Raw genomic sequence first — 57,671 nt, forward strand, 5'->3', positions numbered from 1 at the left:
ACCCGAGCTGGCCGCACGGTCAACTCCGGCACGATCAGCTCGACGACATCCTCAACCCGCCCGGCCAGTTTGGTGATGACGTGTTCCACCGCCTTGGCGTCGGCCATACCGCTGCCCGCGACTCGGCGCACCGCGGCAAGGCCTTCCTCGCCGGTGAGCAGAAGCACGTCCTGGCCGTGGGCCCGGGCGGTGGTGGTGACGGCAAGAGCGATCTCCATCATCACCGGGACGTACATGTCGGTCCGCAGCGGCATCATCAGGGCAATGATGTTGGACTTGCTGCTGGCCAGGGCTCGCGCACCGGCGTTGGGATGGTGGCCGAGCGGCTTGATGCTGAGCTCGACCCGCTCCCGGGTACTGCGCGAGATGGACCGCTTGCCGCTCAGGACGTAACTCACCGTGCTGGCCGAGACTCCCGCGTGTTTGCCGACCTCGGCGAGGGTAACCAAATTCCCGCTCCCCTGTGTCCGACCATCTCCCCAGCGAACCGCTTGAACAGTCACGGCCATCCGTAAGATTGCAACTGAGAGCTGACCCTAGTTGCCGGGGAATGCGGTGTGGGGAGTTGCGAGGAAGCCCGCCCGGACTCGGCCTAGTTCATGGTGAGGCCGGCAGGTGACCAGTTTTCCGATCTGGTGGCGTGGACGCTTGGCCGTAGGGTGGGCTTTGGCACCCCTGGGCGGCAGGTGGCACTTGCCCACAGGACCGTGCGCTGCCCGGCCCGCCCCGGGCGCCGCCGCCGATCAGCAGCAGCGGTTCCTCACACGCCAAGTCCGTGCCGCCCGGGCGCAACGCGCTGTCCAGGGCGGCGAGCAGGGCGTGGGCGGCGCCGTCGTAGGCGCCCTGGAGCAGTTGCCGGGGGGCGGTGTCGTGGCGCAGTCCGTGGACCAGTGTCGTCCCGCTGGAGTCGGCCGGATACGAGGGCCCCGGCACTTCGACTTCAAGTCGCCGCGCACCGAGGACTTCGAGGACGTGCGGGCCTGCTCGGCCGCCCGCATGCGCAAGGTGGAGCTATTGCCGAGCGACAGCCCCACCCCGCCCGGGCCGCCGCGTTCAACTCATGGGCACACACCGGGTTTCGGCCGTGGGCAGAGCCCGCGCGGTGATGGTCGGGTGGAGGCGGCGGGTGTGGTCGAGCGGGCGGACCGGGCCGGTCAAGCGCAGCGGTACGGCGAAGTGGGCATCGGTGCTGGAGGCGGCGATGCGTAGCTCCAGGGCACCCGGTTCGACGATCCGGCTGCCGCCGCGCCCGGTGAAGGAGGCCAGGTCGGCGGGGACTGCCAGTTCTATCCGGCACCCGGCGCCCGCGGCCAGGTCGATCCGCCGGTAGCCGATCAGCCGCTGCACGGGCTGCACCACGCTCGCCACCGGGTCGTGCAGGTAGAGCTGTACCACCTCGCTGCCCGCCCGGCCGGAGACGTTGCGCAGTTCGAAGGCGAGCCGGAACTCGCCGTCGGTATCGGTCTCGTCGACACCGACCGCCAGCCCCGACCAGATGAAATCGCTGTAGCCGAGCCCGTGTCCGAAACCGTAGGCGGGTGTCGGGTCGATGCTGGAGACACCGCTCGCCCGGGCCAGCCGCGCGGCGAGGTACGTCGACGGCTGCACACCGGGGTGCGCGGGGACGCTGACCGGTAGCCGCCCGGACGGGTTGACCCGGCCGCTCAGAACGCCGGCCACCGCCTGTGTGCCCGCCTCGCCGGGGAAGAAGCACTGGACGATCGCCGCGGCCTCGCTCACCGCGCGTCCCAGCGCGTACGGCCGCCCGGCCAGCAGGGTGACCACGATCGGAGTGCCGCAGTCCAGCAGGGCGTCGAGTAATTGCGACTGAACACCGGGCAGTTGAAGCGATTCGGCATCGCATCCCTCACCACTGGTGCCCCGGCCGAACAGGCCCGCCCGGTCGCCGAGGGCCAGCACCACCACGTCGGCCTGCCGAGCGGCGCGGACCGCCTCCGGGATGTCGCCGGTGTCCTGGCCGTCGATGGCCACGCCGCGCACCGTCCGCACCTCGCTTCCGGTGAACTCGGCCAACAACGCCTCGCGCAGGGTGGGGAGTTCGATGCCGAGCGGCGCCTTCGGGTGCTGTCCGCCCACGTGCACCGGGAAGGCATAGCAGCCGAGCACGGCGGTGGGTTCGTCGGCGTTGGGGCCGATCAGAGCGATCCGGGGGGGACGGCGCAGCGGCAGCAGGCCGTCGTTGCGCAGCAGTACCACGGCCTGTTCCGCGAGTTCGGCGGCGAGGGCCCGGTTGGCGGCCGGGTCGAGGTCGACGGTGCCGCGCAGCGCCTCCGGTTCGCTCGGGTCGATGTCGGTGAGGACGTCGGGCATGGGGTCCCAGTCCGGGTCCAGCAGGCCGAGTTGGGCCTTCTGGACGAGCACCCGGTGCAGCGCCCGGTCGATCAGCCGCTCCGGGACGAGCCCGGTGGCGACGGCGTCGAGCAGGGGCTGCCCGTAGGTCTTGACGGTCGGCAGTTCGGTGTCGACGCCGCTGGTGAGGGCCAGGGCGGCGGCTTGCGACCAGTCCTCGGCGACACCGTGCAGGGTTGCTAGGAAGGCGATGCCGAAGTAGTCGGCGACCACCGTCCCGGTGAAGCCCCAGGTGTCCCGGAGCAGTCCGGTGAGCAGGGCTTCGTCGGCGGCGCTGGGGATGCCGTCCGTGTCGGTGTAGGCGTGCATGACGGAGCGGGGGCGGCCTTCGCGAACGGCCATCTCGAACGGCGGCAGAATGACGTCGGCGCGTTCGCGTGGGCCCATGGAGACGGGAGCGAGGTTGCGTCCGGCGCGGGATGCCGAGTACCCGGCGAAGTGCTTGAGGGTGGCTACGATCCCGGCCGACTCCAGACCCTGGACGTAGGCCGTGGCGATGGTGCCGACCAGGTACGGGTCCTCGCCGATGGTTTCCTCGACCCGTCCCCAGCGGGCGTCGCGCACCACGTCGAGGACCGGCGCGAGGCCCTGGTGCGCGCCCACGGCCCTCATGTCGCGGCCGATCGCGGCGGCCATCCGCCGCACCAGTGGTGGGTTGAAGGCGGCACCCCAGGAGAGGGGCACGGGGTAGGCGGTGGCGCCCCAGGCGGCGAAGCCGGCCAGGCACTCCTCATGGGCCAGGGCGGGGATGCCGAAGCGGTTGGCGTCGGCGATCCGGCGCTGGGTGCGCATCAGGGAGAGAGCGCCGAGCGCCGGGTCGACCGGTGCGGTGCCGAAGGGGCGGGTCAACTGGCCCATCCCGTACGGCAGCAGCGTATCGAGGTCGGGCGGAGCCTCCATCTCGTTTTGGTGCGGGGCGACTTCGCCGCCCTCGTCGCTGGCACCGACCCAGACGCCGATCAGCTGGGCGGTCTTCTCCCGCAGGGTCATGGCCGCGATCAGCGCATCGGCCCGGGCCTCCGGGGTGAGCGTGGTGTCCCGCCAGGCGGGAACGCCGGACGGCAGGGTGGCGCTCATTTTCCTCCCACACCCATCAGGCCCTGGACCAGGGCGCGGCGGGCGAACAGGTAGACGACGAGGATGGGAAGCATGGACAGCACCACGGCACTGAGGAGTCCGGGTACGTCGACGCCGTGTTCTGTCTGGAACTCGTACAGCCCGAGCGTGATGACCTTGGTGGAGTCGGACTGGGTGAGGACGAGCGGGAACAGGAAGCCGTTCCACGCCTGGAGGGCGGCGAAGACCACGATGGAGGACAGGCCCCCCTTGGACAGGGGCAGCACCAGTTGACGGAAGACCCGGCCCGGAGAGGCTCCGTCCATCGCCATCGCCTCGTACAGCTCGGGGCTGATGTCGCGCATCGCGCCGGTGAGGATCAGGGTGCAGACCGGGAGACAGAAGGCGGCGGTCGGCAGGATGACGCCGATCAGACGGTCGTAGAGTCCCGCCTTGCTGATCAGGTAGAACATCGGCACGATCACGGCCTGGGCGGGGATCGCCAGGCCGAGCAGGAACAGCCGGAACACCCAGCCGGTGGCGCGGCCCCGGGCCCGGACGATGGCGTATGCGAGCGGCGGGACGACCAGCAGAACGAGGGCGACCACGCTGGCGGTGACGGTCAGGGTGTTGAGGAAGTCCCGTCCGAAGCCGTTGGACAGGTCGGTGAGGTAGTTCCGCAGGGTCCAGTGCGCGGGCAGGCCGAGCGGGCCCTCGGTGGAGTAGTCGGCGCGCGTGCGCAAGGTGGCGAGCAGCAGCACGTACAGCGGCAGACCGACGAGCAGCAGCCAGATCAACGATCCAAAGCCGGCGAGGTAGTTGGGTCGGCCGCGCATCACAGGCCCTCCGCGGTGCCGCGCATCCGGTCGTAGCCGGAGAACTTGACCACGGCCAGGGAGATCAGGGTAGCGACGATCACCAGAACCAGCGCGATGGCAGACGCGGCACCGAAGTCGTAGCTCTTGAAGCCCTTTTGGTACATGTAGAAGGCACTGACGGTGGTGTCGGTGCCGGGGCCGCCCTGGGTGAGGATGAGCACGGTGTCGAAGGTGGTGAGTCCGCCGACCACCATCAGCACCATCGAGGTGATGATGGTGTTGCGCAGTTGCGGCAGGGTGATGTGGAAGAACTGCCGGACGGTGCCGGCCCCGTCGACCGCGGCGGCCTGGTAGAGGACCTGGGGGACGGCACGGGCACCGCCCTGGTAGATCAGTGCGTGCAGCGGGGTGAACTGCCACACCCCCACGAAGGTGAGCACCGCGAGCGCGCCACCGCGGCTGCCGAGCAGGTTGCCGTCGCCGAACAGCCAGGTGAGTTGGGAAGGCACGCCGAAGTTCGGGTCCAGGACGGCCCGCCACACCACGGACACGGCGGTCGCCGACAGGAGCAGTGGTACGAAGTAGACCGCCGACAGGACGGCCCGGTTGCGCTGATGACCGGCGGCCCAGACACCGAGCAGGATGCTGACCGGCGTCTGGGTGAGCACGCCGAGGGCGGTGAGCAGCAGGGTCGTCCCGACCGACTGGGCCATCACCGGGTCGTGGATCAGCGCCGCCCAGTTGTCCAGGCCGTTGAAGTGGGGTTCGGTGATGCCGTCCCAGCTTGTGAAGGAGAGCACGGCGACCATGACCAGCGGCGCGATCGCGAACAGCAGGAAGAACACCGCGGCGGGCGCCGCCCAGGCGAAGCCCGGGCGGGTCACGCCCGTACCGGACCTCGGGGCACGCGTCATGAGGCGGGCAAGGACTGCATGGCCTTGATGAAGCCGTCGGCGTCGAGCTTGCCGTCGAAGAACTGCTGGACGGCAGTGTGCAGCTGCGTGGACGCGCTCTGCGGGTACGCCTGGTCCCAGGAGAGCTGGAACGAGGGGGCCGCCTTGACCAGCTCGTACTGGTACTTGGAGTACTCGGGGCTGGCCGAAGAGCTGAGGAAGTTCGGGGTGTTGACGGTGGTCGGCAGGTTGCCTATGGCGAGCTGGGCCTTGACGAACTCCTCGGTGTACATGAGTTTCAGGAACGCGGCGGCGGCTTCCGGGTGCTTGGTCTTCTTCAGCACCGAGTAGAAGTTGTTGGGGTTGCCGACGACGTCGGCCGGGTCGCCCTTGCCGCCGCTGACCGTGGGGAAGCCGCTGTAGCCGAGGTCGGACTTGGCGAAGTCCGGGTTGGCGTCCTGCTGGGTGGAGTAGTACCAGGAGCCCATCAGCTCGAAGGCGGCTCTGCCCCTGGCCACCAGCGCCGGGGAACCGCCGTCGGTGAACTTGACGGAGTCGAAGTTGCCACCGAACGCCCCGGAGTCGACCAGTTCCTTGAGGGTGGCGAGTGCCTTGCGGCTGTCCCCGCTCGCCCAGGCCGCCTTGTCGCCGTTCACCGCCCGCTGGAACAGGCCGGGCCCGCCGATCCGGTCGTAGAGGTACTCGAACCACATCAGGGTGGGCCACTGGTCGGCGCCGCCGAGAGCGATCGGGGTTTTGCCCTTGGCCTTCAGCGTCTTGGTGGCGGCGACCAGTTCCTGCCAGGTCCGGGGCGGGGTCAGACCGGCTTCGGCCAGCACCTTCTTGTTGTGGAACAGCAGCACCGGCTGGGTGCCGCGCATCGGGACGCCGTACGGCTCTCCGTCCAGGACAGCCGAGTTGAACACCGTCGGCAGGAAGTTGCTCTTGAGGCCCGGGTCCTTGGCTATGAAGGCGTCGAGCGGGAGCAGCAGGCCGCCCTTGACGAACGGCTTGATGGAGCCGCCGCCCCAGTTGAAGAAGACGTCCGGCGCCTGCGGGGTGTTGATGACGGTCTGCAGCTTCTGCTGGTAGTCCGCGCCGGGGACGGTGTCGAGCACCACCTTGACCTTGGAGGTCTTGTTGAAGGTCTCGGCGATCTGCTTCTCGACCTTGTTGGTGGCATCGCCGTAGACCATGACGTGGATCGTCCCGGAGCCCGCGCCGGAGGAGGCGCCACCCGCTCCGCACGCGGCGGTCGTGCCGAGGACGAGTGCGGTGGCCGCGGTGATCGCGGCGAATCTCGATCCCATACCCTGCCCATCATCGAATGTTTCGAAGTACGTGCCGAATGTTGCAGGAAAGCTAGGACCGCCCCCGGCGCCAGTCAAGGGGTCCGACGGGATCCGCCCCAGCCGAGCGACCGGCTACCATCCGTGCCGTCTGCCACCCGCAACCACATTGGCCCAGCAGGGCAGTTCAGGAGGAGTCCGTGACCAGAGCCGCGACGCTCGCCGAGATCGCGCGAGAGGCGGGTGTCTCCGCCCCGACTGTTTCGAAAGTCCTCAACGGCCGAGCCGACGTCGCCCAGGGCACCCGGGACCGGGTCGAGGAGCTGCTGCGCCGACACGGCTACCGACGTCGGCGCAGCGTCCAGAGCAGCCCGCTGCTGGAACTGGTCTTCCACGAATTGGAAAGCGTCTGGGCGATGGAGGTGATCCGCGGCGTCGAGAACGTGGCGCGCGAGGAGGGGCTGAGCATCGTCCTCTCGGAGTCCTCCGGGCGCCTCACGCCAGGCCAGTCCTGGGTGGACGGAGTGCTCGCCCGTCGCCCCGCGGGCGTACTCCTCGTCCTGTCCGGCCTGGACCGCTCCCAGCAGGAACAACTGGCCGGCCGCGACATCCCGTTCGTGGTGATGGACCCGGCGGGAGACCCCGGACAGGGGGTGCCGGCCGTCGGCACCACCAACTGGGACGGCGGCCTGGCGGCCACCCGGCACCTGCTCGGTCTCGGCCACCGCCGGATCGCCCTGCTCGGCGGGCCGGGCCGGATGATGTGCAGCCGGGCCCGGGCCGACGGCTACCGGGCGGCCCTGGACATGGCAGGCATCGCGTACGACCCGGAACTGGTCCGCGACGGCGACTTCCACCACGAGGCCGGCCGCCGAATCGGACTGGACCTGCTGAGCCTGCCCGACCGGCCGACCGCCGTCTTCGCGGGGAACGACCTGCAGGCCCTCGGGCTCTACGAGGCCGCCCGGGAGCTGGGGTTGCGCATCCCCGAGGACCTCAGCGTGGTGGGCTTCGACGACCTGCCGCTGGCCCGCTGGGTCGGTCCTCCGCTCACCACCGTCCGCCAGCCGCTGACCGAGATGGCCGAGGTCGCCACCCGCATGGTGATCGACCTCGCCCGAGGCACCCGGCCCGGCACCCTGCGGGTGGACCTGGCCACCAGCCTCGTCGAGCGGAGCAGCACCGCCCCGCCACCGACCTCGTCCGGAACGGTTGACGGTGCATCACGGCGGCCCTAAGGTCACCGACTGAATCGGCGGAGGGGCCGAAACTTTCGCCCACTCTCTCCGTACGGTCCGCGTTCCATGTCCCACCGCACGTCCGTCTCTTCCCTCCCAGAGAAAGGACCACGCCGGTGTCAGTCCGGACGCTCCGCACCCCCCGCCCCAGAGAGGCCCGGCGCGCCTTCGGCGCCGCCGCAGTCACCACCGCCGCAGCCCTGGCCGCCGCCACCCTGCTCCCCACCGGGCAGGCCGGCGCGGCGGACAGCACCCTACGCTCGCTCGCCGCGTCGAAGGGCATCTACTTCGGTACCGCCATGACGCAGGGCGACCTCAACAACTCCGCGCTCACCGCCGTCGCCGGCACCCAGTTCGGCATGCTCACTCCCGGCAACGAGATGAAGTGGGACACCACCGAACCCTCGCAGGGCAGCTTCAACTTCGCCCCCGCCGACAGGATCGTCTCCTTCGCCCTGGCCCACTCGATGAAGCTGCGCGGCCACACTCTGGTCTGGCACAGCCAACTCCCGTCCTGGGTCAGCAGTCTGCCCGCCCCGCAGGTGAAGGCCGCGATGGAGAACCACATCACCCACGAGGTGGCTCACTACAAGGGCAGGCCCTACGCCTGGGACGTGGTGAACGAGCCCTTCAACGAGGATGGGAGCTTCCGCACCGACGCCTTCTACAACGCCATGGGCAGCGGCTTCGTCGCCGACGCCCTGCGCACCGCACACGCCGCCGACCCGAACGCCAAGCTGTACCTGAACGACTACAACATCGAGGGCCAGAACCCGAAGAGCGACGCCATGTACAACCTGGTGAAGTCGCTGAAGAGCCAGGGCGTCCCGCTGGACGGCGTCGGTTTCCAAGCCCACTTCGTCCTCGGCCAGGTCCCCTCGACCTTCAAGGCCAACCTCCAGCGGTTCACCGCGCTCGGCGTCAACGTCGCGATCACCGAACTCGACGACCGCATCCAACTCCCGGCAACCACGGCCGGTCTCGCCCAGCAGGCGAGCGACTACTCCACCGTGATCAAAACCTGTCTGGCCGTTACAGGTTGCGTGGGCATCACCCAGTGGGGCGTCGGCGACGCGGACTCCTGGATCCCCGGCACGTTCCCCGGCTACGGAGCTGCCACCCTGTACGACGCCAACTACCGGCCGAAGCCCGCCTACACCGCATCTGCCACCGCCCTCGGCGCCGGCCCCTCCCCCACCCCAGGTGCCTCGTGCAAGGTGACCGGCGCGGTCAACGCCTGGAACAACGGCCTGACCGAGGACATCACCATCACCAACACCGGCTCGACCACGATCAACGGTTGGTCCCTGGCCTTCACCCTGCCCGCCGGCCAAACCGTGACGAGTGGCTGGAACGCCTCCCTCACCCGTGCCACCGGCGAGGTCACCGCCACCAACCTCGGCTACAACGGCACGTTGTCCCCCGGCGCCTCCAGCTCCTTCGGTTTCCAGGCCACCCACACCGGCAACACCTCCCTCCCCACCCTGTTCAGCCTCAACGGCTCCCCCTGCACCACCACCGCCTGACGCGCGGGTGTCAGCCCATGCCCTGCAACCGCCAGATCTGGTTCTTCTTGGTGCTGAGGGCGCTTGCCGGGTCGCAGGTCCACTGGTGGATCAGCGACCCGGCCGTGGTCGAGACGTTGCTGACGTCGACGCACTTGCCGCTGTGGACGGCGACGAGTTGGTGGTCCTCGCCGTTGCCCAGTGCCACGACGGGGTTGAGGGTCAACTGCTGGTTGGTGTTGCCGTTGCAGGTGTACTGGATGACGGCAGCACCGTTGGCCGTGGAAGCCCCGGACACGTCGAGGCACTTGCCGCTGAGCTCGTTGACGACCGTGTAGGTGTTGGTCCTGCCGCTCAGGAACACGTGCGCTCCGCCGAGCCGCCCCTGAGGACCACGGCCAGGCGGCCACGCCGTACGACGTCGCATCCCCGCTGACGCGCCGGCGCCGCCTCCCCTACGCGGGGCGCCGCTGGAACTGCGCGTTGCCGCCCGTGCCGCAGGACCACTGGATGAGGCGGACAGCGTCCGCGGCGGAGGCGTCCGCGACGCCCGGTCGTCTCCGCTACACGCGAGGGCCCGGCAGGCCGGTGGAGACGTCGGCCTGGACCGTCCCGCTCAGATCAGAAGGTCGAAGAGTTCGAAGGCCTCGTCCCACTGGTCCGTGGAGGGGTGGCGGGTGTCGCGGGCGATGATTTTGAGGGCACGGGCGAGGGCGACGCTCAGGCCGCCGGCCAGGACGGGCAGCCGCTGCCGGGTGTCCTCGGCGGCTTCCATGCCGAGCGCGGGGCGGGCGGCAAGCTGGTCGAGCAGCGGGCGCAGTTCTATGCCCTCATCCAACTTCTTGAAGGCGTGGATACTCTCCTGCAGGCCTTTGGTGACGGGGAGATCCTGCGGCTCGATGATGTCGCGGTCGTTGGCCTTGGCATTGGCCGTGCCGATGACAAAGAGGTCGTAGAGCTTGGCGTCCACGAACTCGTTGTAGCGCTTGAGATCGTTCTTGTTGACGTCGAGGCCGGCGGCTGCGCGGAAGAAGCGTTCGAACTTGGGAACTCCCATGACTGGCATCTCATTCACCTTCTCGGTGTGGCGGGCGGCTGAGGTCATCGGACGGCGGTTGGTCTCACCTCCCCGAGGTGCTCGTGTGCCAGGCGGACCGCCATGGCGCCTTCGCCCACCGCGGAGGCCACTCGCTTGACCGAGCCGCTACGGACGTCGCCGATGGCGAAGACTCCTGGCAGGTCGGTCTCCAGGGCGAGTGGGGCGCGGCCCAGGGGCTTCCAGAGGTCGGCTGCCACCTGGGCCACGTCCTGCCCTGTCGGAATGAAGCCGTTCCGGTCCAGGGTGACGGCGCCGGCGAGCCAGGAGGTGGCTGGGCGCGCGCCGATGAAGACGAATAGTGCACGGGCTGCCAGCAACGCCTGCTCGCGGGTGCGGTTGTCCTCGATGACGAGGGACTCGACCCGGTCCTCGCCGGTGACCTCCCGGACCTCGGTATGCAGGTGGACGTGGATCCGGGGGTGCCGCTCGATCCGGTCAATCAGATAGCGGGACATGTTGTGCCCCAGGTCTCCGCCGCGGACCAGCAGATGCACGGCGGGCGACTGTTGCGCCATGAACAGGGCTGCTTGGCCGGCAGAGTTGCCGCCGCCGACGACGGCTACCGTGTCCAGGCGGCAAGTCCGTGCCTCCCAGAGGGTGGCGGCGTAGTGAATTCCCAGTCCCTCGAACCGCTCGACGCCGAGGGCGGTCAGCCGTCGGTAGCGGGCGCCAGTGGCCACTACCACGTTGTTGGCGCAGACCGTGCTGCCGTCGGCGAGCCGCACCAGGTTGGTCCCCTCGCTCTGTGCGAGGCCGGCGGCCTCGGCGGGGACGGTGATCCGGGCGCCGAACCGCGTGGCTTGCACGACGGCGCGTTCGGCGAGCTCCATGCCGGAGATCCCCGCGGGGAAACCGAGGTAGTTCTCGATCCGGGAGGACGTACCGGCCTGACCGCCGGTCGCCACCGCATCCAGGACGACGGTGGACAGCCCCTCGGAAGCGCCGTACACGGCTGCGGCCAGCCCCCCGGGGCCCGCACCGACCACCATCAGGTCGCAGACGGCTCTGGTGACGGTCTCGGTCCGCAGCCCGATCACCTGGGCGAGCTCGATGTTGGAGGGATTGCGCAGGACCCGGTAGTCGTGCCAGACGACGATCGGAGTGTCCTGCGGAGCGATGCCAAGGCGTCTCAGCAGCGCCTCAGCCTCGGTGTCCTTCTCCAGATCGGCCCAGCGGTGCGGGAGGCGGTTGCGGGCGGCGAAGGCCAGCAGCCGCCGGGTGTCGGGGGAAAAGGCGGAGCCGATGATTCGGAAGCCCGTGCCCGCGCCGGCCAGCATCGTGCGGCGCAGCAGGTAGGCCCGCAGGATCACGTCGCCGAGCGCGGGTTCTCGGCTGAGCAGGTCGCGCAGGGCGGCCGAACCCACTGCGAGAACCTCGCCGGGTGTTCTCACCACCGCGCTGAAGAAGGCGGCCTGGCCTTCCAGTACGCCGAGTTCACCGAGGAAGCTGTGCGCATCGTGCACGTGGACGACTTGCTCTCGGTCGCCGTGGCCTTCCACCACGGCCACCGTGCCGCTGAGGACGACGAAGAACTCTTCGCTGGGGTCGCCCGCCCGGAACAGCTGTTCCCCCTCGCGGACCGGCCGCACCTGTCCGCAAGATCTCAGGATCGCGATCTGGTCGTCGGACAGCAGCGGATAAGCCCCGTAGACGTCGGCTGTTGGCGTGGGCGTCGGCACAACTCACTCCTTTCGGTGGAACCAAGGCAGAGGAGGAGGACGGCGGCGGAAGCGGATGCGGAGGCGACAGCGCTGGAACAAGCGCCGGGCGACTTTGTCGGGTTCAGACCATCGCCTCGTGCACGAAACACCATCGCCAGCCCTCGCCGGGTTCGAACGACCGGACGATCGGGTGCCCGTCGGTCGCCGCGTGAGCGCGGGCGTGCCGCATCGGCGAGGAGTCACAGCAGCCGACGTGGCCGCAGGTGAGGCACAGGCGCAGGTGCACCCACGGCGTCCCCGTGCGCAGGCAGTCCTCACAGCCCTGCGGTGTTCTGGGCGCCACGGGCCGGACCATGGACAGGTGCGGGTCGGGAAGGCTGGTCATCGGGGCCTCCGGGAGATGGGGTCGGCTGGTCCGCCAGGCGCCGAGAGTGACTCGTCGACCCACTGGCGCAGCGCGTTGGCCGGCGCGGCTCCGGTCTTGCGGGCGACGGGCCTGCCATGGTCGAGGATCAGCAGGGTGGGTACGGCTTGGACCTCGAACCGCCGCGCCAGGGACGGGGACTTGTCGATGTCGATCTTCACCAGTTTGATCCGGCCGGCCAGATCTTCGGCAACCCGTTCGAGGGCCGGGCTCACCATGCGGCAGGGACCGCACCAGGTGGCCCAGAGGTCGACCAGCACGGGCAGGCTCGCCTGCTCGGCGATCTCCCCGAAGTCGGCGTCGCCCGCTTCGGCGATCCACGGCAGCGGGGCCCGGCAGTGTCCGCAGCGCGGGCTGCCCTCCGCCGCGGCGGGTATCCGGTTGGTCCGGCCGCAGTTGGCGCAGGCGACCGTCCGCAGCGAGGCCCCGGCGCCGTCGGTAGTGCCGTCAGGGCCCGTGCGGGCGGCGCGGCCTTGTGGAGAAGTGCTCATGACCGCTCCCGCGGCTCGTCCTGGAGGGTGACGGTCAGTTCGGCCCCCGCGGCATCGACCAGGATGGTCACGCCTTCGCGTGCCTCGCCGCCGAGCAACGCCCGGCCGATCCTGGTCTCGACCTCGTGCGCGATGAAGCGGCGCAGCGGCCGGGCGCCGTAGACCGGGTCGTAACCCTCGGCCGCGATCAGCCGTCGGGCGTCCTCGGTGAGCACCAGGTCGATCCGCTGCTCGGCGAGGCGGTGGCGCAGGTCCTCCAGCAGCAGGTCCACGATGCGCTCGATCTGCGCGATGCCGAGCGGGTGGAAGAGCACGACGTCGTCCACCCGGTTGAGGAACTCGGGCCGGAAGTGGCCGTTGAGTTCGCCCATCACCAGGTCCCGCACCTCAGGCTTGATCTCGCCGGCCTGGGTGGCGTCCTGGAGCAGGTACTGGGAGCCCAGGTTCGAGGTCATGATGATGACGGTGTTGCGGAAGTCGACGGTACGGCCCTGCGCGTCGGTGATCCTGCCGTCGTCCAGCACCTGGAGCAGCGTGTTGAAGACGTCGGCGTGCGCCTTCTCGATCTCGTCGAACAGGACGACCGAGTACGGCTTGCGACGCACCGCCTCGGTGAGCTGACCGCCCTCCTCGTAGCCCACGTATCCGGGGGGCGCGCCCACCAGGCGACTGACGGTGTGCCGTTCCTGGTACTCGCTCATGTCGAGGCGGATCATGTTGCTCTCGCTGTCGAACAACGCGGCGGCCAGCGTCTTGGCCAGCTCGGTCTTCCCGACGCCGGTCGGACCGAGGAAGATGAACGAGCCGATCGGCCGGCGCGGGTCCCGCACCCCGGAGCGGGCCCGGATCACCGCGTCGGCGACGAGCTGGACGGCCTCGTCCTGGCCCACGACCCGCTCGCGCAGGATCTCGTCCAGCTTGAGGAGCTTCTGCCGCTCGCCCTCCTGGAGCCGGGTGACGGGGATGCCGGTCCACGCGGAGACGATCTCGGCGATCTCCTCGGCGGTCACCACCTCGCGCAGCAGCCGGCTCTCGCCCTGCTTGTGGGCGAGCCGCTCCTCCTCGGCGGCCAGCCGGCGCTCCAGTTCGCTGACGGTTCCGTAGCGCAACTGGGCGGCCCGGTTGAGATCGTAGGCGCGTTCGGCCTGCTCGGCCTCCTGCCGGGCGCGTTCCAGTTCCTGGCGCAGTTCCTGGACCTTGCGGATGGCCTGGCGTTCGGCCTCCCACTGGGCGTGCTTGGCATCCACCTCGGCCCGCAGGTCGGCAAGTTCACGCCGGAGGTCCTCCAGGCGGGCGCGGCTGGCCGGGTCGGTCTCCTGGTCCAGCGCGGCCTCCTCGATCTCCAGCCGGGTGGCACGGCGGGTGAGTTCGTCGAGTTCGGCGGGCATGGAGTCGATCTCGGTCCGCAGCCGCGCGCAGGCCTCGTCGACCAGGTCGATGGCCTTGTCCGGGAGGAAGCGGTCGCTGATGTAGCGGTGGCTGAGCGTGGCGGCGGCGACCAGCGCGCCGTCCTGGATCTTGACGCCGTGGAAGATCTCCAGTCGCTCCCGAATGCCGCGCAGGATCGAGATCGCGTCCTCGACGCTCGGCTCGTCCACCTGGACGGTCTGGAAGCGGCGTTCCAGGGCCGCGTCGGACTCGATGTGCTTACGGTACTCGTCCAGCGTGGTGGCGCCGATCATGTGCAGCTCGCCGCGCGCCAGCATCGGCTTGAGCATGTTGCCCGCATCCATCGCGCCCTCGGCGGCGCCGGCCCCGACGACGGTGTGCAACTCGTCCACGAACAGCAGGATCCGGCCCTCGGCTCCCTTGACCTCGGACAGCACGGCCTTGAGGCGCTCCTCGAACTCGCCACGGTATTTCGCCCCGGCCACCAGCGAGCCCATGTCGAGCGAGAACACGGTCTTGTCCCGCAGCCCTTCCGGCACGTCGCCGCGCACGATCCGCTGGGCCAGGCCCTCCACGATGGCGGTCTTGCCGACGCCCGGCTCACCGATCAGCACCGGGTTGTTCTTGCTCTTGCGGCTGAGGATCTGGATCACCCGCCGGATCTCCGCGTCACGCCCGATCACCGGGTCGAGGCGACCACTGCGGGCCTCGACAACGAGGTCGCGCCCGTACTTGTCGAGAGCCTCATACGCTTCCTCAGGAGTGGCGGAGGTGACCCGTTGGTTCCCGCGCACGGTGGTGAGGGCGGCGAGGAAGGAGTCCTTGCTGACGCCCTGTTCACCGAGCCGCCGGCCGGCTGCGGTGATCGAACCCTCGTCCACCAGGGCCAGCACCAGGTGCTCGGTGGAGACGTACTCGTCCTTGAGTCGCTTGGCCTCCTGCTCCGCAGTGTCGAGCAGTCGAGCCAACCGCTGAGTCACCATCACTTGGCCGGGGGCGGCTCCCGGACCGGTCGTCCGCGGGCGTTTGGCGAGATCGGCCTCGACGGCGGCCCGTAGGGCTGCCGGGTCCGCGCCGGCACCGGCCAGCAGACGGGTGGTCAGGCCGTCCTGCTGATCGAGCAGGGCCAGCAGCAGGTGCTCCCCGTCGACCTCGGACTGGCCCATCCTTACCGCGACGCTCTGCGCTTCCTGCAGCGCTTCCTGGGACTTCTGGGTGAGGCGGTTCATGTCCATGGTGAGGGCTCCTTGGCGGTTCGTTCGCTGCGCCGCAGTGCGATGTCCAGGCGTTCGATGCGGTCCAGCAGGTCCAGGACGACACCGATGGCCGCGTAGTTGAGGCCCAGTCCGATCCGCAGCCGCTGCACCCGCGCGATGGCCGACGGCGCGCTCGGCCGGAACCACAGCCGGCCCCGGGCATCACGCTCGGCGTCCACCAGCCCGAGGGCGACGAAGCGGCTGACGAGTTCGGGCGACAGTCCACTCCTGCCGGCCACTGAGGCCAGGGAAAGCTGATAAGGGCTGGGGCTGGTTCGGTAGACCCGCACCAGGGGATAGGCCCTGCCTGCGGCGGGAGAACGCTGTTCTGCCCTCATGTCTCTACTTCCTCGGGTCGAAGGAGGAGACGGCGGCCAGTTCCTCGAACAGCTCGCGCTCACGCGGGCTGGGCGAGGGCGGCACCATCACCTGGATGTCGGCGTAGAGGTGACCGGGGGAACCCTTGGGGTCGGGCATCCCCTCGCCACGCAGCCGCAGCCGACGGCCGGTGGAGGTACCGGGCGGCACATGCACCTTGGCCGTCCCACCCGGACCGGAGACCGGCACCGTCGCCCCCAGCGCTGCCTCCCAGGCGGTAACCGGCAGATCGACGTGGATATCGCGCCCGACGAGCCGATAACGGGGATGGGGGGCGATGCGGACCACCAGATAGAGATCTCCGGCGGAACCCGGGCCGCGGCCCCGGCCTCCCTCCCCCGCCAGCCGAATGCGCTGCCCATCGACGACGCCGGCCGGGATGGTGACGTCGTAGCTGCGCTCACCGCCGGGGCCGCCGAGGGTGACCTTCCGCCGGCCGCCGCGGTACGCCTCCTCCACACTGAGCGTGAGTTCGGCCTCCTGGTCCGCGCCGGGGATCGGGCTGCCCCGCCCGGCCCCCCTGGCCCGGCCGCCGAACATACCTCCGAAGAGATCTTCGAAGTCGACGCCGGAGGCGTCGAAGCCGGTCTCCGTCCAGGTCCGGGCGCCCGCCCGGCCCTGGGTGCCTCCGAAGGGACTGCCCCGGTGCGCGCCGGCTCCGCCGCCAAAGCCCTGACCGGCCCCGACGCGGTCGTCGTAATCCTCCGGAATCTGCCGGAAGTCGGGGCCGAACCGGTCGTAGCGGGACCGGGTGTCGGGGTCGGACAGCACGCTGTACGCCTCGTTGATCTGCTTGAAGCGCTCCTCTGCGGCCGGGTCACGGTTGACGTCCGGGTGGTAGCGGCGGGCCAGGGTACGAAACGCCTGCTGGATCTCGGCCGCGTCGGCGGTGCGAGGGACGCCCAGCACCTGGTAGTAGTCGTCTGCCATGGCGGGCCTCACTCCTGCTTGCGGCTGACCGCCACCGCGGCCGGCCGCAGCTGGTGGCCCGGTTCGCCGTACCCAGGCCGTACCACCTGGACGACGGTGCCGGCTGTGGTATCTGGTACATCCACCACGGACACCACCTCATGCTGCTCGGGGTGGAAGGGGACTCCGGTCTCGTCGTGGCGGGGGTAGCCGAGGCTGCGCAGCACCTCGACGGCCTGGTCACGTACCGCCCTGACTCCGCTGACGATCGAGCCAGGGTCGTCGGCTCCCGCATGGGCGAGGGCCAGTTCGAGGTTGTCCACGACCGGGAGGAACGCCGCGGCCACCTTGGCCCGCTCGGCCTCCCGCTCCCGGGGAAGCTCACGGGCGTAGCGCTTGCGAAGGTTGTCGAGGTCGGCGAGAGCTCGCCGCCACCGATCCTCCAGTTCCTCGATTTCGGAGGGGCGGGGCGCCTGCTCCGTCTCCTCGGCTTCGGGGGCCCGCGGGATCGTGTGCGCTGTGGGCATCCCCTCGGGCGGCGTCTGCTCGGGCTCGGGAGGGGAGCGGTCCTCTGCGGGACGCGTCTGTTCCTGATCGGACATGTCGCCCCCCTCAGCTCTTGTCGAAATCGGCGTCGATGACGTCGTCGTCACCCTTCGGGGATCCGCCCTCGGGACCCGGGCCGGGCGCCGCGCCGGGCTGGGTTCCATCCCCCGCTCCGCCCGGTCCGGCGGCGTGGGAGGCCAGCGCCGCGTGGATCTGCTGGAGTTCGGAGGCCAGGCTCCGAGACCGTTCCGTGGGCGCCTCCTCCTGGACGGCGGCACGCGCCTCGTCGATGAGCAGTTGGGCGCGGGCGCGCTCGTGCTCCGGAGCGGTGTCGCCGAGGTCCTCCAACCGGCGCTCCACCTGGTATGCGGCGGCGTCGAGCTCGTTGCGGGCATCGATGGCCTCACGCAGGGCCAGGTCGCTGGTGCGGTTGCTCTCGGCCTCGTGGATCATCCGCTCGACCTCGGAGGGGTCGAGGTTGGAGCCCTCACTGATGGTGATCGACTGCTCGGCGCCGGTGTCCCGGTCCTTGGCGCTGACCTTGAGGATGCCGTTGGCGTCGATGTCGAAGGTGACCTCGATCTGGGTCTCCCCACGCCGGGCCGGCCGCAGGTTCTCCAACCGGAAGCGCCCCAGCACCCGGTTGTCGGCGGCCAGTTCGCGTTCGCCCTGGAGCACGACGATGTCCACGGCCGGCTGGTTGTCCTCAGCCGTGGAAAAGGTCTCGGACCGGCGGGCGGGAATGGTGGTGTTCCGCTCGATGATCTTGGTCATCACGCCGCCGGCGGTCTCGACGCCCAGCGACAGCGGGGTGACGTCCAGCAGCAGGACGTCCTTGACCTCACCCTTGAGGACACCGGCCTGGACGGCGGCGCCCAGCGCCACGACCTCATCGGGGTTGACGCTCATGTTCGGGTCCTTGCCGCCGGTCAGCCGACGGACCAGGTTCTGCACGGCCGGGATGCGGGTCGAGCCGCCGACGAGGATGACCTCGTCGATGTCGTTGTCGGTGACCTTGGCGTCGCCCATCGCCGTCCTGACCGGTTCGAGGCAGCGCTCCACCAGGTCCGAGGTGATCTGCTCGAAGGTGGAGCGGCGGACCGTCTCGGTGAGGTGCTTCGGCCCGGAGGCATCCGCCGTGATGAACGGCAGGCTCACCTGGGTCTGAGTGACCGAACTCAGCTCGGTCTTCGCCTTCTCGGCCGCCTCGAACAGTCGCTGCAGAGCCTGCGGGTCCTTGCGCAGGTCAATGCCCTCGGCCTTCTGGAAGCCGTCGGCCAGGTGGTCCACCAGACGGCGGTCGAAGTCGTCGCCGCCCAGATGGGAGTCGCCCGCCGTAGCGCGAACCTCCACCACACCGTCGCCGACGTCCAACAGGCTGACGTCGAACGTGCCCCCTCCGAGGTCGAAGACCATCACCGTTTCGTGGCCCTTCTTGTCCAGCCCGTAGGCCAGCGCAGCGGCGGTGGGCTCGTTGATGATCCGCAGCACGTCGAGGCCGGCGATCCTCCCGGCGTCCTTGGTGGCCTGGCGCTGGGCGTCGTTGAAGTAGGCGGGTACGGTGATGACCGCCTCGGTCACCTTCTCGCCGAGCGACTTCCCGGCGTCGTCCGCGAGCTTGCGCAGCACCTGCGCGCTGATCTCCTCCGGCGCATACTGCTTCCCCCGCACCTCGAAACGGGCCACTCCGCCGGGCCCCTCGACCACGTCGAAGGAGACCGCCTTGGCCTCGTCGGAGATCTCGTCGTAGCGACGGCCGATAAAGCGCTTCGCGGAGGTGATGGTGCCCTTGGGGTTGAGGATCGACTGCCGCCGCGCGAGCTGCCCGACCAGCCGCTGGCCGTCGTCGGAGAAGGCGACCACCGACGGCGTCGTCCTCGCCCCCTCCGCATTCGGAACGACTGAGGGCTCACCGCCTTCCCAGACTGCGATGACCGAGTTGGTGGTGCCGAGATCGATGCCTACTGCCTTCGCCATGGGAATCTCCTCCGTCGTGACGGTGGACCGGTCGGCGGGCAGCCAGTGGTACGGACGGCGTGCCACACCCGCCTAGCAGCCTCGCAGCGCACGCGGCGCACTTCCTCGGCCCGGCAGGACCAATCCGCGCCGCGTTTCCAGTCCCCGAGGACAGCCACGCCACATGCCTCCCGGTGGCAGTGCGTGTCGAGCGGCGTAGCGTGTAGGCGGGAAAGCCACTGTCGAGCCACCACTGGACGTGCGATGGACGCTGTTCCTCCTCCGCCCCCCGGTCCCGGCTGCGTCGTCCCGCGGCCGGAGATCTCGCGCCACGGTCTGCTACGTCTGGTAACGGCCATGCTCGACGGTGAGGACGAGCACGAGGTGCTGTGGGGTGGCATGGCAGCGATCGTCGCCACCGGCCCTTTCATCACCGAAGCGGCGTACGCCGTCCACGACGGTCTGGCGCGGCGCTGCCCACCACCCCGGGTGGTGTTCTCCGCGGTCGCCCGGCCGGGCCATGAGGCGCCGCAGAAACCTGAAGCCCAGGCTGAAGCGGCCGATGCCGACCAGATGGCCGCCGACCGGCTCGACCGGCAGATCGCTTCTCTGGACGGCCGCAGCCGGCATCTGCACCGGCCGGGCGGACTGTGGATACGGGCCATCGCAGTGCGTTACCGGGAAACCTGCCTCGGCTATCTCGTCGTCCGGTCCCTGACCACACCCTCGACTGAGGAGACCGCTCTGACCGATCTGCTCGCCCAACAGACCGGGATAGTCCTCGCGCTCCTCACCAGGCACCGGAGCGAGCCGGCCGCCGGGGCACGGGACAAGCCACGGACCGACGAGACGTCCGATACCGGAAACCCGCCGGAGCCCGAGGACCGCACACCCGCCGTGGGCCACGGCAGGAGAAGCGCCTCCGCCCTGGCCTCGCGGCTCGCCACCCACGAGGCGCTCTCCCACGCCGCCGTCTCGGGCAGGGGTGAGACGGGAATCCTCCAGACCCTGCACGAGCACACCGGAATCGCGGCCCTCACCGAGGACCGCTTCGGCAACCCACGCGCCCGGGCGGGCCCCGACGAGGATGGCCCCCAGAGCGGCGTCGGCGGTGGAACCCGCCCCGAGTCGGAGAACCGGCGCCGGGACGCCCTGATGCACCGCACGTGGCACCAACCCGGCGCAGTCCGGGACCGGAACCGGCTGGTCATGCCCATAGAGATGGCCGGAGACCTGCTCGGTGTTGTCGTGCTGGATGATCCGCACCAGCGGGCGACGGAAGCGGACGCATCGGCCCTCGAACAGGCCGCTCGGGTACTGGCTCCCCTCCTCTTCCACGAACGCAGACTGGCCGAGCTGGAGCCCCAGCTGCGCCGGGACCTGGTCGACCGCCTGGTCTCAGGTGTGGGGACCAAGGACGCCTTCACCCAGGCCGCAGCCCTCGGCCACGACCTGCACCGGCCGCACAGAGTCGCCGTACTGGAGTGGCCGGGGGCACCTGAGGGGGCCGCGCTCTGCGACGCGGTGACACGGGCGATGGAGCGGTTGCATCGGGACGTGCTCGTCGGCTCTCGTGGCGCGACCACGGTCGTCCTGGTGGCGGGGCAGGACCCGCATGACCCGGGAGACGATCTGTACAAGGCCGTCTCAGAGGGCCTCGGCACCGGCGCAGGCGCGATCGGGGTGGGCGGCCAGTGCGAGGTCCTCGCCGATCTGCCGCACTCCTACGACGAAGCCATCCGTGCCCTTGCCGTCCGCCGCCGTTCCCGGGACCCATTCGGCAGCACCGACTTCCGCGAACTAGGCCTCTGCCGCATGATGGGCACCGGCGCAGGCGAGCGGGAAGCCGACCTCTTCGTCCACGTATGGCTCGGCCGGCTGCTGGACTACGACGCCCAGCACCACACCGAACTGGTAACGACACTCTCGCACTACCTGGAGAGCGGCTGCAGCTACGACGCGACCTCCGAGATGCTCCTCATCCACCGCAGCACGGTCCGCTACCGCCTGCAGCGCATCAGCGAGATCACCGGCCACGACCTCGGCGTCGTCGAAACGCGCCTCAATCTGCACATTGCCACCCACATCCGCAACGTGCTCGACCCACCGCGTTGAGTCGGTCCAGCGGCCGGCTCTGCCCGCCATGCCCTCTGTGCTTGGTGCCGCTGGAGGGGGGGGCCGAGGGCGCCTCGCGAGCAGTCGTTGACGAACGCCATCCCGACGTCCAGCCGCCGGGCTCTCCGTTCCCCAGGTGTGCATCGACGCCACGACAAGCCCCCACGGTGGCGCCCCTGCCACGCCTCACCAGTGAAGGCGCCACCCACAGTCTCGCAACGACAACGGTCATTCAGCTCTTCGAGGTCCGCCATTCCTCGGCGTAGTCGTTGAAGATCGCACGCAGATGGTGGCCGATCTTCAGGTAGTCGAGGTCGTCCAGGTTGGCGAGCGAGACCCGGACCGACCACTCGGGCCCTTCGAAGCCGCCGCCGTTGAGCAGTACGACACGGGTCTGCTCGGCGAGGCGGAACAGCGGGTCGACCGGCTCGTAGTTCTTCTCCAGGAAATCCGCGAAGTCCTTGCCGTGGACGCGTTCGGCCTCGGCGAGGAGATCGAGCTCGATGTAGTACCCGGCTCGTTTCGGATCGTCGGAGATTCTCATCTGGGCCCCCTCCAGGAGGAGGTCGAGCCGCTGGCGCACGATGGCGCGGATGCGGTGCTTGTAGGCCTGGCCCTCGTCGAGCAGGTCGAAGAGCGAGAACAGCACCATCATCACCTGCTGTGGCAGCGAGAGCCCGGCGGTGTGGTTGAGGGCGACCTGGCGGGAGTCGGCGACGAGGCGGTCGATGAAGCGGATCTTCTCCGGTTCCAGGCTCAGCGTGCCGTAGCGCTTGTTCAGGCGCTCCTTCTCGGCGGCCAGCAGTGCGGCGATCATCTCGTCGATCACGTTGTCGTCGTGCAGCCCGATCACACCGAGCCGGTGTCCGGTGCAGCCGTAGTGCTTGGAGTACGAGTAGACGAGCAGGGTGTTGCGGGGCAGCTCGGCCGCGATCGAGCGGAAGCCCTCCACGAACGTGCCGTACACGTCGTCGGTGACGACCAGCAGGTTCGGGTTGTCCCGGGCGACGATCTCGCGCAGCTGGCCCGCTACCCGGTCGCTGAGTGCGAGCGACGGTGGGTTGGAAGGGTTGACCAGGCAGACCAGTTTGACCGAAGGATCGGCGAGCTTGGCGACCTCTTCGGCGGGGTAGCGCCACTCGCGCACCCCGGTCTCGGTGAACAGGCTCGCCTCGACGTACACCACGTCGAACTCGTAGGTGTCGAGTTCGGGGATCTCCACGTACGGCGTGAACACGGGCACCATCAGGGCGATACGGTCGCCCTTCTTCAGAATCCCGTTCTTCAGCAAGGAGTCGAAGATGTAGCACATGGCCGCCGTGCCGCCCTCGGTGGCGAACAGGGAGAGGTTCCCCGCCGGGGGGCGCCGGTCGAACAGCTCGTCGGCGAGGTAGCCGCGCACGATCCGCTCGGCGTGCACCAGCATCCTGTCGGGGACTGGGTAATTGTCGCCGATCGAGCTGTCGGTCAGCTCGTGGACGAACGCGTCGCGGTCGAAGCCGAAGCGCTCGACGGCGTACGCGACACACTTGTGCAGGAGGTCGATGCCGGGCAGGTCCGGGTGCTGACGCACATACGCGTCGAAACGCTCGGCAGCGCCCACCTGCTCGGGCATGCCGCCCAGGTTGTCTGCGGTCCACACCCGGCGGGATTCCGACAGGGCGAAGTAGCCGAGCGCATGGAAGGCCTCGCGGGGCCCGGTGGCGACCCAGTTGGGGTTGCCGCGGCCGGCGTTCAGCATCTGTGTGGCCGACTTCTCCTTCTGGCCGGGCTCGTCGGCCTGCGTTGCCTGCGCGATCTGGATGAACTTGTCCTTCAGCTCGAACGGCGAGAGCTGGGCGTAGGACTGGATCTCCTCGCGGGTGAAGGTGGTCTTGGGCACGGTGGCTCCTGGGTGTCCTAGTGGTGGAGGATGACGATGACGGCGCCCCAGATCGTCAGCAGCACATTGCTCATGGCGTAGGGGATGGTGTAACCGAGCGTCGGAATCTGCGACTTGGCGGCTTCGTTGATGGCGCCGAACGCCGCCGTGGTGGTCTCGCCTCCCGCCAGGACGCCCATGAGGATGGGGAACCGGATCTTCTGGATGTAGTGGCCCACGAGGAATCCGACGAGCAGCGGCACCAGGGTGACGACCATGCCCCACAGCAGAAAACTCCAGCCCGCCGTGGAGAGCCCGCTGGTGAAGCTGGGCCCGGCGTTGATGCCGACGACCGCGACGAACAGACAGAGCCCGAGCGTGTCCATGAACCATTGGGCGCCGGGCGGCACATTGCCGTAGGTCGGGTACTTACCGCGGATCCAGCCAAAGACCAGGCCCATGATGAGGGCACCGCCCGAGGTGGACAGCGAGATGGGCACGCCGCCCGCCTTCAGCGCCGGGATGCCCAGGCAGGCGCCGAGGAAAATGCCGAGTCCCACCCAGACCATGTCGGTGGCGAAGCTCGTGCGGACCGGTTTGCCGATCGCCCGTCCCGCGGGCCCGACCAGGCGCTCGGGTCCCGTCAGGATCAGGGTGTCGCCCCGCTCGATCGGGGTGGAAAGGCGGTAAGGGAACGCGGCTCCCGAGCGGTACAGCTTGTCGATGTAGACACCCACCATGAACGGCTCGGCCCGCAACTCCGCGATGGTCCGGCCCAGTTGGGCCTTCTCGGAGGCCACCACGTGCAAAGTCTCGGTCCGGTAGCCGAGCAGTTCGACGTCGTCGGCCTCGCCGCCCACGTGCGTACGGGCGTCGTAGGTCACGAGGTCGCCCCGGATCGCACTGACCGCGACCACGTCACCGTGCCGCAGCACGGTCTGCTGGTCGTGCTCGAGGACGGAACCGTCTCGGCGTACCCCGGTGATGTAGATGCGTCGGCCCAGGTGTTTCTGCTGAGCCTCGAAGTCGTCGATGGTGCGGCCGACGATGTCGGGACGTTCCACCGTATAGGCGCGCAGCACGACCTCGTAGTAGCCCTCGCCGATGTCCGGGGCGTCGCCCGGCGCGTCCAGTTCTGTGGCCAGCTGGGCGCTTTCGGCGGCCAGGTCCCTGCGGTAGAGGCGGGGCAGGATGCTGGCGAGCAGCAGCGCGGCGCAGATGGTGCCGAGCGGGTAGGTCACCGCGTACCCGATGGCGACCAGGTTGGACTGCTCCTTGACCTCGGCGGGGGACAGACCGGGCAGGTTCGCGATGGCGTCGCCCGCGACGCCGATCACAGCGGACTGGGTGAGGCCGCCGCCCAGCAGGCCCGCGCCGAGGCCCGGGCCGTAGCCGAGCGCAGTCGCGAGCCCCCAGGCCACGAGCAGCCCGGTGACGCACACGATGAAGGAGTTGACGACCTGGGGCAGGCCGTCCTTCTTCAGGCCCCGGAAGAACTGCGGGCCGACCCGGTAGCCGAGGGCGAACAGGAACATGGTGAAGAAGAGGTTCTTGACCGTCGCGTCGATCGGGACCCTGAGCTGAGCGCCGAGCACGAGCCCAGCGATCAGGCAGCCGGTGACGGCCCCGAGCCCGATCGCCTTGAAGCGCAGCTTCCCCAGGAGGAACCCGAGCGCGACCGTGACGAATACCAGCAGTTCCGGATGCGGATGGAAGATGTTCCGGTTGAGGAAGTCGATCATGCTTGGGCTCCGGCGGTCATGGTCAGGCCCCCAGAACACCGACGAGCACCGGGCCCGTCAGCGGGAGAAGGAAGTTCGAGAGGGTGTATGTGATCGTGTAGCCGAGCATCGGCACCGAGCTCTGCGCGACCTGGGTGATCGATGTGATGGCGGGGGTGGAGCACTGCTGGCCCGCGATGGCGCCGACGAGCAGCGGCTTCTCGATCTTCAGCAGCCGCCGCCCCACGACCAGGGAGAGCGTGGCGGGGATCAACACCATCGCGATGCCCGCGAACGGGAGCAGCACTCCGTACTGCTTGAGCAGAGGCCCGGCCTGCGGTCCGGACACCAGGCCCGTGCAGGCGATGAAGATCGCGAGGCCCATGTCCTTGAGGGTCGTCGCGGCCTGCGGCGGGAAAGCCCCGAAGGTCTGTTTGCGGGAGCGGAACCAGCCGAAGAGCAGCCCCGAGATCAGACAGCCGCCGCCGGTGCCGAGCGAGAGGGGGATGTCCCCGGCACGTACGACGACCTGGCCGAGCAGCGAGCCGCACACGATGCCGAGGCCGAGGTAGATGAAGTCGGTCGCGTCGTTCTTGACCACTGCGCCGATCTTGGTGATGAGCCTGCCGAGCCCGGACCGGGCGCCGACCAGGGTGAGGATGTCGCCGCGCCGCAGCACGGTGTCGCCGGTCGCCGGCAGGTGCTGGTCGTTGCGCAGCACGTCGGTGATGTACACGCCCTGCTTGATGAACTGCGGGTGGGCACGCTGGAGCTGGTCGATGCTCTGGCCGTCGGCCGCCTTCTCCGTCATCGCGACCTGGGCGGTCGCCAGCGGTGAGCCCAGGCCCGGAATGCCGGGCGTTTCGGGGCCGATCTCGCGGCCGGCCTCAATGGTGTTGGCCCGCCGCCCAACGACGAGAATCAGATCGGACAGCGTCAGCTCGAAGTCCGGTCCGGGGTTCAGGATCCGGCTGCCGCGCCGCACCGCCTCGACGGTGACCCGGCCGTCGAGCGAGGATTCCAGGTCACCGATGGTGCGGCCGTCGGCGAGCGTCACCAGATATGTACGCCCAACCAGACCCGGCAGTGCCTCGCGCTCGTCGGACTCCAGACCGTGCTCACCGGCGCCGCCGCGCATCTTCTCCCACAGCTGCCGCGAGGCATCCCGCAGGTTGACGCGCATCATCATCGGCATGATCTGGCTGGTGTAGATGACGATGGTGATGAGGCCGAACAGGTAGCACACCGTGTACGCGGTGGCTACGTGCCCCTGGTACTCGGTGACCTGAGCCGGGGTGAGGTCGCTCAGCTTGCCGATGGCCTCGGTGGCGGTGCCCACGACCGCGGACTCCGTGGCGGCGCCGGCCAGGATGCCCGAAGCGGTACCGATATCCAGACCGAACGCCTTCGCCAGTCCGTAGGCGATGCCCAGCACGCTGATCAGCTCAATCAGGCACAGCGTGAAGAAGCGCAGACTCCGGCGGTTGAGATTGGCGAAGAACTGAGGGCCCGCGAGGTAGCCGAGCGAGAAGATGAACAGGGCGAAGAAGACCGTCTTCACGTCACTGGAGACCTGCACCTTGGCCCACGCGCCCATGAGGAGCGACACGATGAGGGTGCCGCAGATACCGCCCAGGGCGATCGGCCCCGCGCGCAGCTTCCCGGCGAGGTAGCCGAGGGCGAGGCAGAGAAAGAGAGCCAGCTCCGGATGGTCTTTGAGGATGCCCATCGCGGCTCAGCCAAGCCACGCAACATATATGCGCAAAAGGTGCATAGGGCAGAAAATAACAGCGTGATGCGGCGACGGCATCCCGGTGCAGCATCCCCCAGCGCCCCCCAGCTCCTCCCACCCACCGCGGCCCCTGCCGCCCTGTGGTGACCGCCGTGCCCTCGGGCGTGCAGTCGCCCTTGGCGGCGGCGCCGGGCGGACCAGAACGGCGGCCCGGCAGCAGCCGATCGCGCACCGGAGGAGACGGGCCAGCGGGCGGACTTCAGCCACCACACCGGGCAGCCGCAGGACGCCTCACGGTCCGGGGCCCGTTGTCCTGTGTGTCTCAGACGACGCAAGCCGAAGGCTGCTGTATCCCCGAGACCGCAACGGATCGCGGCGCGAGGAGGCGCTCGGCCAGCACTCCAGGACCAGCCCGAAGGAGTCCTCGCGGCCCGACACAGCACACGGGTCCGGCGGGTCTCAGTCCTGATCGCGCGTGACCACGGGCGCGGGAGCCAGTGCCGTCACGGTGGAGCGGCGTCGTGCGGCCAGGGACTCCAGGGCGGCCTCACGGGCATGGCGACGCCTCCAATAGGGGTTGTCGTGCGGCAGTTTGCTCGACACCCGCCCGTACATCCCGAAGGATGCGATGACCAGCCCCATGACGAAGCTGAACATCACGTTGGTGATGCCGAAGTCGAGGATGTTGGCGGGTCGGTCCAGGACGAAGATGTGGAAGAAGCCGCTCAGCACGAACAGCGTCCCGACCGTCATATTGAGCGTGGAGGCGAAGTTGCCGCCAACCACGGCGCCGCCGACCAGGACCAGGCCCACGACGACCGAAACCAGGCTGAGGAGGCCGTTGGTCGACATGCCCGCGATCCGGGTTCCCTCCGTGTCAAAGGGGCTGAGCTGGTCCGCGAAGCCCAGGCAGCCGAACACCAGCAGGATGACACCGCACAGGCCGGCCCCGTACCGGTACACCTGGGCCAGGCGGTGGTCGACGGGAAGTTCGTCGCGAAGCCTCATCACGTGTCCTCTCTCCATGCTCCGGAGCACCGGCCGTTGACATGACTGGCGCTTTGTCTGTCATCTCTTTCTTTCTGCCGGAATGGGGCGATTGGTTGCAACCTCTTCGGACGCATCCAGAACAGCTCCCGGAGGCGAAGAACATCCTGCATGCCCGAGTCGGCCGTACCCGGGCCTCAGCAAGCGAGGAGCACTGACATGCCGGTCCCCCACTGGCTGTTCGGCGATCAGCTCGGACCGCATTTCCTGACCGCCGCAACCGACGTACCCGTGGTGATGATCGAGGCCCGCTCGGTGCTCGGCCGCCGCCGCTTCCACCGCGCCAAGGCGCATCTGGTGCTGTCCGCGATGCGCCATCGCGCGGCCGAGCTCGGCGACCAGGTCCGGTACATCCGCGCCGAGACCTACCAGGACGGGCTGCGCGAGGCGCTCGGCGACACCCCGGTGACGGTGCACCATCCGACGTCGTACGCGGCGCTGCGGCTGGTGAGATCCCTGAACTCCGTGACCGTGCTGCCACCGCGCGGATTCCTCGTGGCGCACGACGAATTCCGCGCCTGGGCCGACGGGCACCACGACGAACAGCGGCTGCGCCAGGAGGACTTCTACCGATGGGTACGCCGCTCGCACGACCTGCTCATGGACGGCGATCGCCCGGCCGGCGGCCGGTGGAACCACGACCACGACAACCGCGAGCCCCCGCCGAAAGGGGTGCACACCCTCGATGCCCCGCCGCCCTACCGGCCGCAGGAGGACGAGATCGACCAGGAGGTGCGCCACGACCTCGACCGCTGGGAGCGCGAGGGCTCGGTCTCCTTCGTCGGCCGGGACGGCCCGCGCCTGTTCCCCGCTTCCCGGCGCGAGGCCCTGGCTGCGCTCCGACGTTTCGTCGAGCACCGGCTCGCCGGATTCGGACCGCACGAGGACGCCGTGCTGGCGGCGGATCCGGTGATGAGCCACAGCCTGCTGTCGTCCTCGCTCAACCTCGGCCTGCTGGACCCGGTCGAGTGCGTCGAGCGCGCCGAGGACGCCTGGCGGGCGGGCCGGGCTCCGATCAACAGCGTGGAGGGGTTCGTCCGGCAGATCGCCGGGTGGCGGGAGTACGTCTGGCAGCTCTACTGGTACTTCGGCGAGGGCTACCGCCACCGCAACGCTCTGCGGCATCACGCGCCACTGCCAAGGTGGTTCCTGGAACTTGACGCGGAGGCGGTTCAGGCACGCTGTCTGGCCACGACGCTGGCCCAGGTACGGGACACCGGATGGACGCACCATATTCCCCGGCTCATGCTTCTGGGCAGCTACGCATTGCAGCGGGGCTGGGATCCGCAGGCGGTGACGGACTGGTTCCACCGCTGTTTCGTCGACGGTTACGACTGGGTGATGGTTCCCAATGTCGTCGGCATGTCGCAGTTCGCCGACGGTGGGCGCATGACGACCAAGCCGTACACGTCCGGCGGTGCCTATGTGAACCGGATGAGCGATCTGTGCGGTGAGTGCGTCTACCGGCCCACCGAGCGGACCGGCGACCGTGCCTGTCCCTATACCGCCGGATACTGGGCGTTTTTGCACCGCCACCGCGCTCGCCTGGAACGCAACCCACGGATGGCTCAGCCGGTGAGCGGCCTGGACCGTCTGACGGACCTGACGGAGGTACTGCGCCAGGAACGCCGACGGGGTGACGGGCCGCCCTGACCGGCGCGTGCGCCACGGGCCCCGCGGCGCACGGTCGTGCGCCGGACCACCAGGCATGGGGCGCCTGCCGGTGGGACCGGCGATCGCTCAGGGCGGTCAACGCACGCCCGTGCGCAGGTCGTGCAGCACTTCGCGGGCGGCACGGGCACCGGAGGCCAGCGCGCCCTGGACGGAACCGGTGGCGCGGTGGTCGCCGCACACGTACCGGCCGGGGGCCACCCGTGTCGTTGGGGTCAGCGGCTGCGGCGGTGGCATGGCGGGCAGCGCGTCCTCGATGGTCCGGACGGTCAGCAGGTCCCAGCCGTCGGTCCCGCTTTCGTACGCCTCGCCGAGCGCCGCCCTGACCTCGCGCTCACGGCCCTGTCCGTCCCGGCCCAGAACCGAGGTGGCGATGAGCGCGTGGCCGGGCGGGGCGTAGGCCGGCACCACGTCGCTGAGGACACAGGTGTTGAGGAAGCGGCGGTCGGTGTCCACGACCAGCGTCGGCTCGCCGAGCGGGGAACGCGGTGCGACGTGGTAGTACGTGGTCACGATCCGGTAGCCGGGAAGTGCGACCGCGGGGAGCAGTGCCGGGATCGGCCCGGGTCCAGTGGCCACCACAACGGCGCGCGCGGAAATCTCCTGGCCCGCGCTGGTCAGCGCGCCGTCGTCCGTGAGGGCCGCCACCGCGCTCTCCAGCACGACGGTGTCCCCGGGCAGCGCGGCCGCGAGAGCCCGCGGGACCGCCCCGATGCCGGCGGTGGGCAGACACAGCGTGCCGCGGAGCATGCTCCGCCACACCAGGTGGAACACCCGGGCGGACGTCTCCAGTTCGTCCTCCAGGAAGACCCCTGACAGGAAGGGGCGAAAGAACCCCTCGACGAACGCCGCGGAGATCCCCGCGTTCGCGAGCGCCGTGCGGGTCGTGGTGTCCGTCGGCCTCTTGAGCCGGTCGACGGGCGCCAGCATGTCGCGGGCCGACAGCAGCCCGAGGGCGGCCAGGTCGCGGGTACCGGCGAGCCGCCCCGGCAGCAGGCCCGGCACCGTGCGCGGGCGGCGGACGGGGTCGCTGAAGCGGACCAGCCCGGAGGGCCGGCGGATCAGGACGCCCGGGGTGAAGGGCCGAAGTCCGAGTTCCTTCAGCGCGAGGCGGCGCCGGACCTGCGGGTAGGAGGTGTTGAACACCTGGAACCCGCGATCCACCACGAAGCCCCCGACTCGGTCGGATCGCATCCGCCCGCCGACCGCGTCGCCAGCCTCCATCACCCGCACGCCGACACCGGCCGCCAGCAGGTCCCCGGCGCACGCGAGTCCGGCCAGGCCGGCACCGACGACCAGCACGTCCGTCGCCTTCAGGGCCGCTGACATGCGACCACCTCTTCCCCTCTGCTTCGGTGCGGCCTGCGCCGCTCATTCCTGGTGTTCGGTACGTCCCCGGTGGACGGATGCGCCGACGTCACCCGGCCCTGCACCGTCTCCCGCCCAGTGCGCGCCGCTCCCGTGCCCGTGGTCCGGGGCGTTTGCTCTCTCGGTTCCCCGCCCAAGCGGCCACCTTCCGCAGGACAGCGACCCGACCACGGTCCGGCACCGTCCACAGGCTCTGCCCGCGGACACCCCAGCGCTCCAGCAGGGCGTTCGCGGCCAAAAAGCCCGTGGTGGCCGCGCGTTCCATGAGTGCGACGGGAAGGTTGGTGCGGACGATGTCCCCGGCCACCACCAGGCCGGGATCGGAGGTGCGGACGGCGGGCCGGTCGGTGTATCCGCCCACGGGGAACAGCGGACAGTCCTGGCGCCACTCGTGGCGGACATCGACGACGCGGGCGGCACGGGTCTCCGGGTACACACGGTGGAGTTGCTCGATGAGGTGCCGCTCCTGGGATGTGCGCGGTGTGTGCGGGTCGACGGCGTAGGCGTGAAGCTCCACGACGGATCCGCCGGTGCGTGCCGCCCAGCGGGCCGCCTCGTCCTCCCAGCGGTTCAGCACGCTGATGTTGTCGAGGCCGCCGAACGCGCTGGTGCCCAGGAACCCCGGACGGTCCGGGGCGACCGGCCGGTCGAGCCAGAGCCTGGTGACGAGGAAGGGCGGCGCGGCACGCAGCTGTGCCACGCCCTGCCGCCACATGGGGTCGCCCAGCCGCTCCGAGCGGGCTACCAGGGACCGCAGGCCGTCGGCGTCCAGGGCGAGGACCACGGCGTCGTAGCGTCGTTCGTCGCGGACCCCGGCCACCTCGAATCCACCGCCCCTGGCCGGTGCGACGTGCTCGACGGGACTGCCTGTACGCACCTGGGCGCCATGCCGCGCCAGGTATCCGGCCAGTGGCTCCCACAGAGCCTCCGGGAAGGGCGAGCGGGGCACGTCGAACAGCAAACCCTCGGCGGATCCGAGGAAGTAGATGTGGAACATCAGCGCCATCTCGGCCGCCGAGAGCTGCCGCGGATCGGCGAAGAAGCTCCGGGAGAACACCTCGAAGGCCAGGTGACGGGCCTGCTCCGGGAAGCGGATGGTCTCCAGGAAGTCGTAGGCGCTGATGTCGTCAAGGCGGTGGTACACCTCGGGGACGCTGACGTCGAGCAGCGGAAGAGCCGCGACCGGGTTCATGGCGCGCAGATCCCGCAGCCGGAAGGAGGAGCTCAGCGCCGCGAAGCCCAGCGCGCTCCACGGCGGGGTGCGCGGTACGTGCCGGAAGCTGTCGTGCAGCCCGTCCGCGTGCAACAGCGGATAGTCGGGCAGTGCGGCCAGTCGGTCCAGGGCGGGGTCGGTACGGCGCAGCAGGCCGCGCAGGTTGTAGTACTGCCGGAAGAAGGCGTGGAAGCCACGGCTCATCGTCACGGTGCTGCCGTCGCGCAGCCGGGTCGGCCAGCCGCCCACCCGCCCGCCGAGGTGGGGTTCGCGCTCGTACAACGTGACCGCCACGCCCCGTTCGGCCAGTGCGGTGGCGGCGGCGAGTCCGGCGATGCCGCCGCCGACCACGGCGGCCGTCGGCCGTTCTGCGGCACGCCGGGCTCCGGGGTGGGCCGGCAGGACGCGGGCCTGCCGGTCCCGGCCGCGGCGGGCGGCGGGACCGCGCTGCCCAGGGTCGGTCATCGGGGACCTCCAGCGCCGACGGTCGCGACGGGGTGGGCGACGGCCGTCCGCCAGCCCGGCGGGGACACGGCGCGGGCCCGGGGGCGGTCGGCCACGGTGGTGTGGCGCGTGGCCCGCACGCGGCAGCGGTTGTCGGCGACCGCCGCCGCATCGCCCTCGCGGGGCGGGTGGTCGTACGCGTCGGCGAGGTCCGCGTCGCGCAACGGGTGCATACGTTCTCCAGGCACTGGTGAGGTTCCGAACCAAGGGGGTCAGGCGTAGGGACGACGGGGCAGCCCGGGTAGTTCGACAGCGGTGCGCAGCATGGGCGCGACCGGGGTGTGCCGGCCGACCGACAAATCCTCGAGCCAATTGGTCCGCCCGTCGAGAAAGCGCAGCAGCCGGACCGTGGGCACCTGGGCGAAGAGCCGGCAGAAGAGTTCGGGACCGTCCACCCGGCCGCTGTCCAGCGCGCGCAGGAGCACCGCGTCCATGGTGCGGGCCCGTCGGGAATGGGCGGCCGGGGGCATCGGGTCGCGCCCGTGGCGCAGTGCGGCGGCGACGGCGCGTGTCTGGCGCTGCAGTCCGGCGAAGGTGTACCCGGTGGACGGACGGGTCGCACCGCCGGCGGCACCGATCCGGAACACCGAGGCGCCGACCCGTCGCGGCATGGGGGCGTCCGTCATGGGGATGCCACCCGACTCGGTCGCGACGATCTCCAGGTCACCGAGGGCCAATACCTCCGAGGTGTAGTGCCGCAGGGCCGCCTCGTAGCCCTTGGCCGTCAGGGCACGCGGGGAGAACTCGGTGTATTCCACGAGAGCTTCGCACGGCCCGGTCGGCAGCACATACCCGAAGGAGAGCCCGTGGGCGGGCTGCGGCGTCCTGAAGTCCATCAGTTCGGCGGTCGCGCGGTCGAAGGCGGGGCGGTCCGTCCGCACGAACCAGCCGTGGAAGTGCTGCAGCACAGTGGTACGGGCAGCCGGGAGACTGCCCAGGGGACGCGAGTCGAACACCCAGCGGGCCTCCAGGACCCGGTGGCTGCCGTCGGACCTCGACATCAGCACCTTGGCCCCCGTGGGGGTTTCCTCGACGGCGCCCACGGTCGCTTCCAGGCGCCGGACATTGGGGGCGCGATCGAGATCCGGGACCACCAAGGACTCGAAGTCGTCGGAGCGGATCATCTTGTACCGCAGCGGCGCGATGTCCGCTTCGATCACGGGGCCGACGGGCGGGCGCACCCGCAGCTGACGCCATTGCGCCCGGACCGCGGCGTCGAAACGGCCGCGGCCGGACTCCCAGAAGCACCACGTGCGCGGGGCAGGGCGCAGAGGGCCGGGCGGCGCGCCCACGAGAGCCACCGACAGTGCGCGGGTGCCGGCCAGCACTCCGCTCAACCGATGAGCCAGGGACAGTCCGGCCGCACCCGCCCCGATGACCGCCACGTCCGCCTTCAGCACGGCTGCTCCTTCCATCCCCACTCCCGGTACACGCGACTCTCAGGGTTTCCCGCCGCGGCACGCATTCGGATGCGGTCATCCGCCGGGGACATCCGATCAGGCGCCTCCCTATGACGGTCTGCTTGCCGGGCGGGGTCATTCATACCGGGACGCATCCGAATCACGGCACGGGGCCGAAGACCGGTGGTGTGCGAGCGATACCACGACGAGAGGAACCAGCCATGCGCCCGGCTCAGGCGAAGGACCACCCCGCGGCAGCGCCGTCGCCACTCCCCCGCCTGGTGACCCCCACCGGGTCTCCACCCGAGTGGGTGGCCGACGGCACGCCCCACGCCCCGACCGCGGACGACGTCACCTTCGGCTCGGCCGGGTCCACAGCGGTCGACGCGGACGTACCCGCTGCGGTCGGGCACATGCTGGAGCGGGTACTGGCCGACCGTCTCACCCGAGCAAGCGTCCTTGACGTCATGTTCGGCCGGGAACTGGCCGAGCGCGTGGCGCAGTTCACCCTCGAGGGCGGCAAACGCACCCGGTCACAGCTCGTCTGGTGGGCGATGCGCGCCTGCGGCGGGGGCGACGAGTCGACCGCTGCGGCCCTGCGCATCGGCGCGGCGCTCGAATTGCTCCAGACGTGCGCCCTGGTCCACGACGACGTCATGGACGGAGCGGACCTGCGGCGCGGCAGGCCGACTCTGCACACCGCCGTGCGGGACCGGCACGGCAGTGCCGCATCACTGGTGCGCGCGGCCCGTTTCGGCGAAGCGACCGCGATCCTGGCCGGGGACCTGGCGCTCGCGTGGGCGGACGACGTGATGGCCGAGATGGTGCTCCCCCCGGCGACGGCGACGGTGGTGCGCGGGCTGTGGAGCGATATGCGTACGGAGATGGTGGCAGGTCAGTTCCTGGACTTGCAGGGCCAGTTGACCAGGTCGCGCTCTCTGGCGCAGGCGTTGCGGGCCGCCCGTCTCAAGAGCGCGCTGTACTCGGTGGAGCGGCCACTCGCGCTGGGAGCGGCCGTGGCCGGTGCGGACGACCACACCACGCGGGCGCTGTGCGAGGCCGGGCGCTGCGTGGGCGTGGCCTTCCAACTGCGTGACGACTTGGACGACGTGTTCGGCGACCCCCGGCGTACCGGCAAGAGCTGCGGCGGGGACATCCGCGGCGGAAAGCCGACCTGTCTGGGCGCCCTGGCGGTGGCTCGCGCCCGCGGCACAGGCGACCGGCGGGCCTTGGCGGTGCTCGAACGGGCGCTGGGCGATGAGGGTCTGACGCCTGCCGGGCTCGACGAGGTGCGCGACATCCTGGAGCGCACGGGCGCCCGACTGGCGGTCGAGGCGAAGATCGACCAGCTGTTGGCCCAGGGGCTGCGGTACTTCGAAGGCGCCCGCCTCGACACGGACGCCAAGGCTCGCCTGCGCGGGCTGCTGACCGCGGCGACGACCTCGCGCACCGAGAACGGCCCGCCTCTCCCCTCACCTCCTCCCGCACCCGACCCGGCCCACGCGGGCTCCGCCACGCCGGGGTTGCGCCGATGACCCGGACCGTGAGCGGCCGTACGGACCATGTGGTCGTCGTCGGGGCGGGCCTGGCCGGCTTGTCGGCGGCGCTGCACCTGCTGGGCGCGGGTCGCCGGGTCACCGTCGTGGAACGGGACGACCTGCCCGGGGGACGCGCCGGGCGCCTCCATCTGAGCGGCTATCGGATCGACACCGGCCCGACGGTGCTGACCATGCCCGACTTCGCCGACGAAGCCTTCGCGGCGGTCGGCGACAGCCTGCACCGTCGGGTGGAGCTGATCCCGCTGCACCCCGCCTACCGGGCGTCGTTCGCCGACGGCAGCACCCTGGACGTCCACACGGACGAGGAGGTGATGGCCGCGGAGGTGGAACGCTTCGCCGGGGCCGGCGAGGCTGCGGGCTACCGGCGGCTGCGCGGCTGGCTGGAGCGGATCTACCGGGCCCAGCTGCGCCGTTTCATCGACGCGAACTTCGACTCTCCGCTCGACCTGCTGACCGGGGACCTCGCCCGGCTGGCGGCGCTCGGCGGCTTCGGGCGGCTGGACCGGCGCATCGGGCACTTCCTCAAGGACGAACGGTTGCAGCGGGTGTTCTCCTTCCAGGCCCTGTACGCGGGGGTGCCACCGGCCAGGGCGCTCGCCTCCTACGCGGTCATCGCCTACATGGACACGGTGGCGGGCGTCTACTTTCCGCGCGGCGGCATGCACGCCCTGCCCACGGCGATGGCGGACGCCGCCGCCGACGCGGGCGCCACACTCCGGTACGGCGAGGCGGTGACCGCCCTGGAGCGGTCCGGGGAACGCGTCACCGCCGTCGTCACGACGCACGACCGCATCCCCTGCGACGCGGTCGTCCTGACACCGGACCTGCCCGTCGCCTACCGGCTCCTGGGCCGCCGGCCCCGCAGACCGCTACGGCTGCGGCACTCCCCGTCCGCCGTCGTTCTGCACGCGGGCACCGACCGCACCTGGCCCCAACTGGCCCATCACACCATCTCCTTCGGCGCCGCCTGGCGGTCCACCTTCGACGAACTCACCCGGCAGGGAAGCCTGATGAGCGATCCGTCCCTGCTCATCACCCGGCCCACGGCGACCGACCCCTCCCTCGCTCCGCCCGGCCACCATCTCCACTACATCCTCGCGCCCTGCCCGAACACCACCATCGGGCCCGATGCCACGGCGTGGGGCGAACTCGGTCCGCGCTACCGGGCCGACCTCCTCCGGGAGCTGGAGCGGCGCGGGCTCGACGGCATCGAGGCAGCCATCGAGGACGAGTCCCTGGTCACCCCGGCGGACTGGCTAAGTCAAGGACATGCCGCGGGCACCCCCTTCTCGGCGTCGCACACGTTCTCGCAGACGGGACCCTTCAGGCCCCGCAACGTGGTCCGTGGCACGCGCAACGCCGTCCTGGCCGGCTGCGGCACCACGCCCGGAGTGGGTGTGCCGACAGTCCTGGTGTCGGGAAAGCTGGCCGCGGCCCGGATCACAGGCGGCGCCCGACGCCCTTCCGCCCGCACCCAGGGAGCGGCCCCGTGACCGGACGCGAACTCGATGCCGCGGGCATCACCGACCCGGTGCTGCGAGCGGCCTACCACCGATGCCGTGAGCTCAACGCGGTGCACGGCAAGACCTACTTCCTGGCCACCCGACTGCTGCCGATCGAGCACCGGCCCGCCGTCCACGCGCTGTACGGATTCGCCCGGTGGGCCGACGACATCGTCGACGCGGCCGATCCCGGTGGAGGCGGTCCGCGCGACGCGCGCCTGGCGGCGCTCCAACAGCGTCTGGACAAGGGGCTGCGACAGGGTGACAGCGACGAACCGGTGGTCCTGGCCCTCGCCGACACCGCCCGCCGTTATGCCATCGAACACCGCCACTTCCAGGACTTCATGACGGCGATGCGGTCCGACCTGCGGGTATCCCACTACCCCACCTACGCCGACCTGCGCGGGTACATGCACGGCTCGGCCGCCGTGATCGGCCTGCAGATGCTGCCAGTGCTGGGCACGGTCGTTTCGCGCGAGGAGGCCGAGCCGCACGCGGCGGCCCTCGGAGTGGCCTTTCAGCTCACCAACTTCCTGCGCGACGTCGGCGAGGACCTGGACCGGGGACGCGTGTACCTCCCGGCGGACCTGCTGGCCGGGCACGGGGTCGACCGGGCACTCCTGCGCCACTGCCGCGACACGGGCCGCACCGACCGCCGTGTGGTGGCGGCGCTGGGCGAGTTCGAGTCACTCACGCGCCGCGTCTACCGGGAGGCACGGCCGGGCCTGGCCATGCTGGATCCGCTGTCCCGGCCCTGCATCCGCACCGCGTACATCCTGTACGGCAGCATCCTCGACGCCGTCGCGCGGGACGGCTATGCCGTCCTGCACCGCCGCGCCGTGGTACCGCGTCGGCAGCGCGCCGGTGTGGCGGCGGCCGGGCTGGTCCGGGTGGCGGCGGCCAGGCTGCGCCACCGAGGACGTTCCACGACGCTGAGCACACCGCCACACCCCGCCGACGCGGCCCGCCATCGCCCCGACCCCGAAGAGGCCTCTGGCAGTTGCTCATGATGTCCCCCTCGTCCTCATCGCCGCGGGGCCCCCACGCAGGGGCGGCATACCCGCAACCACCCTGGCCGCCCTGCCACGCAGGAGTTCCCTTCCTCCCCGGCCTCAGAACCGGGGCACCCTCGGAGGCATCCCGGTGAACCCCCGACCGTCCACGCCGCGCGCCCGCCTGCCCCTCTCGATCCGCCGCCGCGCCGTCCCGTGGGACCGTCAGCAGCCCACGTGGCGCGAGGCCAGGCCGGGGCTCATCAGGGAAGCACTGAAGCGGGCGCAGGCCCTGCCGACCGGGAACTGGTACGTCGTGGGGTCGTCCGCGGCCCTGCGCGGCGACCGCCCCCTGGCCCGCACCGTCGGGAACCAGGAGGTGGTGATCTGGCGCGGCACCGACGGGCGCCCGCACGCCGGACCGGGCATCTGCCCGCACCTCGGGGCGCCCTTGGCGGACAGCCCCGTCCGGTGCGGCAGGCTCGTGTGCCACTGGCACGGACTCGCGCTCGACGGGACCCCATACGCCGGCTGGGAGCCGTTGCCCGCCTACGACGACGGCGCCCTCCTCTGGGTGCGGCTCGACGCGGTCGGCGGTGAGCAACCCCTGGACGCGCCCGCCGTACCGGTGCGCCCGGCCCTCGCTCGCGCGGTGACGGCGGTCTATGAAGGCGTCGGCGTCTGCGAACCCGAGGATGTCGTCGCCAATCGTCTCGACCCCTGGCACGGGGCTTGGTTCCACCCCTACTCGTTCGTCGACCTGAAAGTCGTCGGCTCGCCCGGCGGGGACGACGGCGCCGACCAGTTCACGGTCGATGTCTCCTTCAAAGTGGCCGGACGGCTGGTAGTGCCGGTGCGGGCCGTTTTCACCGCTCCCGGGCCGCGCACCGTCGTCATGCGCATCACCGAGGGCGAAGGCCTGGGCTCGGTGGTGGAAACCCACGCGACCCCGCTCGGTCCGGATGAGCACGGCCGTCCGCGCACGGCGGTGACCGAGGCCGTGGTGGCCGTCTCCGATCGCCCGGGCTTCGCGTTCGTGCGCCGCGCCGCCCCGCTTCTGCGACCGGCCATGCGCACCGCGGCGGCCCGGTTGTGGCGGGACGACCTTGCTTACGCCGAACGCCGCTGGCAGCTCCGCTCGACGGGCAGGTTCCCGGGGTGAGACCGCCTTTCCGGTCGCTGGAGGACGCGGCCGGCCAGGGCGTCGCCGCGGTCCGCCCGATCCGGGACACTCCTCGCTGATCCGTCGCCCACTCGCACTCGGCAACGAACTGAGGGGCCCCGGTCGAGCGGACCACTCATGCCCGGTGGGCCAGCCCTGAGAGCGGCCGGTGCGGGGGCCAGTCCGCCATGCCCCGCATCCGTTTCCGGCCTCCCCCCGGAAGTACCTGCGGTACGGGTCGTGCGCAGAGAGACGGCCAGGAGCACGTTCGGGAGCCACTCATGGAAAACACGCCGACCGCGGGGCTCACTTGTCTGGTGACGGGAGCCACCGGATACATCGGGGGCCGGCTGGTGCCGGAGCTCCTCGCAGCCGGGCACCGGGTCCGCTGTCTGGCTCGGACGCCGGAGAAGCTGCGTGACTACCCCTGGGCCGGAGACGTCGAAGTGGTACGGGGCGACGTGAAGGACGGGGCGTCCGTCGCCGAGGCGCTGCGTGATGTCGACGTGGCCTACTACCTGGTGCACGGCCTGGGTACCGGTCGCGATTTCGAGGAGACCGACCGCCACTGCGCGCAGACGTTCGCAGACGCGGCCGGGAGCTCGGGGACGCGGCGGATCGTCTACCTGGGCGGTCTTGCACCAGTCGGTGTCCGGCCGGAGGATCTGTCACCGCATCTGCGGTCACGGGCCGAGGTGGGAGAGATCTTCCTCAAGTCACCGGTACCCGCGGCCGTGCTGCGAGCAGCCGTCGTCATCGGCTCGGGCTCGGCCTCGTTCGAGATGCTGCGCTATCTGACCGAGCGGTTGCCGGTCATGGTCACCCCGAGCTGGGTCGGCACCCGTATCCAGCCCATCGCCATCCGCGACGTCCTGCGCTACCTCACGGGCAGCGCCACCCTGCCCGGGGGACTGAACCGGGCCTTCGACATCGGCGGCCCCGACGTGATGACGTACGAGCAGATGATGCGGCGCTACGCCGAGGTCGCGGGGCTGCCGCGACGGCTGATCCTGCGCGTCCCCATGCTCACGCCCCGGCTGTCCAGCCACTGGATCGGCCTGATCACCCCAGTGCCGCGCGCTTTGGCCCGGCCGCTGGCCGAATCCCTGCGGCACGAGGTCGTCTGCGACGAGCACGACATCGCGCGGTACGTTGCCGATCCGCCCGGCACCCCGCTCCCTTTCCATCGCGCTCTGGAACTGGCCCTGCGGCGGGTGCGCGACGCCGAGGTCACCACCCGGTGGTCGTCGGCCTCGCCCCCCGGCGCACCCAGCGATCCGCTGCCCACCGACCCGGATTGGGCGGGAGGCAGTCTGTACACCGACCGGCGGCAGTTGACCGTCAGAGCCTCCCCCGCGGCGCTGTGGCGGGTCATCGAGGGCGTCGGAGGCGAGAACGGCTGGTACTCCTTCCCACTGGCCTGGGCCGTGCGCGGCTGGCTCGATCGCCTGGTCGGCGGTGTCGGCCTGCGCCGCGGACGCCGGGACGCCGAACGGCTGCGGGTGGGCGACTCACTGGACTTCTGGCGCGTGGAGGAGATCGAGCCCGGGCGACTGCTGCGGCTGCGCGCCGAGATGCGGCTCCCCGGCCTGGCCTGGCTGGAACTGCGCGCCGACCCGGAGCCCGGCGGCCACGCTCGCTACCGTCAACGCGCCCTGTTCCACCCGCGCGGCCTGCTGGGCCACCTGTATTGGTGGAGTGTCTCCCCCTTTCACGCCTTCGTCTTCGGCGGCATGGCCCGCAACATCGCCCGCGCGGCCATGGGCGCCCGGCCCCCGGGACGCCGACGGCGCGGCACCAGCTGAACGGGTACCGGCGCCCGCATGCGCGCCGTCGCACAGTGCTGCATCCGCACGATCCCTCCGCGCGGAAGTCACCCATATGCACCCGTCGTTGGCAGGCGGGCAGTCCCGTTCGCACCTTTTCACCGCATTCAAGGGGCCGGTATGAGCGTCTCCGTCGTCCTGTTCACCTCCGACCTGCGTCTGCACGACCATCCGCCACTGCGGGCCGCACTGGCCTCGGCCGACGAAGTGGTTCCGCTCTTCGTCCTCGACGACACCATCGGCGCCGCGGGTTTCGCGGTGCCCAACCGTCGCGCCTTCCTCGCGGACTGCCTCACCGACCTGGACGCGGCGCTCCGCGAGCGCGGCGGTCGCCTCGTGGTGCGCACCGGCGAGGTGTGCGCGACGGTGCGCGACGTGGTGCTGGAGTCCGATGCCGACGAGGTGCACACGGCGGCCGGCGTCAGCGGTTACGCCGCCCGCCGCGAGGACGAGTTGCGGCGGATGCTGGAGGCCGAGGGGCGCCGCCTGTACGCGCATGACGGCGTGATCACCGCGGTCGCCCCGGGGTCCGTCACACCGGCCGGCTCCGACCACTTCGCCGTGTTCACGCCGTACTGGCGCCGCTGGCAGGAGAAGCGGCCGCGCACACCACTGGCCTCGCCCCGTGCGGTGCGCGTTCCCGAGAAACTGCGCTCCGAGGAGATCCCCAGGGCGCAGGACGTCGCCGGCACCTCCCCCGGGCTCGCGGCGGGCGGCGAGGTCCAAGCCCGCACCCTCCTCACGTCCTGGCTGCACAGCGGTGTCGCAGACTACGAGGAGCGCCACGACGACCTGGCGGGCGACGCCACCTCGCGCCTCTCGCCGCACCTGCACTTCGGCACACTCTCCCCGGTGGAGGCGGTTCACCGCGCGCGTCTCGCCGGTGGGGCGGGCGCCCAGGCCTTCGTCCGTCAGCTGTGCTGGCGCGACTTCCACCACCAGGTGCTGGCGGCTCGTCCAGGCGCGTCCCGGCTCGACTACCGCCCGCGCGACGACCACTGGCGTACGGAGATTTCCGCACATGAGGAGGTGTCGGCGTGGCGGGAGGGCCGGACCGGCTATCCCGTGGTCGACGCGGCCATGCGTCAGCTCGCCCAGGAAGGCTGGATGCACAATCGCGGCCGACTCCTGACCGCGAGCTTCCTCACCAAGACGCTGTACCTCGACTGGCGCGTCGGCGCCCGTCACTTCCTGGACCTCCTCGTCGACGGCGACGTAGCCAACAACCAGCTGAACTGGCAGTGGGTGGCGGGTACCGGCACCGACACCCGCCCGAACCGCGTACTGAACCCCGTGATCCAAGCCAAGCGGTACGACCCCCACGGCGCCTACGTTCGCCGCTGGGTCCCCGAACTCGCGGACCTGCCCGGCGCCACCATCCATGAGCCGTGGAAGCTTCAGGGGCTGGAGCGAGCCCAATACGACTACCCCGAGCCCGTCGTCGACCTCGCGGACGCGCGCACCCGGTTCCAGAAGGCGCGCGCCCGCGGATAGCGGCGGATGGGGCTAGGAGAGCAGGTGCGACTCGATCGTCTGGAGGGCTGGACGCAGACCCGTCAGCCGCCCCCACCCCGACCCGGGCACCGTACCCGCCCAGCCGGGGCCGGCCAGCAGCAGGAGGGGACGGCGGCGTGCGCCCTTGACACCCCACCCGATCCCGGCGACCTGACGGGCCAGCTCCGGCTGTGCCGTCGTCCGGCTCTGCGACCACAGGACGACCAGGGCCGGGCCGACCCGGCGCACCGCGTCACACAGGGCACCGGCCGGCAGGGCGGGCCCGAACATCCGCACGGGCAGGGCGCGTTGGGCCAGTCCGGCCGCCAGAGCCTCCAGCGGCAGACTGTGCTGCTCCTGCGGAGTGCACGCCAGCAGCGCGGGTGGCAGCCCCGCCCGCTCCGGCGGCAATCCGGTCAGGCCGCGCAGCGCACAGGACACCTGCCAGGACAGCAGGTGCTCGACCTCGACGTACCGCTCCCCGGCGGTCGCCCACTTGCGCCCGACCGCGTGCAGGGTGGGCATGATGACCTCTTCCCAGGCAGTGACCAGGCCGTACTCGTCCAGCGCGGCGGCAAGCCGTTCGGCGACGGCAGGCGCGTCCAGACGGACCGCCGCACGGGCCAGCCCCCGGCATTCCTGGCGCACATCACCGAGCGGCAAAGCGTCGCGGCCGCCGGGAGTGCGCCCGGCGGCCGGTGCATCTGAGGCAGAGGGCGCGGCGGCCGGTTCGCCGGTTGGTACGTCGCGGCCATCGGTCCGCGCGTCGAGTGCCGCACGCGCGGCTTCGGCCGGTGGAACACCCAGCGCGGCCAGTCGGCACATCCCCTGGATCGTGGCGACGTCGTCCGGGGTCCAACGCCGGTGCCGCCCGTCCTCCCGCCGCGCCGGACCGATGCCGTAGCGGCGTTCCCAGGACCGGATCGTGGCCGGCGCCACCCCCAGGGTGCGGGCCACGTCGCCGGTGGTCCAAGCGGCGCCGGTACTCGGCCCGTCCGGTGCGACACCACGAGCGGGGGGCCTGTTCATGGTTCCACTCTAGGTCCGATGCCCTCAAGAGAACGTTGCAAGTCGGCAAAGGTCGGCATCCAGGGCGGCGGCACATACGCAGCTGCACTGGCGAGGCCAGTAGATCGTCCGCAACCCGCCGAGCCCAATCGATGCAAGTGAGGGAAAACGCTGCATAAACGATGCGTATTGGCGACGTCGCGGAACGCCTACAACCATGCAGATGTCCGGGACTCGGCCGGCTCGCGGCCGGGGCACCGCGCCCAAAGGGCGCGGCGCGACACAGGGAGACGCGCATGAACACCACAGGCATTCGGCCGTGTGCCCCGTACGCCGCGGCCGGTGACGAGGAACTGAGCGACGCCGAGGTAGGCGCCGGCCTTCGCCACGGCGATCTGCGATGTTTCGCCACGCTCTACCGCCGCACCGCGGGCCTCGTCTACTCGGTGGCAGCCCGAAAGCTGGGCGACCGCGAGGAGGCCGAGGACGTCACCCAGCAGGTGTTCATGGCGGCCTGGCGCGGGCGGAGCGGCTACGACCCGGCGCGCGGGCCCCTCTCAGCGTGGCTCGTCGGCATCACCCGCAAGAAGACCGCCGACGCGCTCACCGCTCGCGCCCGGCGCACCCTCATCACGACGACCCTGGCCGCACGGCACGACCCCACGCACATCGACGTCCAGGAGGAGCGGTCCGTCCACCGGCTCATGCTCGCTTCCAGCCTTCGCGGCCTGCCCACCGCCCAGGGCCGTCTGGTGGCCCTGGCCTACTACCGGGACCTGACGCACACACAGATTGCCGAGCTGACGGGGCTCCCCCTGGGCACCGTCAAGAGCCACATCCGGCGGGGCCTCCTCACCCTGCGGCGCAGGCTCACCGAGTCCTCCGCCACCGCCAGCCCGTGAGGAGGCAAACCGTAGGCCGACCCCCGCGGCCAACCGACGGCCAACCTTCGCACCCCCGGTCACGCCTCGGTCCTCGCACGCCGTGTACAACCTGGCCGCCCCCGCCGGCGAGGCGTGACGCGCAAACTGCCCTGCCGGGCACCTCGCGGAAGGCCGGGAGTGCCACGCTGCAAGGGCTGCACCACCGACCGCTCCGAGCGCCCGGAACCGATACGGGCCCTCTGCTCCAGTCATCGCTTTAATCACCGACGCGGTGCGCGGTACCCCTGGCCGGTCGAACGCAGTTCCGGCCCGGAGAGCCCCCATGGACCTGCCGGATCGACTCGGCCTACATCCACCGGCCGACGGCGTGTCCACGGTGCCCGGGCACGGCCTCGGGCAGCACACCCTGGCGTAGTGCTGACCGTCACCTGCGCCGTCGCCGCGAATGACGAGTTCGGTTAACCCTGGGTGGCGGGATACCCACGGTCGGCGGGGGCAGACCCGCCGACCGGCGGAGTGACGGCAGGCCCGTACCGGCATGGGATGGAAGCACGTCCAGACCAGGAGGAGTCCCTTCGTCGAACAGAGGCAGGCCCGGCGACTCGGCCACGGTGGTGCCGCCCCGGAGCCGTGTCCCCGCGCCCTGGCGCGGACATCCCCGCTGAACATGCCCGGCCGCGAGCGGCGTTCCCGGCGATCGCGCTCCCTCACCCACTGGCCTCGGACGGAAGGGCCTTCGGCCGTTCCCAGTTGTGAAGTGCCTGATGTATTTGAAGCGAGTTTGCAGATGACGTTTGTCCTGATCGTGATCACTGCGGTGGTGGCCGGGTGGTCGCTCGTCGCCGGGCGGCTTGAAGGCTGGCATGTGCGAGCGCCCATGGTCCTGGTACTCGTCGGCGTCGTCACCGGAGTGTTCACGCAGAGCGAGATCGCTGCCACACTCAACTCGGAGATCGCCCTGCGTGTGGCCGAGGTGATTCTGGCCGTCCTGCTGTTCGTCGATGCCACGGAGCTGCCGGGCGGGCGGCTGTTCGGCCATGATCCCGGCTCGGCTGCCCGGGCGCTGCTTGTCGCACTGCCGCTGAGCCTGGTCCTGACCGTCATGTTGGGGGCGTGGCTGCTGCCAGGACTGCCGCTGGCGGTGCTGCTGCTGATCGCGTGCATCATCGTGCCGACCGACTTCGCCCCCGCCGAACTCCTCGTGCGCGACCGGCGCATCCCGGAGAAGGTGCGCAGCGTGCTCAATGTGGAGAGCGGCTACAACGACGGGATCGTGTCGCCTCTCTTCCTGTTCGCGGTGATCCTCGCCGGGTCGAAGTCCCAGGCGCGCACTCCCATGGAGGCGCTGGCCACAGTCGTGCCGTTCGCGGTGAAGGCGCTCATCGTCGGCGTGCTGCTGGGGGCGCTGGTCTCGTGGCTGATGAATATGGCCGACCGTGCCTACTGGATGTCCGAGCAGTCGCGGCGGACCCTCGTCCTGATCACACCGCTGCTCACGTACACCACCACCGTTGCCATGGACGGGAACGGTTTCGTGGCCGCGTTCGTGTGCGGAATCGCCTTCCGGTACGTGCGGCAGGCGCCGGTCCGGCGGCACGGTGCTCAGGCTCCCGCCGCCTCGGACTTCCAGCTCATCGAAGACACCAGCGCGATGATGACCATGGTCATGTGGTTCTTCTTCGGGAACGCGGTGGTCCTGGCACTGAGTGAGGGCGTCGAGTGGCGCGTGTTCCTGCTCTGCATGGCCGCGCTCACCGTCGTGCGGGTCCTGCCGATCGCGGTGGCTTTCCTGGGCTCCCGGTTCAGCTGGCGCGAACGGCTCATGGTCGCCGCGCTCGGACCGCGGGGCACCACCTCGATCGTGTTCGGCCTGCTCGCCTTCAACGCGCTTCCGCTCGGGTCCTACGCCGACACTGCCCTGGATGCCATGACGCTCGCCGTGCTCGGCAGTGTCCTGCTACACGGCGGCGGTTCGATGGCTCTGGCCCGGCTGCTGGCGCCTCCTGCTCCGTCTCCAACCGCTGGTTGTGCGTCCGCGCCGCTAGCTCCGGCGCATGCACGAGCACATGGCGGCCACGACTGAGCGTGACCGGTGTATCAGCGGTCCCTCACCGGTCGCCTCTCGCAGCACCGGGCCGACCCTCGGCGGCCGAGGGCGTCCCTCGTTGCGAGCCCCGCCCATTGGCTGGTTCAGAGGGAGCTTCGCCCTGGTGTGCCTTTACAGCGGTTCGAGCCTCGCGCCGGTACGGAGGGCGTCGGCGGTGTGCTCCATGCGGTCCGCCGCATCCGCTATGCCGCAGGGCGGCTCATCCATCGGGCGGGAGTGGCCTCAGGGTTTCAGAGCCCCCGCCAGGTGGCGGGGTGAGCGGCGGCCACCTGACGGGGTGCGGCCGGACATCTGCCGGATTCCGGCGGGCCCGGTGGGTTGGCGAGGGTGGGGGCATCAGGGCGCGCCGGTTTGGGCCGCCCACAGGCTCTGGTCCTGTCCGACGCGTACACCGCATGGCGGCGCACGCGACCACCACTGGGAGTTCCGTGATGTCGACGACCGTCCGCCGCACTCTGTTCGCCGGGGCCCTGGCCGCCGCGGTGGCCGTTCTCGTCAGCGTCGTCGCTCTCGGCGGCCCCACCCGCGATGCCTCTGGTCCGGCAGTGCGGGAGCAGGGCCACATCGCCCGCCTCCACGAAGTCCTGCGCCATCACGGGCTCAGCCTGACGCACAGGTGAGAGGCCGGCATCAACTGAACGCGCGTCGGCACGGCCGGGTTCCTCGACTCCTACCGGCCGCGTGCGCGCGGTGTGTTCCGCGTCATGACCGGTCTGCTTCTCGCCTGCCACGGAGTCGCCTGGGGCCTCGGTGCCCCGGGAGAGGCCGTCCGGCCGGGCCGACGGCCCAGCTGGTGCAGGGCATCGACCGAACTGGTAGGAGGGTGCCCGGTGATGATCGGGCTCGGTGCCCGCACCGCCGCCTTCCTCTTCACGGGGGACCCAGCTCCTTCGCAAGGGACAGGTGTCCCCATGGTCGGCGCTGACCACACGCCCAGCGGGTCTGGTCCCCCTGCCCATGCAGACGCGACCGCGGCCGGCGCCACCTCCGCGATCCCGCCATGGCTGGCCCCCGCCCACCGAGCCAACCCCTTGTGCAACCGCACGAGTTGCCCATTCGCACGAAAGAGAGCACCACCATGGGAGTTTCCCTGTCCAAGGGCGGCAATGTCTCGCTCAGCAAAGAAGCGCCCGGCCTCACCTCCGTCCTCGTCAGCCTCGGCTGGGACGTGCGGAGCACGACGGGAGCCGACCACGACCTCGACGCCAGCGCGCTGCTGTGCGACGAGAACGGCAAGGTCGCCGCCAACGAGCGCTTCGTCTTCTACAACAACCTGCGCAGCCCCGACGGTTCGGTCGAGCACACCGGGGACAACCTGACCGGTGACGGGGATGGAGACGACGAGACCGTCAAGGTCCACCTCGCCGCGGTCCCGGCCGATGTCGCCCGGATCGTCTTCCCTGTCTCCATCCACGACGCGCAGGCCCGCGGCCAGAGCTTCGGCCAGGTCCGCAACGCCTATATCCGGATCGTCAATCAGGCCGGCGGCGCCGAGATCGCCCGCTACGACCTGAGCGAGAACGCCGCGACCGAGACCGCGATGGTCTTCGGCGAGCTGTACCGCAACGGCGCCGAGTGGAAGTTCCGGGCCATCGGCCAGGGATACGCCTCGGGCCTGGCAGGCATCGCCCAGGACTTCGGCGTCAGCCTCTGACCTCGAAGCCCTCCCCCGCACCCGCCGCCCGCCCCGATCCCGCGGACACTCCCCTCCGCGGGCGGGCGGCGGGCCTCAACTCACCTACCTCGCAACGGAATCGACAGCCATCATGACGGTGAACCTCACCAAGGGCCAGCAGCTCAGCCTGACCAAGACCGATGGCCGCCCCCTGGCCCTGATCCGCATGGGACTGGGCTGGCAGGCCACCCCGCGCCAGGGCTTCCTGTCCCGGTTCATGCCGCCGCGCGACATCGACCTCGACGCCTCGGCCGTGCTGTTCAGCGGCGGCCAATTCATCGACGTCGTGTACTTCGACCACCTGCTGAGTGACGACGGTGCGGTGGAGCACTCCGGCGACAACCGGACCGGCGGTACGGGCGCGGCCGGTGATGACGAGTTCATCCGGGTGAACCTGGCCCGGGTCTCCCCTCACGTCGACCAGATCGTGTTCGTCGTGAATTCGTTCAGCGGCGAGACCTTCGCGGCGATCGAGAACGCTTACTGCAGGCTCGTCGACGACGCGACCGGGCAGGAGCTGGCCCGGTACACGCTGGCCGACGCCGGCCCGCACACCGCGCAGATCATGGCCAAGGTCGTCCGCCAAGGGGCCGGGTGGAGCATGGTCGCCCTCGGCCGGCCCGAGAGCGGCCGGACCTTCGAGGACCTGCTGCCGGCCATCGCCCGCCACGTGTGACGGACTGCGGGCGGTCCTCGGGTATCCGGGGCCCCGCCCGCAACCCGGATCGCCCAACGCCCCGCGCTCACGACCCTGGAGGGAGTCATGGCGTACACCGACCCGGCCTCCGGGGTCGGGCGTCCCGGGGGCGGCACACCGTCACGGACCGGCCTCGGCGAGTGCGGCCGTGGCCTCCTCCGTCCCGCCGGGGGCTACGAGCGGCCGGAGGATTTCGCGGAGTACGTCCGTCTGCGCCACCCCGCCCTGCTGCGCACCGCCCGGCGGCTGGTGCCCGACCCCACCGACGCCGAAGACCTGCTCCAGACCGCACTCCTGCGCACCCACGCACGCTGGCGCGCCATCGCCGACAAGTCCCTGGCCGACGGCTACCTCCGGCGCGTCATGATCAACGTACGGACCGAGTGGTGGCGCGCCCGGAAAGCAGACGAAGTACCGATGGAGTGGCTCTCCGAGCTGCCCGAAGAAGGCGGTACGGAACAGCTCCTGGACCGGGCCGAGCTGCTGGACGTCCTGCGGGTGCTCGCACCCAAGCAACGCGCCGTGGTGGTGCTGCGGTACTGGGCGGAGCTCAGCACCCAGGAGACCGCCGAGGCACTGGGCATCTCCCCAGGCACCGTCAAGAGCACCCTGCACCGGGCGCTCCTGCTCCTGCGTCGGGAACTGACGAGCCGCGAGACCGCAGCCTGAGGGACGTGCGCCTCGGGCTACGTCCGGGGGCGCTGCCGTCGGAGCCGTGGACTGCGGCCCGCTCCCGCCGAGTCGCCGTGTGGCAGGGCAGTTCCGGCCATCCGGCGGGGATCATCCGGACACTCGCCGGATATACCCACGGACTCCCCTTTCGCCAGGCTGGACACGGACCACGACCGGCTCGGCCCGGGGACCGCCTCCGGCCCCCGGGCCCGGCAGAAGTCGGCAGACCGTAAGAGGAAGACCTTCCGTGAACACCGCACCCGACCCGTCCACGACGGACACCGAGTCCCTGTCCGCACACGAGACGTTCAAGGCGCTGTATGCGCATGCCCGGCCGCACCGGTGGGTGATCGGCCTCGGCCTGCTGTACGCGCAGCTGGCCGCCACCCAGCTCCTGCCCGCCGCGAAGTGACGCCGCGGTCATCCGGTCGCCGCCCGCCCGCCGCGTGAGCGGGTCCTGCCGGTGCCTCCGTCAGCATCCGAGGGAGGCACCGGCAGGTCATCCGCGCCTGAGGAGTGGCCCGTTCGGACCCAAACACAGGTACGGACACCGGCCACGAAGGAGCGTTCAGAGGTTGCGCCCGGCCCGAGCGGACGCACGATGCATCAGCCACTCGAGGGGGCCGCGACGGAAGAAGCGGGACCAGATCGCGGCGAACACGATCGCCCCCAGGATGTATGTGAGCACGGGTATCCAGGACTTCGTGGTGCCTGCGGCCGAAGCGGGCCACGCTGACTGTGCGAGGAAGTGGCCGACGTAGGCGGTCAGGGACATGGTGGCCACGGCGATGACCGGATGTGCCAGGCGACGCAGGCGCGGCAGGCGGTCCACGAGCACCGTCGTGCCCACGATGACGAGGATCGCAACGCCCACACTGCCGATGATGTCGAAGGTGGTGCCGGTGTGCGGCCCGGCGCCCAGCAGGTCCGAGGCCGATGACACGAGCTGCTCGCCGGATCCCCTGCCACTCACCCCCGGGCCACCGGAGACCGTCGCCAAACCGCCGGACGGCTTCCCGTCCTCTGCCGTGCTGCGCACCGCGTCCTTGCCCGCCAGCAGCATGGAGAGGCCGTACGCGGTCACGGTGAGGGTGGCGCCGAGCGCGGCCAGGCGCCGCTGGACGGCTGTAGCGGACAGGTCGAGGCGGGCCAACGCCATACCGGCGATCACGAACGGCATCCATGTGATCGTCGGATAGAGGCCCGTGAGCAGCAGATCGAGCACGCCCACCTCGCTCAGCGACTTGAGCGGGTCGTAGGCATTGATGCTCTGCTGAACGGACTCGCTCAGCCCCAACTGCAGGACGAACGCCAGTTGCGGAGTGATGAGCGCGAGCCCCGCGGCGATCACCGCCAGCGTCTTGGCGGACAGTCGCAGCAGCGGAAGAGACAGGAGGAAGTAGACGCCGTAGTAGCCGAGGATGATGACGTCCCCGTATTCCATGGCCAGCGCGGTGCCCAGCGCGAGCAGGATGATGGCGCGGATCGCGATGCGCGCCTTGGCCTGCCGGCCCGCCAGGCCGGTCTTCGGCTCCCGGCGGCCGGCGATCAGCGTCAGCGAGAACCCGGCGAGGGTGGCGAACAGCACGGACGAGTGGCCATCGGCCAGGTAGCGGACCCAGCTGCCGACGCCGGTCGTGGCCGAAAGCGGCGGGCCGATGTGGACGATGTACATGCCGAACACCGCCAGCGCGCGGGCCAGGTCCACCCCGACCAGGCGTCCCATTGAGGCACCGCCCGAGATCTGTCCGGCGGACTGCGGCGACGTTGTGGGAGGAGGCGAGTGCTCCTGCGACGGCTGGGTCTGTGTCATGCGGACAATCTCGCGGTGCCGTCGGGAGGCGGACCATCCGGCAATCCGCGGTAGCGCACCCGCCGGACGGCGGGATGCGACCCGCCGTCCGGCGGCCGCGGGAAGTCTCCGCGGCGGCTCAGTCCGCAGCGAGGGGCACCTGCAGCCGCACCCGGTAGCCGCCGACGGCGGTGGGGCCCGCCTCCAGGGTGCCGTGGAGGATCTCGGCCCGCTCCCGCAGACCGACCAGCCCCTGCTGAGAACCGGGCAGGGGCAGAGCGGGGCGGGTGGGCGGGGTGTTGGTGATGGTCACTCCGACGTTGTTGCCGTCCTGCCACAGCTCGACCAGGGCCGTGGCGCCGGGGGCGTGCTTGCGCACGTTGGTCAGCGCCTCCTGGACCGTGCGGTAGAGGGCCCGTTGGGCGGGCGTGCCCACAGCTGGGGGCAGCTCCCCCGCCAGCCGGGTCTGAGTACCGCTCGATGCCACCAGTTTGTGCAGGTCGGCCAGGGTCGGCTGGGGAGTCAACTCGGTGGCGCGGCCACCGGAGGCACGCAGCAGCGTGACCATGGTGCGCAGCTCGTCGAGGGTGGTCACGCTCAGCGAACGGATCGTGCGGGCGGCCTCCTGGGTGTCCGCTTCCTTGGTGGCGACCTGCAGCGCTCCGGCCTGAACAGCGATCAGGCTGACTTGGTGGGAGACCACGTCGTGCATCTCACGGGCCAGCTGGGCCCGTTCGCGGGCGAGCACGGCCTGTGCGTGCAGGGCTCGCTCGTGTTCCTTGGCTTCCTCGACCTCGACCAGTCGGCGCTTCAAGTCCCGCTGGGCCTGGACGAGTTGACCGAAGAGGACGGGGGCGAGGGCGGTGGCCAGGTTGTACGCGAAGGCGACCAGTGTCATGGGCTGGACGACCCCGGAGCCGCCGACGTGGGGCCACGGCAGGCTTCCCACGACGGCGGAGAGGGCGACACACACGGCGAGCAGACGGCGGTTGCGGGACCGCTCGGCCAGGGTGAACAGGGCTACCAGCGGAGTGACCGCCACGTCCTGCAGGAGCGTCACGGGCAGGGAGAGCAGGAAGACGACGAACGGGAACCGGCGCCGGAAGGCCAGCGCCGCGCAGCCGAGCGCGGCCAGCGCAAGACCGATCTCCGTCGCGTCCCACAGGTTCAGCCACACGTCCACGGCCGCCACCGCCACCACGGCGACATCGACGACCGGCGCCGGCACTCGCCTCCACAGAGTCAGCGCGCGATTCACCTGCCGTCCCCCGGGCGCGGCTGCTCGTCGAGCAGCCCGGACCGCTGCGCGAGCAGTGCGGCCTGCACACGGCTCGCCACCCGAAGTTTCGTGAGGATCGCGCTGACGTGGTCCTTCACCGTGCCCGCGCCCAGGTGGATACGCGCCCCGATATCAGTGTTCGACAGCCCGGCCGCCACCAGGACGAGGACCTCACGTTCCCGGTCGGTGAGCAGCCGGACGCGGGCCGCGTCCTCGTCGACGGCCGTCTCGGTGCCGGGGTGGCCGCGCAGCAGGGTCTGGGAGGCCTTCGGCGACAGCACCACGCCGCCTGCGGCCAGGGTGCGCACCAGCTGGGCGAGCTGGTCGGGCTCGGTGTCCTTGAGCAGAAAGCCGGCAGCGCCGCAGTCCAGCGCGGTCAGGATGTACTCATCGGCATCGAACGTCGTCAGCATCGCCACCACCGGAGCATCCGGCATCGTCCGCAGCTCGCGCAGGACCGTCAGCCCGTCCACGTCCGGCATCCGGATGTCGAGCAGGACCACGTCGGGCCGCTCCTTCCGGACCGTCTCGACGGCCTCGCCGCCGCCCGACGTCGCCACGACCTCAATGTCGTCAGCGGCTCCCAGGATCAACCCGAAACCGGACCGCACCAGCGCCTCGTCGTCCACCACCACTACCCGGATCACGCCTGCTCCGCCTCGCCTTCGCCGTGCCGTACCACCCCTGTCGCCCCGACTCTAAGGCTCGGCAGGTTGGCAGCGGCCCGGACGAGCGGCAGGTCTGGCCACCCGGCGGGGTATCACCCGCCGGGTGGCAGGGGAACAGCATGGCGACGGGGAGCCGGGAAAGGCACAGCTCCGGTGCGCCTCGCCGACGTGACGGAAAGGCCCGCCATCTCCGATCGCGGGCTCGTCTGCGACCGACCTGCGGAGCGACCGCCGCCAGTGCCCCTCCGCAGCACTCAACGGGCGGCCAGCACCAGTCCCAGACCGATCAGCGCCGGAACGGTCTGCACGAAGAGGATCTTCCGGCTGGCCGTGACGGCGCCGTACGCACCTGGAAGCCCACCGGGTCGGACGCCACCGCGCCCCACACCAGCCCGGCGGCGAGGAAGCCGTTGTACAGGCCTTGATTGGCCGCGAGCGCCCTCGTCTGCGAAGCGAAGTCGACGCTGGTCCCGAACGCCGACCGGGCGCGCGGACCAGTCCACAAGAACATCTCCAGGACCAGGATGTAGACGTGGAGCGCGGCGATGAGCAGCACCACGACGGTTGCGATGATCGACATGGGCCCCACACTCACACACCAGGCCCGTTTTCCGCTCGGCCACCCGCGCCAAGGCGCAGCGTCCCCGCTCGGATACCCCAAGGCCGCAGCGCTGCAGATGACTGCGCGACGGCCAGCGGGGTCATCCAATCGGCCGGGCCACGGAGCGGAAAGAGGGGCCGGGCCACACACGCCTCTCTGGAGGCGGGGTGCCATCAACGGCCGTCGACCGTCGGCAGGTGCAGTCAGAAGCGTTCCGGCTGCGTCGTCAGTACTCACCGTCGTGGTCGTCGTCACTGAACGCCTCGTTGAGCAGCGCGCCACCCACCAGGCCGGCCGCTCCGGCTCCGATCAGCGCCCCGGTCCCGAAGCGGCGGGGCTGACCCTCTCCGGGCGTCTGCGGATAGCCCTGCTGTGGGTATCCCGACTGCGGATAGCCCTGCTGGACTGGTGCCGGGTATCCGGCGTGCGGGTCCGCCGACTGGGGAGCGATGTAGTAGGGCGGCGGCGTGCTCTGGATCCGCTGCGCGCAAGCCCCGCATGTCTGGACCTGGCGGGGTGTGCCCCACTGGGGCGACCACATCGCCCAGGTGGTGCCAGTGCCGTGGTGGGGGTCGAAGAAGCAGGTCATGGGGGAACTCCCTGGGGGTTGCTGGGCTGGGTCCGGCATCGTCCGGGGCGCCGCGGGGGCCGGGGCGTGGTGGCCTGCGGGACCGAGCGGGGACACGGATGCCGTGCTGTCGCCGGGCGGTTCGAGCGCGTGCGGGGTGTACGGGCCGCTGTTTCCGCCCAGGACGTCGACGCCGTAGTCGGTCGCGATGCCCGCGAGACCGGAGGCGTAGCCCTGGCCGATGGCGCGGAACTTCCATTCCATACCGTGCCGGTACAGTTCGCCGAAGACCATCGCGGTTTCGGCTGATCCCTGCGTCGTGAGGTCGTACCGGGCCAGTCCACGGCCGACTCCCTGATCGACGATCCGGATGTACGCGTCCCTGACGTGCCCGAAGGTCTGCCCCCGCCGGTCGGCCTCGTACAGGGACACCGGAAAGACGATCCTCGCCACGTCGGCCGGTACGCGTACGAGATCGACGTGGATCTGCTCGACGCTCCGTCCGCCCACGGCCCCTGCGCTGTTGGCGAGGGCGACCGAACCGTCGGGGCTGCGCGGGTTGTTGAAGAACACGAAGTGCCCGTCGGACAGGACCTTCCCGCCGCCCTCACACATCAGCGCACTGACGTCGACGTCATAACCGCCCCCGGCCAACACCGGCGTCTGCCACCCCAGTTCGACGGTCACCGCGGTCAGCTGGGGCGCCTGCTTGCTCAGCACCACGTTGCCGCCCTTGGCCAGGGCCGTTGTCATCGCCGTCCTCCAAACCCGTCCCTACACGGTCCTGGCATCGCCGCCTGCCGGCCGCTCACGTGCCGACCGAATGCGACAGACACGCCCGGCCCCGCTCTCGTTCCCACCTCATCACTCGCCGCGGAGCGTTTCACTCCGCCGGTCGGCGGGATCACCCCCGCCAACCGGCGGCGATCTTGGCGTTGGCCGCTTGCCCCGCACCTTGCCGTTCCTGCGAAGCCCTCCGGGCAGGGGCGATTCCGGCGATCCGATGTCGTACGGCCCTGTCAGGGCCGCCGGTACAGGTCGGATCACCAAGGCCGTCTTCGCCACCGTCATCGGCCGCGAGGCGGTCAAGCGCGGTCACCGGGGTCCTGGACGAGGACGCCACCCCGTGGAACCCCGCGGGCCGACGCCGCCGACGCCGTCCGCTCACCACTGATGAGACCCGTGCCCTTGCCTACCTGGTCGACGACCTCATGGGAGTCTCCCGCCTGGAAGCCGAGACCGCTGCCCTGCGCCCTGAGCACGTGGGCCTGCCCACCCTGGTCACCAAGCCAGCGTCACCGATCGCAGTCCCGGTATCCCCGCCCACGTCTTCGACCGCTTCCACAAGGCCGCCACCGCGCGCATCCGTTCCGAAGACAGCGGCCTCGCCCTGACCAGGAACCTCGATGCCATCGTTCGAGCAGGACGTCAACCCGCCGGAGGTCGCGCGGCGGCTGCAGGTGAGCGTGAAGTCGGCCTGTCGGTGGCTCCTGTGGCGTCAAGGCGGTGCTGAGGCGCTGGGCTCACGAGGCCTAAGCGGTGGCCGGTGCCGCTTGTCCGCGCGGTGCCTGGAGAAACTCCCCGCGTATCTGGAAGAGGGGTCGGCCGCGCACGGCTGGGTGGAGGACCAGGTGTCCACCGCGGCGCGGGTGGCCAGGCTGATCGCCAGGAAGTGCCACGTCACCTACAGCGTCTCGGACGCCACCCAGTTGATGCACCGGCTCGGTTTCTCTCCGCAGATGGCCTGCCCGGCGGGTGGCCGAGCGAGACGAGCGGGCTGAAGCGGTGCAGGAAGGGGGTGACCTGGGTGGCGCTCAAAGAGCCCGGGCGGCCTGCGGGGGCCACCTCTGCCTCGAGGACGAAGGCGGGGTTCACTCGCAGGCCGCCCAAGGGACACACCTGGGGCGGGCACGGCATCACGCCGGTCGTGAGGGCCGGCGGACGAGTCCTTCGACTTCCGTGCACGGCCGGCGATAGCGCCAACTGCCGGCCCTGGGCGAGGCCGTGCCTGCCCACATTCCTCCTCGGCCGGGAGGAACAACTTCGGCTTCGGACCCCGCCGAGGAGCTGTCACATCACGCTAGTTGTTCTTGTAGATGCCGATCCACCACCAGTCACCCTGGTCCGGAGCCATCCAGGCCGGCACCCATTCGTCCTGCGAGCCGAGGTAGGTCCCGCCGTTGGCGCCGCAAGTCCGGTCGGTCCACTTGCTGAAGTGCAGAGAGTCGCGCCACCACCACCCGGGCATGCGCGTCTCGTACCCCGGGGTGGCCAGACAGGCCGTGGCCGGCTGGCCCTTGTGGTTGAAACCCTGGATCTTGATGGAAGCGACCTTATGCGTCTCGTCGTGGATGACGATCTGCTGTCCGTCGGTGCCGGCGAAGGCCGTGCCGCTGGTGGCGGCCACGCCTGCGACGGCGAAAGTGGCGGTCGCTGCCGCCATGGCGAACTTCTTGGTGAGGCTCATGAGTTGTCTTTCCTGACGTAGGGGACAGTCCAGCGACCGCTGGACGGTGTATCGCGCGGACGCGAGAAATCCGCTTGTGGACGCACCCGCGAGGGCCTGAGGGGTGTTACGCCCAACCGGTGCAGGTGCGCCTGTTCCAGTCGCCGTGGTAGAGGCAGGCGCGGATGGTGCGGTCGTTCGGGTCGTAGTACATGGCTGAGCGGGTGAGGTAGTAGTTGGGGGTGGAGTCGGTGGTCCAGGACCCGCCGGCCTGCCGCTGGCCCAGGATTTCGCAGACGGTGTGGTCGAGGTGACAGCGCTCGACATACATCGTGTACTCGTTCTCGTTGCTGCCCCCCGGGAAGCGGGCGCGGGCCCAGGCGTAGGGGTCTCCGTCGGTGGTGCCCTTGCGGAGTTCGATGGAGAAGCCGCCGCCGAAGTCGTAGGGGCCCGACGCCGTGAAGGGGCCGCTCTGCCAGGTCTGGACGTTGGGGTCGTGACCGTCGCAGGTGTAGCGGCCGCATGCGGCCCACGCCGTGCCGGGCAGCACGATGACGGAGACGAGGGCGGCGAACAGGCTCGCAAGAGCCAGGCCGGCGCGCGAACGGAGACGCCGGGTGGGTGCCGTACGCATGGAGTCCTTTCAGGTTTCGGCCGCACGGATGTCCGTGACAGCAGGTGGGGAGTTGCAGGGGGGAAGAAGTGGAGTGACCACCCACGTCCGGAAGCCCAACGTGGGGTAAACAGAGCCGAATTGGTGCCCCAGTGAGCGTGAGGCACCGGACCCACCAACGGACGGGTCGCCTCTCCCGACGAGCCGGGGCAACGA

At 70.5% G+C, this 57,671-nt stretch carries 46 protein-coding genes and 3 pseudogenes; 18 read left to right on the forward strand and 31 right to left on the reverse strand.

Translation table 11 applies throughout. The annotated features are described in order from the left end of the window. Nucleotides 1-95: 95 nt before the first annotated feature. The 5 genes and pseudogenes from DT019_RS21010 to DT019_RS21030 form a co-directional block, all read right to left on the reverse strand. Nucleotides 96-449, reverse strand: a pseudogene (locus DT019_RS21010) (LacI family DNA-binding transcriptional regulator); the annotation flags it as partial. A gap of 604 nt (nucleotides 450-1,053) precedes the next feature. Next, nucleotides 1,054-3,447, reverse strand: a complete 2,394-nt coding sequence (locus DT019_RS21015) for a beta-glucosidase family protein (protein ID WP_114038420.1) — start codon at nucleotides 3,445-3,447, stop codon at nucleotides 1,054-1,056. Continuing rightward, on the reverse strand, nucleotides 3,444-4,262 hold the full coding sequence (locus DT019_RS21020) for a carbohydrate ABC transporter permease (protein WP_114038421.1): 819 nt from the start codon (nucleotides 4,260-4,262) through the stop codon (nucleotides 3,444-3,446). Before DT019_RS21020 ends, DT019_RS21015 begins: the two co-directional genes overlap by 4 nt. After that, the gene (locus DT019_RS21025; RefSeq protein WP_114038422.1) at nucleotides 4,262-5,158 is read right to left on the reverse strand and encodes a carbohydrate ABC transporter permease; all 897 of its coding nucleotides are present in this window, start codon (nucleotides 5,156-5,158) and stop codon (nucleotides 4,262-4,264) included. Before DT019_RS21025 ends, DT019_RS21020 begins: the two co-directional genes overlap by 1 nt. After that, nucleotides 5,155-6,447: an ABC transporter substrate-binding protein gene (locus DT019_RS21030; protein ID WP_114038423.1), complete on the reverse strand. Its 1,293-nt coding sequence runs from the start codon at nucleotides 6,445-6,447 to the stop codon at nucleotides 5,155-5,157. Before DT019_RS21030 ends, DT019_RS21025 begins: the two co-directional genes overlap by 4 nt. A gap of 179 nt (nucleotides 6,448-6,626) precedes the next feature. Between DT019_RS21030 and DT019_RS21035 the strand changes: the two genes are divergently transcribed. Both DT019_RS21035 and DT019_RS21040 read left to right on the forward strand, forming a co-directional pair. Beyond that, the gene (locus tag DT019_RS21035) at nucleotides 6,627-7,664 is read left to right on the forward strand and encodes a LacI family DNA-binding transcriptional regulator (protein ID WP_223279681.1); all 1,038 of its coding nucleotides are present in this window, start codon (nucleotides 6,627-6,629) and stop codon (nucleotides 7,662-7,664) included. A 116-nt stretch (nucleotides 7,665-7,780) separates the two neighbouring features. After that, a complete protein-coding gene (locus tag DT019_RS21040; protein WP_114038425.1) occupies nucleotides 7,781-9,190 on the forward strand; it encodes an endo-1,4-beta-xylanase in 1,410 nt (469 codons plus the stop codon). Between the two features lie 10 nt (nucleotides 9,191-9,200). Here DT019_RS21040 and DT019_RS21045 read toward each other — a convergent pair whose 3' ends face one another. The 10 genes from DT019_RS21045 to dnaK form a co-directional block, all read right to left on the reverse strand. Next, nucleotides 9,201-9,533, reverse strand: coding sequence for an RICIN domain-containing protein (locus DT019_RS21045; RefSeq protein ID WP_223279682.1), 333 nt, complete (start codon nucleotides 9,531-9,533; stop codon nucleotides 9,201-9,203). 252 nt (nucleotides 9,534-9,785) lie between these two features. Then, nucleotides 9,786-10,274 (reverse strand): DUF1931 family protein, encoded by a 489-nt coding sequence (locus DT019_RS21050; protein ID WP_223279683.1) that lies wholly within the window; start codon nucleotides 10,272-10,274, stop codon nucleotides 9,786-9,788. Beyond that, a complete protein-coding gene (locus DT019_RS21055; RefSeq protein WP_223279684.1) occupies nucleotides 10,271-11,947 on the reverse strand; it encodes an FAD-dependent oxidoreductase in 1,677 nt (558 codons plus the stop codon). The genes DT019_RS21050 and DT019_RS21055 overlap by 4 nt, the downstream gene beginning before the upstream one ends. Before the next feature lie 103 nt (nucleotides 11,948-12,050). After that, on the reverse strand, nucleotides 12,051-12,314 hold the full coding sequence (locus DT019_RS21060; RefSeq protein ID WP_114038426.1) for a UBP-type zinc finger domain-containing protein: 264 nt from the start codon (nucleotides 12,312-12,314) through the stop codon (nucleotides 12,051-12,053). Next, a complete protein-coding gene (gene trxA, locus DT019_RS21065; RefSeq protein WP_114038427.1) occupies nucleotides 12,311-12,844 on the reverse strand; it encodes a thioredoxin in 534 nt (177 codons plus the stop codon). Before trxA ends, DT019_RS21060 begins: the two co-directional genes overlap by 4 nt. Continuing rightward, nucleotides 12,841-15,468, reverse strand: coding sequence for an ATP-dependent chaperone ClpB (clpB, locus tag DT019_RS21070; protein ID WP_114038428.1), 2,628 nt, complete (start codon nucleotides 15,466-15,468; stop codon nucleotides 12,841-12,843). Before clpB ends, trxA begins: the two co-directional genes overlap by 4 nt. Next, on the reverse strand, nucleotides 15,459-15,827 hold the full coding sequence (locus DT019_RS21075; protein WP_114038429.1) for a chaperone modulator CbpM: 369 nt from the start codon (nucleotides 15,825-15,827) through the stop codon (nucleotides 15,459-15,461). The genes clpB and DT019_RS21075 overlap by 10 nt, the downstream gene beginning before the upstream one ends. 4 nt (nucleotides 15,828-15,831) lie before the next feature. Beyond that, a complete protein-coding gene (locus tag DT019_RS21080; RefSeq protein ID WP_114038430.1) occupies nucleotides 15,832-16,797 on the reverse strand; it encodes a DnaJ C-terminal domain-containing protein in 966 nt (321 codons plus the stop codon). An 8-nt stretch (nucleotides 16,798-16,805) separates the two neighbouring features. Then, a complete protein-coding gene (locus DT019_RS21085; RefSeq protein ID WP_114038578.1) occupies nucleotides 16,806-17,303 on the reverse strand; it encodes a nucleotide exchange factor GrpE in 498 nt (165 codons plus the stop codon). An 85-nt stretch (nucleotides 17,304-17,388) separates the two neighbouring features. Next, a complete protein-coding gene (dnaK, locus tag DT019_RS21090; RefSeq protein ID WP_114038431.1) occupies nucleotides 17,389-19,299 on the reverse strand; it encodes a molecular chaperone DnaK in 1,911 nt (636 codons plus the stop codon). Between the two features lie 336 nt (nucleotides 19,300-19,635). Between dnaK and DT019_RS21095 the strand changes: the two genes are divergently transcribed. Continuing rightward, nucleotides 19,636-21,393, forward strand: coding sequence for a helix-turn-helix domain-containing protein (locus tag DT019_RS21095; RefSeq protein WP_114038432.1), 1,758 nt, complete (start codon nucleotides 19,636-19,638; stop codon nucleotides 21,391-21,393). Nucleotides 21,394-21,625: 232 nt separating this feature from the next. On the opposite strand, the gene DT019_RS21100 is transcribed toward DT019_RS21095, so the two are convergent. From DT019_RS21100 to DT019_RS21115, 4 genes are all read right to left on the reverse strand, one after another. After that, entirely contained in the window at nucleotides 21,626-23,275 is a 1,650-nt protein-coding gene (locus tag DT019_RS21100) for a bifunctional aspartate transaminase/aspartate 4-decarboxylase (RefSeq protein ID WP_114038433.1), read from the reverse strand. 17 nt (nucleotides 23,276-23,292) lie between these two features. Continuing rightward, complete coding sequence (gene aspT / locus DT019_RS21105; protein WP_114038434.1) at nucleotides 23,293-24,996, reverse strand: aspartate-alanine antiporter; 1,704 nt, start codon at nucleotides 24,994-24,996, stop codon at nucleotides 23,293-23,295. A 22-nt stretch (nucleotides 24,997-25,018) separates the two neighbouring features. Continuing rightward, nucleotides 25,019-26,704, reverse strand: coding sequence for an aspartate-alanine antiporter (aspT, locus tag DT019_RS21110; RefSeq protein ID WP_114038435.1), 1,686 nt, complete (start codon nucleotides 26,702-26,704; stop codon nucleotides 25,019-25,021). 462 nt (nucleotides 26,705-27,166) lie between these two features. Next, nucleotides 27,167-27,715, reverse strand: a complete 549-nt coding sequence (locus DT019_RS21115) for a DUF4383 domain-containing protein (protein ID WP_114038436.1) — start codon at nucleotides 27,713-27,715, stop codon at nucleotides 27,167-27,169. Nucleotides 27,716-27,913: 198 nt separating this feature from the next. On the opposite strand from DT019_RS21115, the gene DT019_RS21120 reads away from it, so the two are divergent. Then, nucleotides 27,914-29,407: a cryptochrome/photolyase family protein gene (locus tag DT019_RS21120; protein ID WP_114038437.1), complete on the forward strand. Its 1,494-nt coding sequence runs from the start codon at nucleotides 27,914-27,916 to the stop codon at nucleotides 29,405-29,407. 96 nt (nucleotides 29,408-29,503) lie between these two features. Here DT019_RS21120 and DT019_RS21125 read toward each other — a convergent pair whose 3' ends face one another. From DT019_RS21125 to DT019_RS21140, 4 genes are all read right to left on the reverse strand, one after another. Then, nucleotides 29,504-30,754: an NAD(P)/FAD-dependent oxidoreductase gene (locus tag DT019_RS21125; RefSeq protein ID WP_114038438.1), complete on the reverse strand. Its 1,251-nt coding sequence runs from the start codon at nucleotides 30,752-30,754 to the stop codon at nucleotides 29,504-29,506. A gap of 88 nt (nucleotides 30,755-30,842) precedes the next feature. Continuing rightward, entirely contained in the window at nucleotides 30,843-32,471 is a 1,629-nt protein-coding gene (locus DT019_RS21130) for an FAD-dependent oxidoreductase (protein WP_114038439.1), read from the reverse strand. Then, complete coding sequence (locus tag DT019_RS21135) at nucleotides 32,468-32,683, reverse strand: hypothetical protein (protein ID WP_114038440.1); 216 nt, start codon at nucleotides 32,681-32,683, stop codon at nucleotides 32,468-32,470. Before DT019_RS21135 ends, DT019_RS21130 begins: the two co-directional genes overlap by 4 nt. Nucleotides 32,684-32,722: 39 nt before the next feature. Beyond that, nucleotides 32,723-33,910, reverse strand: coding sequence for a lycopene cyclase family protein (locus DT019_RS21140; RefSeq protein WP_114038441.1), 1,188 nt, complete (start codon nucleotides 33,908-33,910; stop codon nucleotides 32,723-32,725). Nucleotides 33,911-34,131: 221 nt separating this feature from the next. On the opposite strand from DT019_RS21140, the gene DT019_RS21145 reads away from it, so the two are divergent. The 6 genes from DT019_RS21145 to DT019_RS21170 all read left to right on the forward strand — a co-directional run bounded on the left by DT019_RS21145 (nucleotide 34,132) and on the right by DT019_RS21170 (nucleotide 42,445). Next, complete coding sequence (locus DT019_RS21145; RefSeq protein ID WP_114038442.1) at nucleotides 34,132-35,445, forward strand: polyprenyl synthetase family protein; 1,314 nt, start codon at nucleotides 34,132-34,134, stop codon at nucleotides 35,443-35,445. Beyond that, nucleotides 35,442-36,962: a phytoene desaturase family protein gene (crtI, locus tag DT019_RS21150; protein ID WP_114038443.1), complete on the forward strand. Its 1,521-nt coding sequence runs from the start codon at nucleotides 35,442-35,444 to the stop codon at nucleotides 36,960-36,962. Before DT019_RS21145 ends, crtI begins: the two co-directional genes overlap by 4 nt. After that, entirely contained in the window at nucleotides 36,959-37,981 is a 1,023-nt protein-coding gene (locus DT019_RS21155; protein ID WP_114038444.1) for a phytoene/squalene synthase family protein, read from the forward strand. Before crtI ends, DT019_RS21155 begins: the two co-directional genes overlap by 4 nt. 133 nt (nucleotides 37,982-38,114) lie before the next feature. Beyond that, on the forward strand, nucleotides 38,115-39,125 hold the full coding sequence (locus DT019_RS21160) for a DUF5914 domain-containing protein (protein WP_114038445.1): 1,011 nt from the start codon (nucleotides 38,115-38,117) through the stop codon (nucleotides 39,123-39,125). A 281-nt stretch (nucleotides 39,126-39,406) separates the two neighbouring features. After that, nucleotides 39,407-40,930 (forward strand): SDR family oxidoreductase, encoded by a 1,524-nt coding sequence (locus tag DT019_RS21165; protein ID WP_114038446.1) that lies wholly within the window; start codon nucleotides 39,407-39,409, stop codon nucleotides 40,928-40,930. Nucleotides 40,931-41,071: 141 nt separating this feature from the next. Then, nucleotides 41,072-42,445, forward strand: coding sequence for a cryptochrome/photolyase family protein (locus DT019_RS21170; RefSeq protein ID WP_114038447.1), 1,374 nt, complete (start codon nucleotides 41,072-41,074; stop codon nucleotides 42,443-42,445). A 12-nt stretch (nucleotides 42,446-42,457) separates the two neighbouring features. On the opposite strand, the gene DT019_RS21175 is transcribed toward DT019_RS21170, so the two are convergent. Further along, on the reverse strand, nucleotides 42,458-43,474 hold the full coding sequence (locus DT019_RS21175) for a MerR family transcriptional regulator (protein ID WP_114038448.1): 1,017 nt from the start codon (nucleotides 43,472-43,474) through the stop codon (nucleotides 42,458-42,460). A 275-nt stretch (nucleotides 43,475-43,749) separates the two neighbouring features. Between DT019_RS21175 and DT019_RS21180 the strand changes: the two genes are divergently transcribed. From DT019_RS21180 to DT019_RS39670, 7 genes are all read left to right on the forward strand, one after another. After that, nucleotides 43,750-44,355 (forward strand): RNA polymerase sigma factor, encoded by a 606-nt coding sequence (locus tag DT019_RS21180; protein ID WP_114038449.1) that lies wholly within the window; start codon nucleotides 43,750-43,752, stop codon nucleotides 44,353-44,355. A 649-nt stretch (nucleotides 44,356-45,004) separates the two neighbouring features. Continuing rightward, entirely contained in the window at nucleotides 45,005-46,420 is a 1,416-nt protein-coding gene (locus DT019_RS21185) for a cation:proton antiporter (protein ID WP_223279685.1), read from the forward strand. A gap of 455 nt (nucleotides 46,421-46,875) precedes the next feature. Then, complete coding sequence (locus DT019_RS21190; RefSeq protein ID WP_114038451.1) at nucleotides 46,876-47,064, forward strand: hypothetical protein; 189 nt, start codon at nucleotides 46,876-46,878, stop codon at nucleotides 47,062-47,064. A 458-nt stretch (nucleotides 47,065-47,522) separates the two neighbouring features. Continuing rightward, nucleotides 47,523-48,098, forward strand: a complete 576-nt coding sequence (locus DT019_RS21195; RefSeq protein WP_114038452.1) for a TerD family protein — start codon at nucleotides 47,523-47,525, stop codon at nucleotides 48,096-48,098. 112 nt (nucleotides 48,099-48,210) lie between these two features. After that, complete coding sequence (locus DT019_RS21200; RefSeq protein WP_114038453.1) at nucleotides 48,211-48,795, forward strand: TerD family protein; 585 nt, start codon at nucleotides 48,211-48,213, stop codon at nucleotides 48,793-48,795. Nucleotides 48,796-48,882: 87 nt separating this feature from the next. After that, on the forward strand, nucleotides 48,883-49,485 hold the full coding sequence (locus tag DT019_RS21205; protein WP_114038454.1) for a SigE family RNA polymerase sigma factor: 603 nt from the start codon (nucleotides 48,883-48,885) through the stop codon (nucleotides 49,483-49,485). A gap of 250 nt (nucleotides 49,486-49,735) precedes the next feature. After that, entirely contained in the window at nucleotides 49,736-49,900 is a 165-nt protein-coding gene (locus DT019_RS39670; protein ID WP_189389790.1) for a hypothetical protein, read from the forward strand. A gap of 156 nt (nucleotides 49,901-50,056) precedes the next feature. On the opposite strand, the gene DT019_RS21210 is transcribed toward DT019_RS39670, so the two are convergent. The 5 genes and pseudogenes from DT019_RS21210 to DT019_RS40330 all read right to left on the reverse strand — a co-directional run. Next, nucleotides 50,057-51,214, reverse strand: coding sequence for a DUF418 domain-containing protein (locus DT019_RS21210; RefSeq protein WP_114038455.1), 1,158 nt, complete (start codon nucleotides 51,212-51,214; stop codon nucleotides 50,057-50,059). Nucleotides 51,215-51,419: 205 nt separating this feature from the next. After that, complete coding sequence (locus DT019_RS21215; RefSeq protein ID WP_223279686.1) at nucleotides 51,420-52,508, reverse strand: sensor histidine kinase; 1,089 nt, start codon at nucleotides 52,506-52,508, stop codon at nucleotides 51,420-51,422. Nucleotides 52,509-52,534: 26 nt separating this feature from the next. Beyond that, nucleotides 52,535-53,206, reverse strand: a complete 672-nt coding sequence (locus DT019_RS21220; protein WP_114038457.1) for a response regulator — start codon at nucleotides 53,204-53,206, stop codon at nucleotides 52,535-52,537. Nucleotides 53,207-53,481: 275 nt separating this feature from the next. Next, nucleotides 53,482-53,807 (reverse strand): annotated as a pseudogene (locus DT019_RS21225) (DUF1304 domain-containing protein). A gap of 772 nt (nucleotides 53,808-54,579) precedes the next feature. Then, a pseudogene (locus DT019_RS40330) lies at nucleotides 54,580-55,149 on the reverse strand (TerD family protein); the annotation flags it as partial. Nucleotides 55,150-55,949: 800 nt separating this feature from the next. On the opposite strand from DT019_RS40330, the gene DT019_RS40335 reads away from it, so the two are divergent. Beyond that, nucleotides 55,950-56,177, forward strand: a complete 228-nt coding sequence (locus DT019_RS40335) for a helix-turn-helix domain-containing protein (protein ID WP_223279687.1) — start codon at nucleotides 55,950-55,952, stop codon at nucleotides 56,175-56,177. A gap of 299 nt (nucleotides 56,178-56,476) precedes the next feature. On the opposite strand, the gene DT019_RS21240 is transcribed toward DT019_RS40335, so the two are convergent. After that, nucleotides 56,477-56,863 carry a hypothetical protein gene (locus DT019_RS21240; RefSeq protein ID WP_114038459.1) on the reverse strand — a complete coding sequence of 129 codons (387 nt, stop codon included), beginning with the start codon at nucleotides 56,861-56,863 and terminating at the stop codon, nucleotides 56,477-56,479. A 106-nt stretch (nucleotides 56,864-56,969) separates the two neighbouring features. Next, nucleotides 56,970-57,476, reverse strand: a complete 507-nt coding sequence (locus tag DT019_RS21245) for a hypothetical protein (protein ID WP_114038460.1) — start codon at nucleotides 57,474-57,476, stop codon at nucleotides 56,970-56,972. Nucleotides 57,477-57,671: the final 195 nt, after the last annotated feature.

This window comes from Streptomyces sp. SDr-06 (assembly GCF_003324565.1).
GTDB lineage: Bacteria > Actinomycetota > Actinomycetes > Streptomycetales > Streptomycetaceae > Streptomyces.

Coding starts and splice junctions, on each gene's coding strand:
- DT019_RS21015 (WP_114038420.1), bottom strand. CDS start 3,447: ATGAGCGCCACCCTGCCGTCCGGCGTTCCCGCCTGGCGGGACACCACG.
- DT019_RS21020 (WP_114038421.1), bottom strand. CDS start 4,262: ATGCGCGGCCGACCCAACTACCTCGCCGGCTTTGGATCGTTGATCTGG.
- DT019_RS21025 (WP_114038422.1), bottom strand. CDS start 5,158: ATGACGCGTGCCCCGAGGTCCGGTACGGGCGTGACCCGCCCGGGCTTC.
- DT019_RS21030 (WP_114038423.1), bottom strand. CDS start 6,447: ATGGGATCGAGATTCGCCGCGATCACCGCGGCCACCGCACTCGTCCTC.
- DT019_RS21050 (WP_223279683.1), bottom strand. CDS start 10,274: ATGACCTCAGCCGCCCGCCACACCGAGAAGGTGAATGAGATGCCAGTC.
- DT019_RS21060 (WP_114038426.1), bottom strand. CDS start 12,314: ATGACCAGCCTTCCCGACCCGCACCTGTCCATGGTCCGGCCCGTGGCG.
- trxA (WP_114038427.1), bottom strand. CDS start 12,844: ATGAGCACTTCTCCACAAGGCCGCGCCGCCCGCACGGGCCCTGACGGC.
- clpB (WP_114038428.1), bottom strand. CDS start 15,468: ATGGACATGAACCGCCTCACCCAGAAGTCCCAGGAAGCGCTGCAGGAA.
- DT019_RS21075 (WP_114038429.1), bottom strand. CDS start 15,827: ATGAGGGCAGAACAGCGTTCTCCCGCCGCAGGCAGGGCCTATCCCCTG.
- DT019_RS21080 (WP_114038430.1), bottom strand. CDS start 16,797: ATGGCAGACGACTACTACCAGGTGCTGGGCGTCCCTCGCACCGCCGAC.
- DT019_RS21085 (WP_114038578.1), bottom strand. CDS start 17,303: ATGCCCACAGCGCACACGATCCCGCGGGCCCCCGAAGCCGAGGAGACG.
- dnaK (WP_114038431.1), bottom strand. CDS start 19,299: ATGGCGAAGGCAGTAGGCATCGATCTCGGCACCACCAACTCGGTCATC.
- DT019_RS21095 (WP_114038432.1), top strand. CDS start 19,636: ATGCTCGACGGTGAGGACGAGCACGAGGTGCTGTGGGGTGGCATGGCA.
- aspT (WP_114038434.1), bottom strand. CDS start 24,996: ATGATCGACTTCCTCAACCGGAACATCTTCCATCCGCATCCGGAACTG.
- aspT (WP_114038435.1), bottom strand. CDS start 26,704: ATGGGCATCCTCAAAGACCATCCGGAGCTGGCTCTCTTTCTCTGCCTC.
- DT019_RS21115 (WP_114038436.1), bottom strand. CDS start 27,715: ATGAGGCTTCGCGACGAACTTCCCGTCGACCACCGCCTGGCCCAGGTG.
- DT019_RS21120 (WP_114038437.1), top strand. CDS start 27,914: ATGCCGGTCCCCCACTGGCTGTTCGGCGATCAGCTCGGACCGCATTTC.
- DT019_RS21125 (WP_114038438.1), bottom strand. CDS start 30,754: ATGTCAGCGGCCCTGAAGGCGACGGACGTGCTGGTCGTCGGTGCCGGC.
- DT019_RS21130 (WP_114038439.1), bottom strand. CDS start 32,471: ATGACCGACCCTGGGCAGCGCGGTCCCGCCGCCCGCCGCGGCCGGGAC.
- DT019_RS21135 (WP_114038440.1), bottom strand. CDS start 32,683: ATGCACCCGTTGCGCGACGCGGACCTCGCCGACGCGTACGACCACCCG.
- DT019_RS21145 (WP_114038442.1), top strand. CDS start 34,132: ATGCGCCCGGCTCAGGCGAAGGACCACCCCGCGGCAGCGCCGTCGCCA.
- crtI (WP_114038443.1), top strand. CDS start 35,442: ATGACCCGGACCGTGAGCGGCCGTACGGACCATGTGGTCGTCGTCGGG.
- DT019_RS21165 (WP_114038446.1), top strand. CDS start 39,407: ATGGAAAACACGCCGACCGCGGGGCTCACTTGTCTGGTGACGGGAGCC.
- DT019_RS21170 (WP_114038447.1), top strand. CDS start 41,072: ATGAGCGTCTCCGTCGTCCTGTTCACCTCCGACCTGCGTCTGCACGAC.
- DT019_RS21175 (WP_114038448.1), bottom strand. CDS start 43,474: ATGAACAGGCCCCCCGCTCGTGGTGTCGCACCGGACGGGCCGAGTACC.
- DT019_RS21180 (WP_114038449.1), top strand. CDS start 43,750: ATGAACACCACAGGCATTCGGCCGTGTGCCCCGTACGCCGCGGCCGGT.
- DT019_RS21185 (WP_223279685.1), top strand. CDS start 45,005: ATGCCCGGCCGCGAGCGGCGTTCCCGGCGATCGCGCTCCCTCACCCAC.
- DT019_RS21190 (WP_114038451.1), top strand. CDS start 46,876: ATGTCGACGACCGTCCGCCGCACTCTGTTCGCCGGGGCCCTGGCCGCC.
- DT019_RS21195 (WP_114038452.1), top strand. CDS start 47,523: ATGGGAGTTTCCCTGTCCAAGGGCGGCAATGTCTCGCTCAGCAAAGAA.
- DT019_RS21200 (WP_114038453.1), top strand. CDS start 48,211: ATGACGGTGAACCTCACCAAGGGCCAGCAGCTCAGCCTGACCAAGACC.
- DT019_RS21205 (WP_114038454.1), top strand. CDS start 48,883: ATGGCGTACACCGACCCGGCCTCCGGGGTCGGGCGTCCCGGGGGCGGC.
- DT019_RS21210 (WP_114038455.1), bottom strand. CDS start 51,214: ATGGGACGCCTGGTCGGGGTGGACCTGGCCCGCGCGCTGGCGGTGTTC.
- DT019_RS21240 (WP_114038459.1), bottom strand. CDS start 56,863: ATGAGCCTCACCAAGAAGTTCGCCATGGCGGCAGCGACCGCCACTTTC.
- DT019_RS21245 (WP_114038460.1), bottom strand. CDS start 57,476: ATGCGTACGGCACCCACCCGGCGTCTCCGTTCGCGCGCCGGCCTGGCT.